Source organism: Pseudoneobacillus rhizosphaerae (assembly GCF_917563885.1).
GTDB lineage: Bacteria > Bacillota > Bacilli > Bacillales > Cytobacillaceae > Pseudoneobacillus > Pseudoneobacillus rhizosphaerae.
The window spans coordinates 1-57671 of the sequence record NZ_CAKJTG010000016.1 but is presented as its reverse complement, the minus strand read 5'-3'; the positions used below and the strand labels follow the sequence as shown (position 1 = coordinate 57671).

Annotated in this window: 50 protein-coding genes, 17 tRNA genes, 2 rRNA genes, 1 pseudogene and 2 riboswitches; of the genes and pseudogenes, 10 read left to right on the top strand and 60 right to left on the bottom strand. The window is 35.9% G+C overall.

Annotation, left to right across the window (positions count from 1 at the left end; all coding sequences use genetic code 11):
* Nucleotides 1-885 precede the first annotated feature (885 nt).
* Both LRP83_RS14405 and LRP83_RS14400 read right to left on the bottom strand, forming a co-directional pair.
* Complete coding sequence (locus tag LRP83_RS14405) at nucleotides 886-2043, bottom strand: DUF4062 domain-containing protein (protein WP_230497376.1); 1158 nt, start codon at nucleotides 2041-2043, stop codon at nucleotides 886-888.
* 231 nt (nucleotides 2044-2274) lie between these two features.
* On the bottom strand, nucleotides 2275-2688 hold the full coding sequence (locus LRP83_RS14400) for a hypothetical protein (RefSeq protein WP_230497375.1): 414 nt from the start codon (nucleotides 2686-2688) through the stop codon (nucleotides 2275-2277).
* A 542-nt stretch (nucleotides 2689-3230) separates the two neighbouring features.
* Here LRP83_RS14400 and LRP83_RS14395 point away from each other — a divergent pair.
* A complete protein-coding gene (locus tag LRP83_RS14395) occupies nucleotides 3231-4682 on the top strand; it encodes an SIR2 family protein (protein WP_230497374.1) in 1452 nt (483 codons plus the stop codon).
* Between the two features lie 159 nt (nucleotides 4683-4841).
* On the opposite strand, the gene LRP83_RS14390 is transcribed toward LRP83_RS14395, so the two are convergent.
* Complete coding sequence (locus tag LRP83_RS14390) at nucleotides 4842-4994, bottom strand: restriction endonuclease (RefSeq protein WP_230497414.1); 153 nt, start codon at nucleotides 4992-4994, stop codon at nucleotides 4842-4844.
* A gap of 354 nt (nucleotides 4995-5348) precedes the next feature.
* Nucleotides 5349-5882: a hypothetical protein gene (locus LRP83_RS14385; protein ID WP_230497373.1), complete on the bottom strand. Its 534-nt coding sequence runs from the start codon at nucleotides 5880-5882 to the stop codon at nucleotides 5349-5351.
* A 56-nt stretch (nucleotides 5883-5938) separates the two neighbouring features.
* On the opposite strand from LRP83_RS14385, the pseudogene LRP83_RS14380 reads away from it, so the two are divergent.
* Nucleotides 5939-6121 (top strand): annotated as a pseudogene (locus LRP83_RS14380) (IS3 family transposase); the annotation flags it as partial.
* A gap of 165 nt (nucleotides 6122-6286) precedes the next feature.
* Here the strand turns inward: LRP83_RS14380 and LRP83_RS14375 are convergent.
* The gene (locus LRP83_RS14375; protein ID WP_230497372.1) at nucleotides 6287-6967 is read right to left on the bottom strand and encodes a hypothetical protein; all 681 of its coding nucleotides are present in this window, start codon (nucleotides 6965-6967) and stop codon (nucleotides 6287-6289) included.
* 207 nt (nucleotides 6968-7174) lie between these two features.
* Between LRP83_RS14375 and LRP83_RS14370 the strand changes: the two genes are divergently transcribed.
* Nucleotides 7175-7438 carry a hypothetical protein gene (locus LRP83_RS14370; RefSeq protein WP_230497371.1) on the top strand — a complete coding sequence of 88 codons (264 nt, stop codon included), beginning with the start codon at nucleotides 7175-7177 and terminating at the stop codon, nucleotides 7436-7438.
* Nucleotides 7439-7873: 435 nt separating this feature from the next.
* Nucleotides 7874-8866: a Gfo/Idh/MocA family protein gene (locus LRP83_RS14365; RefSeq protein WP_230497370.1), complete on the top strand. Its 993-nt coding sequence runs from the start codon at nucleotides 7874-7876 to the stop codon at nucleotides 8864-8866.
* Nucleotides 8867-9079: 213 nt separating this feature from the next.
* Here LRP83_RS14365 and LRP83_RS14360 read toward each other — a convergent pair whose 3' ends face one another.
* From LRP83_RS14360 to LRP83_RS14320, 9 genes are all read right to left on the bottom strand, one after another.
* On the bottom strand, nucleotides 9080-9892 hold the full coding sequence (locus LRP83_RS14360; protein WP_230497369.1) for an RQC domain-containing protein: 813 nt from the start codon (nucleotides 9890-9892) through the stop codon (nucleotides 9080-9082).
* 372 nt (nucleotides 9893-10264) lie between these two features.
* Nucleotides 10265-11242, bottom strand: a complete 978-nt coding sequence (locus LRP83_RS14355) for a DnaD domain protein (protein ID WP_230497368.1) — start codon at nucleotides 11240-11242, stop codon at nucleotides 10265-10267.
* A 511-nt stretch (nucleotides 11243-11753) separates the two neighbouring features.
* On the bottom strand, nucleotides 11754-12593 hold the full coding sequence (locus tag LRP83_RS14350) for a YitT family protein (RefSeq protein ID WP_230497367.1): 840 nt from the start codon (nucleotides 12591-12593) through the stop codon (nucleotides 11754-11756).
* Between the two features lie 323 nt (nucleotides 12594-12916).
* Nucleotides 12917-13672 (bottom strand): glucosamine-6-phosphate deaminase, encoded by a 756-nt coding sequence (gene nagB, locus LRP83_RS14345; RefSeq protein ID WP_230497366.1) that lies wholly within the window; start codon nucleotides 13670-13672, stop codon nucleotides 12917-12919.
* Between the two features lie 20 nt (nucleotides 13673-13692).
* Entirely contained in the window at nucleotides 13693-14478 is a 786-nt protein-coding gene (locus LRP83_RS14340; protein ID WP_230497413.1) for a carbohydrate ABC transporter permease, read from the bottom strand.
* A gap of 85 nt (nucleotides 14479-14563) precedes the next feature.
* Complete coding sequence (locus LRP83_RS14335) at nucleotides 14564-15484, bottom strand: carbohydrate ABC transporter permease (RefSeq protein WP_435531359.1); 921 nt, start codon at nucleotides 15482-15484, stop codon at nucleotides 14564-14566.
* 85 nt (nucleotides 15485-15569) lie between these two features.
* Complete coding sequence (locus tag LRP83_RS14330; protein WP_230497365.1) at nucleotides 15570-16862, bottom strand: ABC transporter substrate-binding protein; 1293 nt, start codon at nucleotides 16860-16862, stop codon at nucleotides 15570-15572.
* A gap of 115 nt (nucleotides 16863-16977) precedes the next feature.
* Entirely contained in the window at nucleotides 16978-18309 is a 1332-nt protein-coding gene (locus LRP83_RS14325) for a 6-phospho-beta-glucosidase (protein ID WP_230497364.1), read from the bottom strand.
* Nucleotides 18306-19283, bottom strand: a complete 978-nt coding sequence (locus LRP83_RS14320; RefSeq protein ID WP_230497363.1) for an N-acetylglucosamine kinase — start codon at nucleotides 19281-19283, stop codon at nucleotides 18306-18308. Before LRP83_RS14320 ends, LRP83_RS14325 begins: the two co-directional genes overlap by 4 nt.
* A 250-nt stretch (nucleotides 19284-19533) precedes the next feature.
* Here LRP83_RS14320 and LRP83_RS14315 point away from each other — a divergent pair, with 250 nt between their 5' ends.
* Nucleotides 19534-20271 carry a GntR family transcriptional regulator gene (locus tag LRP83_RS14315; protein WP_230497362.1) on the top strand — a complete coding sequence of 246 codons (738 nt, stop codon included), beginning with the start codon at nucleotides 19534-19536 and terminating at the stop codon, nucleotides 20269-20271.
* A 16-nt stretch (nucleotides 20272-20287) separates the two neighbouring features.
* On the top strand, nucleotides 20288-20875 hold the full coding sequence (locus tag LRP83_RS14310; protein WP_230497361.1) for a DUF624 domain-containing protein: 588 nt from the start codon (nucleotides 20288-20290) through the stop codon (nucleotides 20873-20875).
* Between the two features lie 38 nt (nucleotides 20876-20913).
* Here the strand turns inward: LRP83_RS14310 and LRP83_RS14305 are convergent, their stop codons facing one another.
* From LRP83_RS14305 to LRP83_RS14240, 14 genes are all read right to left on the bottom strand, one after another.
* Nucleotides 20914-21861 (bottom strand): aldo/keto reductase family protein, encoded by a 948-nt coding sequence (locus tag LRP83_RS14305; protein ID WP_230497360.1) that lies wholly within the window; start codon nucleotides 21859-21861, stop codon nucleotides 20914-20916.
* A gap of 14 nt (nucleotides 21862-21875) precedes the next feature.
* Nucleotides 21876-23066, bottom strand: coding sequence for an MFS transporter (locus tag LRP83_RS14300; protein WP_230497359.1), 1191 nt, complete (start codon nucleotides 23064-23066; stop codon nucleotides 21876-21878).
* 440 nt (nucleotides 23067-23506) lie between these two features.
* Nucleotides 23507-24457 carry a hypothetical protein gene (locus LRP83_RS14295; RefSeq protein ID WP_230497358.1) on the bottom strand — a complete coding sequence of 317 codons (951 nt, stop codon included), beginning with the start codon at nucleotides 24455-24457 and terminating at the stop codon, nucleotides 23507-23509.
* Nucleotides 24450-24971: a sigma-70 family RNA polymerase sigma factor gene (locus LRP83_RS14290; protein ID WP_230497357.1), complete on the bottom strand. Its 522-nt coding sequence runs from the start codon at nucleotides 24969-24971 to the stop codon at nucleotides 24450-24452. The genes LRP83_RS14295 and LRP83_RS14290 overlap by 8 nt, the downstream gene beginning before the upstream one ends.
* Before the next feature lie 258 nt (nucleotides 24972-25229).
* The gene (locus tag LRP83_RS14285) at nucleotides 25230-25652 is read right to left on the bottom strand and encodes an NUDIX hydrolase (protein ID WP_230497356.1); all 423 of its coding nucleotides are present in this window, start codon (nucleotides 25650-25652) and stop codon (nucleotides 25230-25232) included.
* Between the two features lie 270 nt (nucleotides 25653-25922).
* Nucleotides 25923-27425, bottom strand: coding sequence for a serine hydrolase domain-containing protein (locus tag LRP83_RS14280; protein WP_230497355.1), 1503 nt, complete (start codon nucleotides 27423-27425; stop codon nucleotides 25923-25925).
* A 124-nt stretch (nucleotides 27426-27549) separates the two neighbouring features.
* Nucleotides 27550-28194 carry a response regulator gene (locus tag LRP83_RS14275; RefSeq protein WP_230497354.1) on the bottom strand — a complete coding sequence of 215 codons (645 nt, stop codon included), beginning with the start codon at nucleotides 28192-28194 and terminating at the stop codon, nucleotides 27550-27552.
* The gene (locus tag LRP83_RS14270; RefSeq protein WP_230497353.1) at nucleotides 28163-29356 is read right to left on the bottom strand and encodes a sensor histidine kinase; all 1194 of its coding nucleotides are present in this window, start codon (nucleotides 29354-29356) and stop codon (nucleotides 28163-28165) included. Before LRP83_RS14270 ends, LRP83_RS14275 begins: the two co-directional genes overlap by 32 nt.
* 452 nt (nucleotides 29357-29808) lie before the next feature.
* On the bottom strand, nucleotides 29809-32130 hold the full coding sequence (locus LRP83_RS14265) for a M20/M25/M40 family metallo-hydrolase (RefSeq protein ID WP_230497352.1): 2322 nt from the start codon (nucleotides 32128-32130) through the stop codon (nucleotides 29809-29811).
* A 309-nt stretch (nucleotides 32131-32439) separates the two neighbouring features.
* The gene (locus LRP83_RS14260; RefSeq protein WP_230497351.1) at nucleotides 32440-32826 is read right to left on the bottom strand and encodes a hypothetical protein; all 387 of its coding nucleotides are present in this window, start codon (nucleotides 32824-32826) and stop codon (nucleotides 32440-32442) included.
* 449 nt (nucleotides 32827-33275) lie between these two features.
* The gene (locus LRP83_RS14255) at nucleotides 33276-33683 is read right to left on the bottom strand and encodes a hypothetical protein (protein WP_230497350.1); all 408 of its coding nucleotides are present in this window, start codon (nucleotides 33681-33683) and stop codon (nucleotides 33276-33278) included.
* A gap of 105 nt (nucleotides 33684-33788) precedes the next feature.
* Nucleotides 33789-34226 (bottom strand): NUDIX hydrolase, encoded by a 438-nt coding sequence (locus LRP83_RS14250; protein WP_230497349.1) that lies wholly within the window; start codon nucleotides 34224-34226, stop codon nucleotides 33789-33791.
* Nucleotides 34227-34275: 49 nt separating this feature from the next.
* Nucleotides 34276-34734: a GNAT family N-acetyltransferase gene (locus LRP83_RS14245; protein WP_230497348.1), complete on the bottom strand. Its 459-nt coding sequence runs from the start codon at nucleotides 34732-34734 to the stop codon at nucleotides 34276-34278.
* A 700-nt stretch (nucleotides 34735-35434) separates the two neighbouring features.
* Nucleotides 35435-36361 carry a helix-turn-helix transcriptional regulator gene (locus tag LRP83_RS14240; protein ID WP_230497347.1) on the bottom strand — a complete coding sequence of 309 codons (927 nt, stop codon included), beginning with the start codon at nucleotides 36359-36361 and terminating at the stop codon, nucleotides 35435-35437.
* Between the two features lie 128 nt (nucleotides 36362-36489).
* Between LRP83_RS14240 and modA the strand changes: the two genes are divergently transcribed.
* Both modA and modB read left to right on the top strand, forming a co-directional pair.
* Complete coding sequence (gene modA, locus LRP83_RS14235; protein WP_230497411.1) at nucleotides 36490-37299, top strand: molybdate ABC transporter substrate-binding protein; 810 nt, start codon at nucleotides 36490-36492, stop codon at nucleotides 37297-37299.
* Between the two features lie 6 nt (nucleotides 37300-37305).
* Nucleotides 37306-37962 (top strand): molybdate ABC transporter permease subunit, encoded by a 657-nt coding sequence (modB, locus tag LRP83_RS14230; protein ID WP_230497346.1) that lies wholly within the window; start codon nucleotides 37306-37308, stop codon nucleotides 37960-37962.
* A 190-nt stretch (nucleotides 37963-38152) separates the two neighbouring features.
* Here the strand turns inward: modB and LRP83_RS14225 are convergent, their stop codons facing one another.
* The 7 genes from LRP83_RS14225 to LRP83_RS14195 form a co-directional block, all read right to left on the bottom strand.
* Nucleotides 38153-39763, bottom strand: coding sequence for a catalase (locus tag LRP83_RS14225; protein ID WP_230497345.1), 1611 nt, complete (start codon nucleotides 39761-39763; stop codon nucleotides 38153-38155).
* Nucleotides 39764-39937: 174 nt separating this feature from the next.
* Nucleotides 39938-40861, bottom strand: a complete 924-nt coding sequence (locus LRP83_RS14220) for an NAD(P)-binding domain-containing protein (RefSeq protein ID WP_230497344.1) — start codon at nucleotides 40859-40861, stop codon at nucleotides 39938-39940.
* Nucleotides 40862-40928: 67 nt separating this feature from the next.
* The gene (locus LRP83_RS14215) at nucleotides 40929-42437 is read right to left on the bottom strand and encodes a tripartite tricarboxylate transporter permease (protein WP_230497343.1); all 1509 of its coding nucleotides are present in this window, start codon (nucleotides 42435-42437) and stop codon (nucleotides 40929-40931) included.
* 9 nt (nucleotides 42438-42446) lie between these two features.
* Nucleotides 42447-42896, bottom strand: coding sequence for a tripartite tricarboxylate transporter TctB family protein (locus LRP83_RS14210; protein ID WP_230497342.1), 450 nt, complete (start codon nucleotides 42894-42896; stop codon nucleotides 42447-42449).
* A 72-nt stretch (nucleotides 42897-42968) separates the two neighbouring features.
* Complete coding sequence (locus tag LRP83_RS14205) at nucleotides 42969-43970, bottom strand: tripartite tricarboxylate transporter substrate binding protein (RefSeq protein ID WP_230497341.1); 1002 nt, start codon at nucleotides 43968-43970, stop codon at nucleotides 42969-42971.
* Between the two features lie 66 nt (nucleotides 43971-44036).
* Nucleotides 44037-44711 (bottom strand): RraA family protein, encoded by a 675-nt coding sequence (locus LRP83_RS14200; RefSeq protein WP_230497340.1) that lies wholly within the window; start codon nucleotides 44709-44711, stop codon nucleotides 44037-44039.
* A 31-nt stretch (nucleotides 44712-44742) separates the two neighbouring features.
* Nucleotides 44743-45714: a 2-hydroxyacid dehydrogenase gene (locus LRP83_RS14195; protein ID WP_230497339.1), complete on the bottom strand. Its 972-nt coding sequence runs from the start codon at nucleotides 45712-45714 to the stop codon at nucleotides 44743-44745.
* 134 nt (nucleotides 45715-45848) lie between these two features.
* Here LRP83_RS14195 and LRP83_RS14190 point away from each other — a divergent pair, with 134 nt between their 5' ends.
* A complete protein-coding gene (locus tag LRP83_RS14190; RefSeq protein ID WP_230497338.1) occupies nucleotides 45849-46742 on the top strand; it encodes a LysR family transcriptional regulator in 894 nt (297 codons plus the stop codon).
* 205 nt (nucleotides 46743-46947) lie between these two features.
* On the opposite strand, the gene LRP83_RS14185 is transcribed toward LRP83_RS14190, so the two are convergent.
* The 6 genes from LRP83_RS14185 to LRP83_RS14160 form a co-directional block, all read right to left on the bottom strand.
* Nucleotides 46948-47316, bottom strand: a complete 369-nt coding sequence (locus tag LRP83_RS14185; RefSeq protein WP_230497337.1) for a DUF3899 domain-containing protein — start codon at nucleotides 47314-47316, stop codon at nucleotides 46948-46950.
* A 28-nt stretch (nucleotides 47317-47344) separates the two neighbouring features.
* Nucleotides 47345-48961 (bottom strand): peptide ABC transporter substrate-binding protein, encoded by a 1617-nt coding sequence (locus LRP83_RS14180; RefSeq protein WP_230497336.1) that lies wholly within the window; start codon nucleotides 48959-48961, stop codon nucleotides 47345-47347.
* 329 nt (nucleotides 48962-49290) lie between these two features.
* Nucleotides 49291-50244, bottom strand: a complete 954-nt coding sequence (locus LRP83_RS14175; RefSeq protein WP_230497335.1) for an ABC transporter ATP-binding protein — start codon at nucleotides 50242-50244, stop codon at nucleotides 49291-49293.
* 2 nt (nucleotides 50245-50246) lie between these two features.
* A complete protein-coding gene (locus LRP83_RS14170) occupies nucleotides 50247-51260 on the bottom strand; it encodes an ABC transporter ATP-binding protein (RefSeq protein ID WP_230497334.1) in 1014 nt (337 codons plus the stop codon).
* A 17-nt stretch (nucleotides 51261-51277) separates the two neighbouring features.
* The gene (locus LRP83_RS14165; protein ID WP_230497333.1) at nucleotides 51278-52222 is read right to left on the bottom strand and encodes an ABC transporter permease; all 945 of its coding nucleotides are present in this window, start codon (nucleotides 52220-52222) and stop codon (nucleotides 51278-51280) included.
* Entirely contained in the window at nucleotides 52222-53154 is a 933-nt protein-coding gene (locus LRP83_RS14160; protein ID WP_290369558.1) for an ABC transporter permease, read from the bottom strand. The genes LRP83_RS14165 and LRP83_RS14160 overlap by 1 nt, the downstream gene beginning before the upstream one ends.
* A 182-nt stretch (nucleotides 53155-53336) precedes the next feature.
* Nucleotides 53337-53441, bottom strand: a riboswitch (SAM riboswitch).
* Between the two features lie 135 nt (nucleotides 53442-53576).
* Nucleotides 53577-53684: riboswitch (SAM riboswitch) on the bottom strand.
* Between the two features lie 256 nt (nucleotides 53685-53940).
* Between LRP83_RS14160 and LRP83_RS14155 the strand changes: the two genes are divergently transcribed.
* Entirely contained in the window at nucleotides 53941-54657 is a 717-nt protein-coding gene (locus LRP83_RS14155) for a 3-ketoacyl-ACP reductase (RefSeq protein ID WP_230497332.1), read from the top strand.
* 772 nt (nucleotides 54658-55429) lie between these two features.
* Here the strand turns inward: LRP83_RS14155 and LRP83_RS14150 are convergent.
* From LRP83_RS14150 to LRP83_RS14060, 19 genes are all read right to left on the bottom strand, one after another.
* Nucleotides 55430-55510, bottom strand: a tRNA-Leu gene (locus LRP83_RS14150).
* Between the two features lie 24 nt (nucleotides 55511-55534).
* A tRNA-Leu gene (locus tag LRP83_RS14145) sits at nucleotides 55535-55620 on the bottom strand.
* 39 nt (nucleotides 55621-55659) lie between these two features.
* Nucleotides 55660-55733 (bottom strand) — tRNA-Cys (locus LRP83_RS14140).
* 8 nt (nucleotides 55734-55741) lie between these two features.
* Nucleotides 55742-55816 (bottom strand) — tRNA-Gly (locus LRP83_RS14135).
* Nucleotides 55817-55821: 5 nt separating this feature from the next.
* Nucleotides 55822-55896, bottom strand: a tRNA-Gln gene (locus LRP83_RS14130).
* A 36-nt stretch (nucleotides 55897-55932) separates the two neighbouring features.
* Nucleotides 55933-56008, bottom strand: a tRNA-His gene (locus LRP83_RS14125).
* A gap of 104 nt (nucleotides 56009-56112) precedes the next feature.
* Nucleotides 56113-56188: transfer RNA gene (locus LRP83_RS14120), tRNA-His, on the bottom strand.
* 22 nt (nucleotides 56189-56210) lie between these two features.
* A tRNA-Trp gene (locus LRP83_RS14115) sits at nucleotides 56211-56284 on the bottom strand.
* A 63-nt stretch (nucleotides 56285-56347) separates the two neighbouring features.
* A tRNA-Tyr gene (locus LRP83_RS14110) sits at nucleotides 56348-56431 on the bottom strand.
* Nucleotides 56432-56444: 13 nt separating this feature from the next.
* A tRNA-Thr gene (locus tag LRP83_RS14105) sits at nucleotides 56445-56517 on the bottom strand.
* A 41-nt stretch (nucleotides 56518-56558) separates the two neighbouring features.
* Nucleotides 56559-56631: transfer RNA gene (locus LRP83_RS14100), tRNA-Phe, on the bottom strand.
* A 24-nt stretch (nucleotides 56632-56655) separates the two neighbouring features.
* Nucleotides 56656-56732 (bottom strand) — tRNA-Asp (locus LRP83_RS14095).
* 24 nt (nucleotides 56733-56756) lie between these two features.
* Nucleotides 56757-56833: transfer RNA gene (locus LRP83_RS14090), tRNA-Met, on the bottom strand.
* 80 nt (nucleotides 56834-56913) lie between these two features.
* Nucleotides 56914-56989 (bottom strand) — tRNA-Val (locus LRP83_RS14085).
* Nucleotides 56990-57013: 24 nt separating this feature from the next.
* Nucleotides 57014-57088, bottom strand: a tRNA-Glu gene (locus LRP83_RS14080).
* 16 nt (nucleotides 57089-57104) lie between these two features.
* Nucleotides 57105-57196 (bottom strand) — tRNA-Ser (locus LRP83_RS14075).
* A 7-nt stretch (nucleotides 57197-57203) separates the two neighbouring features.
* Nucleotides 57204-57278, bottom strand: a tRNA-Asn gene (locus tag LRP83_RS14070).
* Between the two features lie 10 nt (nucleotides 57279-57288).
* Nucleotides 57289-57404: ribosomal RNA gene (gene rrf, locus LRP83_RS14065) — 5S ribosomal RNA — on the bottom strand.
* Nucleotides 57405-57558: 154 nt separating this feature from the next.
* Nucleotides 57559-57671 (bottom strand): 23S ribosomal RNA (locus LRP83_RS14060); the annotation flags it as partial.

Here is a 57671-nt window from a genome sequence, read left to right as displayed (position 1 = left end):
CCACAAAAGGACAAATGTCCACATGGTGTGCCTGACACTTAATGCCGCTAATTTAATATTTTCATAGGACATTCTCCCCAAAACATACGAATTAGATACAGGGGGAGATATATTAAGGAGAATACCAGTACTTATATATTAAATTTCGTATTATTTGGAAAAGATGATTTAGTTAGGATTTCAAAATACAAGTGGGATATCGTAAGAACAATTCTCGAAGGTATAAGATGGAATTATAGTAACCTTAATGTTGAACAACAACCACTCATATTTAACGAAATATTAACGGATGGTTGGACTGTCCTTATTGATTATTTCAATTCAAGATGTGATGAACTTATTAATAATTCTGATGATGATGATAATTATGATAGTCCTTTTTTTGAACATTAAAGTGAATAATAATTAAGACTTAATTCATTCATGTTACAAACAAGATTATTTAGTGAATTGAACAAAGTGCACGTCAGCGAACTGATATCGATAAATTTATTGTCAAGTAGGAGGGAACCTTTAGGGACTAGGGTACAGTCCGTTGTCCCAAAAATCGCAGTATTTATAGGGACAGTTAACAAAAGACCAGTACCTCGACTATCACAAAAAATGCTCCATATAAAAAGAGAAGATGGTTAGTACTAGCCCTCTCGATTAAGTAAAATATATTAAAGGATAATCAAGTAGAGTTTAAAGCAAATCCTCTAAACTAAGCTGTTATACATTTTCTTCGCTATTAATCAAAGGCGTACGGTACCGACAAAAAAATTACACTTTATTACAAAAAAAACAAACCCGCTTATAATTGATGTTATGAGCGGGTTTATAAAAACATATAGGTTACTAATTACTATTCTTCAATCCTAATTTTTAATAAATATTAGTGAGTGTTTATCCAGCTCTAAAGTCTTTAATGATAAGCTTATCGTGATCTGTGTTGAGCCATTGTTCAATTTGGATATTATGATATTTTACAAAAGTGGACCCATTGTACATTTCCAATAAAGTATCAATAATGGTATTTCTATTTTCAGTCGATAATTTAATAAATGAATCCCAATCGAGTGATAAATCATAAATAAAATCACTGTGAAATCTAACTTCATAAAAAGTTTCGTCTTCTTTTAGTAGAATAGTACGGGCTCTTAAAATACGATGGGTGTCATTATTGAGTTTTGAAAGATCTAAAACTTTATTAATTCCAGCAACTATTAATATCATATCCCAATTATCTTTTGTTTGTTTTATATAACTAAAGTCAGATACTTGTATACCAACTAGGAAGTCAACTAACTTTCTAAATCTAACAACACCTCTTGCTACCTCTTTTTCATTACTAGTGCCAATAGTTGTCAAAATTGCCGCCTTTAAATCTTCAAATTGTTGACTAAGTGATTCATATTGTCTAGCCTCTTTTTCTAAATATCTTTGTTCGTTTAATAACCTTTGAAAATAACTTGACCATTGTTTCTTTAATATTTCTTCAACATCTTGTATCTTATTAAATTGAAATATATTATTCCCCTTAGTTCTTAACCTTACAAAGTTAATAAAATTAAATATATATTCAGCAGTCTCTTGTTTTTCAATTGATGGAAAATGAATACGACTAATTATATCTTTATTACTCTTATTCTTTTCATAAAATTCATGGTCATGGTATACTTTTTGATCAATAAATGTATAAATCGGAATAGACTGTTCAATTGCTTTTAAAACTTCTAATTGTGTGATGGATAAATTTTCTAATTTAATCAAACTCTCTATACTTTTACTTTCGTTCATCAAACTGTCTATATCTATTTTGTTTATTGCTTCAGGAACACCTTTTCCTCCAAACCTAGAACCTATAAGCAATATTAGCATATCACAATTTGCAACTTCATTTATACAACTTGTATGAGTATGTTCTCTTGGATCATACAGTATATCGTTATAATCACTCATAACTGGTTCATAACCAGTTACATTGAGAAATGCTCTTAGTTGTGATCTTACAATTCCTAAGTCATAACATGTTGATGATATAAAAACTTTTAGTCCAGCCATTTAATCACTCCAAAGTCTACCAAAATATATTCTAGTATAAACTTTTTTGGAAATTTTGTAAAAATTTGTAGTTATTATACAAATATAAAATCCTAGAACAATATTGATTAGTTTTAGAAAGGACAAGGGGATGGGACATGGGGACCTGTCCCTTGTCCCTGCAAGCAAGTAAAATTAGCCCTCAATGATAGAAGGGCTATTCTTTTTATTTATGTTGGTATCTAGCTAGATTTAAGTACATCTACATCTACTAAAGCCGGAACTATAATTATATGGAACTCCACAAGAAGGACATACTTTATTAGACTTTTCACTATTGTCCTTCATTTGTACTGATACAATGGTTTTAGTTTTACGTTTTTCTAAGTCTTGTTTTATTAGTTTTGCAAGTTCGGCTTCTTGTTGATGTTTTTGTACTTCTTCTCTTCGACTTTCTTCTTTCTGATCACGAACCGTGTCTTTAGAATTTTGGTGAATTATCCTATTAAGACCTGGTATCGAATCTTGTAACTTCTTTATTTCCCTTCTAATTTTTTTCCTCTTTGATTTATCTTCAGCTTTTCCATAATCTTTTTTTAATTGTGTAATTTTCTTCTTTATGTCAGCTTTTTTCTTTTCAGCCCATCTTAGTTTACTAACTACCATATATCGCTCCCTGCCTAGACTTTAACGCATAAAGCTAAAAAAAACCTGGTAAGAGGTTTCTTTCGTATCTTTCCAACAAAAAAACGAAGGCAACCTTAATTTTCCTACCTTTGTTAAAGGCGCTGTTCGCTATAGGGAACAACCACTCTGCTTCTCTTTCAAATAATATAGCACATAAATGCTCCCAAATAACCACTTGTGAAACATAATCTGAAACGAGATTATTCGAATAGTGATAAGGGATGGATTCTTAATATATACTAGAACTGATTATGTATTTTCCACACAAACCAAACCAATGTTATGCCTATTTTTCAGTACCTGGTACCTGACACTTAATGTATTGACATAAAGAGATTAATTTTTTCAAAACAATATATAATAGTCAAACTTCAAGAAGAAGAAGATAAAAAAGTATATTTTGTGAATTTTATTTTATAAATCTACTATATTATTTTTTGATTAAATGAATAGATGCATAATATAACACTACTTACTGCTATAATTTAACTATAATGGAAATTAATATAAGGGGGATTTGATTGAGTAATTATATGGAATATTTAGAAGAATCATTTCGAAATTTACAGTGGACCCTAAATGATAGTGGTACTCGACCCATTCTTTTTGTAGGTACTGGAATTTCACGCAGATACCTTGATGCTCCCAATTGGGAGGAATTATTAAAAACTCTAATTGAACATAATCCAAACATTAAACATCCAATAGGTTATTTTAAACAAAATAGTTCTAGTCTTCCTGAATTAGCCTCTCTACTTGTTGATTACTATAAAGATTTTGCTTGGGAACAATTTGAAGAAGAAATATACCCTAAAGACCTTTATGAAGGTTCTGATAAGAGCTTGTTTCTGAAATATCAAATCAGAAAGGTATTTGAACGATTGATGAGTGATTTTAATCTAGAGGGACATAGGTATCAATCTGAAATCGAGCTACTAAAAAAACTTCAACCTCATGCCATAATTACTACTAATTACGATAAACTATTAGAGGGGATTTTTCCTGAGCATCAAGTTATTGTTGGACAACAGGTGGTAAAATCTAAGGATGCTACAAAAATAGGAAGGATTTTAAAAATACACGGTTGTATGGAAAAGCCGAATGAAATAATAATTTCAAATGAGGATTATAAGAGTTTTGAAAAAAAGCAAAAATATTTAACTGCTAAAATTCTTACTTATTTTATGGAACATCCAATTATTTTTTTAGGTTATTCCGTTTCCGATGATAATATTAAAAGTATTTTATCTGATATTGTCGGAATAGTCACTGAAAGTCCCGATGAAATTGTGGATAACATTTGGTTCATTGACTGGTCAAAGGATTCCATCAGTCCTGATGAACGACCACCACAGGATAAAAATATTCCACTAGAAGAAGGTAAAAATATAAGAGTAAATTATATAAAGTTAAATTCCTTTGAACCACTTTTTGATAACTTATATCAAGAAGATGTTTCATCGGTAAATGCATTAATAGACTTTCAGGATATGGTTTATAACATCATAAAGAGTAAATCGATTTCAGAATTATCCGTTGATTATGTAACTATGAGAAGTACAGAAAATGAAAACTCATTAGCAGAAAAAATTGGTTTCAGGAAGATTAATCCTGAATTATTAGAAGGTAATCAAAGTGTTACAGTTTTAGGTATTGGAACTATTACTGATCCGGAAACTGTGATGTTAAGGTATCCATATAGATTAACAGATGTTGCACGCGAACTAGGATATGAGCATTTCAACTATGCTAATAGATTAATTGAAAGAATCAGCATTGATACTGGCTTCAATATCAAATCTGGAAACAACAGATATTATTTTGGATTAAGGCATGGAAAATCCATTTTAAGGTTGTATTCAGTGGAAGCCGTCGAAATACTTAAGAAAGCAAAAAATGGCGAAGAGTATATTTTACTAAATGATAACGGTGAAGAAATAAGTATAGAAAGAAATGAAGTAGTTACGGTCTAAACTAAAATTTTCAAAAGAAATTTAGGGATAATAATTTTATTATTATTCGCTAAATTGTAGACAAAAGGCATCCGAATGGACTTATTCGAATGCCTTTTGTCTACAATCTGGAGGATGGTTTTGATAAAAACCATCCCTTTGTAGTAGGTACATTCTAAATTAAATGTAGCTAGGAAGAATTTGTTTAATCTCGTGTTCTGCGTTTTCTAATCCTTCTAACCAAAGTTCAACAAGGTTTACACCATCTATTAATTCAATTTTTAATCCTTCTGCGCATGATTTTGCTGCTGGAGTAAAATAACCAGTGGTAATTACATACCCACCTTAAGCCTCTTGTTTTACCATATTTGAATGTATAAGCGCTATAGGTTCGAATGGTAAATCCCCTTTGTAACACTTTACTTGTCCTAAAAACTTTCCTCTTCTAGTATCATGTTCAAAATCGACGCCAAAATCTCAAGAAGCTGGAGAAACCCATGTTGTTCCACCTTTTGATCGTTTAAACACATCAGCTACAACGGACTTCGGTGTCCGGTACCGACAAAAAACGACAAATACAAAAGGGACACATCAGTGGTGTCTGGCACTTAATTCCGAACCGAATTTTCTTGTTTAATGATATGTTTCACAACATGATTAGAGTTCGGGACCTTTGGCACTCCCCAACTATAATCTGAGAATTTTCATAGTTTGATTTATTTCCTTTTTAATTAATTCATCCTGTGCAAGTTGAGTATGAAAGTGGATTTCATTTTGGTATTTTGGCCATTTCCCTGTCTTTTCTCGTATTGCATAAACAATTTCAGCCTCAATTGTTTCAATAAATGTCATTACCTGCTCTTTTAATGTGGCTTTTGGTAAATAGGATTGCACAGCAGGGAAGTCTAGCACATTTCCAAAAGTAATGAAGTGAGCTTCCAGTTGAGCATAGATTGGTAGGTGATGTATCCATTTATAACTATATTTTCTATTCATCCCACCTTTAATTGTTACATGTGGATAATCTTTAACTCTTGTAGATGAACCCACATAGATAAATTCTCCAGGATTTTGTACTTGATCAACCAGAACATAAATAGCGCCTTCCCCTTTTAGCCAGCTATTATTTTGAAACTGTCTTACTATTTCTTTGCTATTTATTATGCTTTTTCTTGGATTATTAACTAAATCCAAGTCTAATGTAGTAGATATATGTATCATTAATTCCCCTCCATATTCATTATATCTGAAATATAAGTACCTGGTAATGACCAGAAGAATTTAAAGTCATTGACCTAGTGAAAGTGGCTGGAATACCTCGTAGTACGTATTATTATTGGGTAAAACAGATGAATCGGCCAGATAAATATAAGGAAGTTAAGGAAGTTATACAACAGATTTTTGATGAACATACAGGTCGCTATGGCTATCGTCGGATTACATTGGAATTACTAAATAGAAACATTAAATTAGTCATCTATATGAATAAATTTGTAGTTGGTCCACCTAGGTTGCATCGGACATTGGTATTTCCTATCGTGTATACTTCCACAATAGCTGCAACTTTTCAACATGTATACATAATCACTCCAAATAAAATAGACACGGAACTCCGTGTCTTCGATTTATTTAATTCTAATTTTTATTTTCTCTTTTCTAATAATAAGATTATCTTCTTTTTTATCATTAGACATCTTAATAAGACTATATTTTTCTTCATATTCATAACTATTATTCTTATCTAATTTAATTGGTGCCACAATATAATTGTCTTTATAATTACCCAAAATGACAAACGTAAAAATCCCCTTTTCATCTATTACATATTGATATTCCTCTGTTTTAGCTGTAACCCATCCCAATCCAGTAGAAACAGCAATTAGATAAATAAACAAAAAGAATAATATTGATATTTTTCTAGAATGCTGTTTTAAGTTGAATTTTATAAAGGAAACCAAACTTAAAATAATTAAGCAACCGATTAAATACACCAATAAATATTCCTTAAAAAAATATGAAATAACACCTATTACTAAAAAAATAACTGTTGCAATAATTTTTGTTGAAATAAATTGATTTTTGCCAAATAGTGCAATTAATAAAGGTAAATTTCCAGTTATTATAATAGAGAGTATTAATATCACACTTACAAAGCCAAAGCTCTTAAAATCAAGTTCAATAAACATTGTTGGAATACCATAAAAATAATAATATCCTGCTCTGAAACATAACACTAAAGCGCTACATAAAATTGAGAGAACCAATAAATAATCAAGATTGGGTAATATGTTTTTTAATCTATCCAAAATTATTCCTCCTTTCCTTATTTATTTTTCGACAAAGATTGCTAATTCCCTCTAATTACCTTCTTTTTTCGCACATTTGGTCCTCACATAAATATCACGATTAAGGCAATGGTGTCAGGCACTGACAAAAGACATATATGCTTATTTGTCCGCGTAAAAAATACAATTTTATGAAGGTATAAAATTGAAAGGGGAACTATCAAATTCATGGGGCAGAGGGACATTGTCCAACTTTCCAAAAATGGAGGAAGACGTACCTGTCCCCGTTTCCCAATTGCTGATAAGCTCTTTCATATGATTTCTTATATGGCTGTATTAGAAGACATGATGCATATCTTGTATCCAGATGAGTACGAAGAAGATGGGCTATGGTGTCCGGTACCGACAAAAAACGACAAAAAGAAAATCAGGCTATGGTACCAGGTACCGACAAAAATCTATATAATTTACCATTTGATTAAATGGACATAAGAAAAAGAATGACAGTGATGAATTGATTAAGCATTGGTCCCCCAATCCTATTCTTAAAATTAACAACAATTGTTCCTGACAGTTACATATAAAAAGAAGCCCAACACCACCAACCAAAAAGGCAGCATAACGAACACTTTAAATAGATCATCTGCAATTGTACAATTGGAAAATATAATAAAAAATGAAAATAAAACTACTTAATATTGATAATCGTTGCAATTTTTTTGATTTCATTTTTCACCTACTTTCTGATTGAGGTTTTCATCCAAAATAGTAATAATTAACCAGGTAATTCAGTTTAATTGGATCATACCAATACATAGAATATCTATGTATTTAATGGCAATGGACAATCAATGGGAATTCATGCTATTTTTGATTTGATACAAAAAATGTATCCATTATAAGGATAGACACATAGGAGCGATACTAGTGAAAAAAGCCAGTCTCTGTTTTATAGGTGCAGGATTTCATGCATCAACAAACATTTACCCTTCTGCCATTGAAGCGGGAGCAGAAATCCAAGCCATTTCTACTCGTAATATCGATCGTTCCAAAGCTGCTCTTCAACGTTTTGGAAGCACTGGTTCCCCTTACGATGACTATAAAAAGATGTTAGAAAATGAAGAATGTGACGGAGTTGTTGTGGTTGCTCAACCTGAGGATCATCCTTCTCTCGTGCTAGATTGTATCAAAGCCGGCAAAAATGTTTATGTTGAAAAGCCTCTTGGGATGAGTGCTGATGAAGCTGCTGAAATTGCAGACGCTGCTGAAGAAGCTGGTGTTACATTAATGGTTGGCTTTATGAAACGCTATGCCCCTTGTTATACAAAGTTAAAAGAGTTAATTATGGGTGGTAAACTAGGTACTGTGCGATCGTTTCAAGGAAGATTTGCAGTGGACAGCACCTCCTTCTGCAAAAATGAAGAACAATTTATGAAGTTTGCTGCTATACACGTTGTTGATCTGGTTCGCTATTTATTTGGAGAAGTTGTACAAGTAACGGGGTTTAAAAATAGTGACAATGAGTTTATCACTCATAGTATTTCGTTAAAGTTTGAAAATGGCGTCGTTGGTAGCCTTTATTTAGCAGGGATGACGGCTTGGTCGCGTGAAAGTGAAAATATGCTTGTTACGTTTGATAACGGATTTGCTTTTGCTGATGAAGTTAATACGCTTACAGTTCACGAATCGCAAACATTTGATGATCTACCATGGAAATCTCTTAAAGAGACAGACACTGTATATACACCCTCTGCATCACCTATGTCTGGAACTTATAGAGACCTTTATTTACGAGGTTTCGTTGGGGAAATGGCTCATTTTATAGACTGTTGTATAAGTGGTGAGAAGCCTACTTCAAATGGACGTGATAATGTGAATACAATGGCACTCTGCGATCGTATTCTGATTAATTTGCTGTAGGAACCTTTTGTGGGAACAGCCTTAGGGCTATAGCGTCTGGCACCATAAAAAAGACAAAATGGGCATTTAATCCGTGTGGAAAGTACAATGTACTTAATAGAGAGGGAGTCCCAAAAACATATGCTTTTGAGACTCTCTCGTAATAATTTCTATTATTTACCCTTTATCAATCTAAAATGGGAAAGTCACGGAGAGTGCCTGACACTTGAATTTCTAATCAACAACTCTCGCTACCGCATGCCCACAATTTCCACATTGACCGTGTAGACTAATGACTCCTTGGTCTTCTTTTACGGTATAGTTTTGAATATGTACGGCATCAAGACATGACACACAAAATACGTTCCGTTCTATTTGTTTTCGATGAATTTCCGGAATAGAGCGCCACTTTTTAAGTGCGTTAAATGAAACGATTTGACTTTCATTTTCGTACGGAGGTGTTTCCTCTTTTTCTACCTTTTCTAAAGTATCTATCACTTCATGAATCTTAACTTTAACTTTTTTATAGGCAACTTCCTTCCAGGCTCTGAGAATCGTTACTAGCTCCTTTTTCCCTGAAGCTTCTATCTTATCTAAAAAGAGGAAAATCAAACCGCGGTCTCGCTCCTGAAGTGTTTTTACAAATTCATATTCTTTATTTGCCGCTGCCTGCTCAAGCTTACCCAATAATTCATCGGAGTACGTTTCCCTTTCAATCTCCCAACCTTTATCTGTATAGACTAATAGAGGGAATCGATTATCATAATCAATAGCTAAGTATCGCTTAAGAATCATCCAATCAATTTTGGCAAGTATCTCCTTCTGCGATTGTCCCTTTAAAGCTCCGTATACAGGACTCGTATCAAGCTCAAGCTCAAGTAGTTTCTTATCCTTTGAACCGGCTAGAATCTTGGCTAATAGCACTCGTCCACCACTCATGATTAAATCATCAGCTCCACGGAGGATTGTTTTTATTTCAAGGTCAGATAACTGTTTAATTCCGCCTGCGTCTAATTCCACTTTAACTCTATGCACTTTTTTTCTCATGTTGAAATCCCTCTTTATTTTTTAAAAAGATTAAGAAACTTTAAAAAAGCAATCGTATAGCCTTTAACCACTTTCTTTCCAGTCTCTTACTTATTTAATCATATAATACTACAATCATTCATAAAACCCATGATTAACCGGCAAATACTATAAAAAATGACTTCTAACGCAAATAATGGATCCTATGTCCAGGGTCAGGCAAGGTGGTAAATGTAAAAGAGATCCACATTCTTACCCGCTTGAGTAAACGCCAACATTCTACGAATAATTCTTGATGCCTTGTATTTGCCAGGCGATTGGTTGAATACCCGTATCCTTAAGCAAATAATCCGCCTTCATCAAACTTCCTAGGAATGCCTTTTTCCACCATACTTAACAATCTTCACCTGCTGTAAGATTAAGTACAAATTTACCTGGAATATCTCTGCCAGAAGGTTTCGATTCGGTCGATTGTTTATGCTTTTGTAACGTATTTGAGTTTTCCTGATAGGCATCAATTTCTTCAACCGACAATAACGATTCATTTTCCCAGTTTTTAAGAATGCCAATGATATAGCTTAGTTTTCTCTTGTTGTTGGCACAAGCAATATTCATCGCTTTCAATATAACCAGTTTCGGCTGTATAAAGGTAGAGTCATCTAACCACGCTAACAGCTGCTGTTTGGCATTCAGATTCGAATAACCGAATCCGTTGTCGTCCCAAAACTCGATAATTTCTTTGACAGCTTCCTTTTCCGGATTATGAATGCATGGTTTATCCAGGTTTAAGTTTTCTAGTATTGGCATTAACACTATTGGTTGTTTTTCTTGTCCAGATAGGGTTAAAGAAGGCATTAACAAGTCGTAATACTCTTCACTTTCGGTATGTAAGTATGTATCATGGTCATCTTGGTCACTTACTTCTGCCTTACTTGTCGAATCCTCTACTTGTTTACAAAAGGATTGATAGACACTACAAATTTCTCCTTTTGGAATTGATTCCGATACATATTGAATCAGTGATTTATCAACAACCTCATTTAATTCGGAATAAATACAATCCATGATCGGTTTTCCGCCTTTTTGGAGGTTGTATTTCCCCCAGTTTTTAATCGCGAGTTCACGTGTTTCAGGATTGTAACGAATGACCTTGTGATGATGGATGAATCGCTCCATTAACGCATGAACACTCTCAATCGAATAACCCAAATCAAACGCCATTTGTTTCTTTGTGATTTGATAGATTCCAATTTGAGTTGTATTCGGATTCGTTAGAAGATATAGATAAAAGTACTTATCCTCTGGAGACATCTCCTCTAAAACCACTGGGTTCCTCCAAAAATCAACTCTCACCATTCTAAACTTTGCCATCTTCAACCACCCTTTCTATAAAAATTACTCTTCATAGAATATATAGTGATTAAAGACGCAAATGGACATATGCATTTTATTAAACTTGTGCATATTTTCAAAAAGTGATATTTGAAAAACCAGATCAAAATTTTTTTTTCAGCATCTATGTCACGATCATTTTTCTATGCTTAGATTTTTCTCTATCATTGGTTATAAGACTTTTTCTTTTTGTTGTTGTTGTTTTATTTTCTTTTTATTTTTCTTCTTCTTTTTGTCCACGTATCGTTAAACAACTTTTATCGTATCGTTTAATTCTTCCTGTAGATTCGAAATCTATTTGCTACCAAAAATAAAAACCGCTTGGGAAGATGTGTCAGGCAACGAAAAAAAAAGTACCAGGCACACTATATGGACAGTTGTCCATAAGTTGTGCCTAGCACTTAAGTACATGTAGATTAGTAATTAAAACAGGTAGATACCTCTCAAATACCAAATCTTCATATTCAAACTCTTTTAAAACAGCCTCTTATTATGCTTTAGAAATATCAATAAATCCTTCTCCGAACACATCACGAACATCGTGTATAGCGATGAAAGCATTCGGATCAGTTGATTGAACAATTCGTTTCAACTTTATTACTTCTTGCTTACTAATAACAATATAAAGAATTTCCTTTGGGGTTTTTGTGTAATAACCATGACCCGAGTATACGGTTACCCCTCTGTCCATTAATGTAGTTACCTGTTTGGCAATGTCATCCGGTTTATCAGAAATAATCGTAATGGCCTTCTTCGGATTCAAGCCTTCGATTACAAATTCCATCACTTTCGTTCCCACATATAGCATAATAATTGTCAGCATCAACTTTTCTGCACCAATGATAAAATAAGATGAAAAAGCGACGATTAAATCAAAAAACAATAGACCATAGCTAATATTCCATCCTAAAAACTTATGTGTAATCCTTGCTAAGATGGTAGTACCTGCTGTTGTTCCACCAACCCGAATAACTAAGCCAATCCCAGCCCCTATAATGACTCCTCCAAAAATAGCATTCACCATCAATTCATCAGAAGCAATATTCCAACCTTCTGTCAGATGAAGAAAAAGCGAATTAAAAACCACTGCAATAATCGTATAAATCGTTGTTATCTTATTCAAAAATTTATAACCAATCATTAATAAAAATGCATTCAAAATTAAATTGACTAAACCTGGTGACCACTCAAATAAATAGTAGGTAATAATTGTGATACCCGTTACCCCGCCTTCCCCAAACTCGTTCGGAATAACAAATAAATTAACACCTAACGCAAAAAGAAATGCACCAATAATGATAAAAATGATGTCTCTGGTTGTTTTTTTCATACTCTACCTCACTGCTAATAAAAATACTTACTCAGGCACAAACTCTCATCATTATATCGTTTAGCAATTAACTCGTACAGTAGTAGGTTATTTATTAGGATTTAAGTTAAGGGGTAAGATAGCCATAAAAAAAGAGGCCTCCATTAAGTTCACTGACTTAATGAAAGGCCTCTCTAAAAATTTCAAGATGTCGTTTTCTAAAATGATAGAAGACTTTTACCTAGTAGTAGAACATCTGGGATTTATCCCAAGTTAGTACAAATAAGCCATGTTTAAACTGGCTTCTACTTGTCTCCGTCTTCTTTTCTCCACCCGCTCGGAATTCATGTATTAGTTGTACAAAATAAACTCGGATCTAAATTACTAGATGCATCTTTATCTAAAACTAATTGTACATTTGGATGAAGTTTTAAATATGTTGCAGGTATTTTCGACGTAGGTTCATTTTCTAGAACTTCACTAATAATTTGTGATTTATTTAAACCTGAGGCAATTAATATGATTTTTTTACTTTTTAATATCGTCTTAATTCCTATCGTGATTCCTTTTTTAGGTACATCCTTTAAACTGCTAAAATACCTAGAATTAGCAACTATTGTGCTTTCGTCTAAGTCAACTATTCGAGTTGTATCTGTAGCAGAAGAACCAGGTTCATTGAATCCAATATGACCATTAAGACCGATTCCTAAAATCATTAAATCGATTCCACCAGCATAATCTATTTCACGCTCATACTCCTCACACGTTACCTGCATGTTTTTCGTATTGCTATATGGTACATGTACATTTTCTCGCTTCAGGTTTACATGATTGAATAAATTCCTTTTCATATAATAGTAATAGCTTTGAGAATGCTCTTTTGATAATCCAATATATTCATCTAGGTTAAATGTTTTAACACTTGAAAAATCTACCTCACCATGGTTATACATCTTCACAAGCTCTTTATACATGCCTTCAGGTGTACCTCCTGTTGGTAAACCCAAGACAGTATGTTTGTTATTTTTAATCGTAGTAACTATTTGTTTTGCTACATAGGTACTTAAAGAACTGTAATCATCCGTAATAACTATATTCATCCTTTACCTCCATATCCAAACTACTTTACAGCCCCCTTTGTAAGGCTTTCTATAAAGAATTTGTTAAACACTAAGAAAATAACTACTAAAGGTACGGTAGCCCAGAAAGTCCCCGACATAATCATTCCATAATCTCTCACATATGCATCGTTCAATAGCCTTACCGCTACCTGAATCGTGTGAACAGATTCATCTTTTAAGACCACTAACGGCCACATAAAATCATTCCAAACACCCATATACGTTATGATCCCCAGTGTAGCGAATGCAGGCAAGATTAATGGTACTACAATCGTCCAATAAATTCTCAACTGTGAACATCCATCTATTTTGGCTGCTTCCACTAGTTCATCCGGAATGGCTTCTTTTATATATTGCCTCATCCAAAATATCCCAAAGGCACTTACCATCCCAGGTACAATCAATGCCCGCAAATCACTTATCCAACCTAACTTTGTAATTATTACATAGGAAGGAATTAGTCCTAATTGAGAAGGTATCATCATGGTTACTAATATAAAAACAAACAGTACATTCTTCCCTTTAAAACGTAATTTTGCAAAAGCGTACCCTGCTAGTGAGCTTAAAAACAACACAGAAACAGTTACAGTTGTTGAAACTAAGAAAGAATTGTATAAGGCACCAAAAAAAGGAATGGTCTCTAGTACATTTTTAAAATTAATGACGAGATGTTCACCAGGCAGCATTGCTGGTGGAACTCTGTTTACTACATGATTCGGATTTGTTGCAATAACGAACATCCAATAAAAAGGGAATAATGATAGAAGAGCACCGGAAAACAACATTAAATAAAGAAATAGCTTTGTGAATATGTTTGGTTTATTCTTAGATAATTTCTTTTTAATTATCAACACTCTCCCTCCTTCTATATTATTTTCCTAATCTATTAGCGACTAATAGATTAATAACCGATATGATGATAATAATAAAAAATAATATTACTGCCGAAGCTGAGGCCGTTCCAAATGCATTATTCATAAACGCTTCACGGTATAGGTAAAGTACCATTGTAATACCTTCTTCTCTCATTGTTCGCCCTAAGAAAACAAGAGGCTCCGTGAATAATTGGAGGGAACCAATAGTAGAGACAAATACAGTAAAAATAATAACGGGTTTCATCAAAGGTAAAGTAATATATCTAATTTGTTGCCACAAACTAGCACCATCAATTTTAGCGGCTTCATACAATTCATTTGGAATACTTTGCATTCCAGCTAAATATATGATGGTGTTATAACCTACCCATCGCCAGAATACCATTGTAGAAATAGCAACCTTCAATCCCCATTCATTAGACCCCCAATTTATCGGAGAAATGTTGAAGTACGATAAGACTACGTTCATTATGCCAGTTTCTGAGTTAGTATAAATAGTTCCAAAAACAATTGCCACTGCAACAATGGAAGTTACATTAGGCATAAAAATAGAAATACGGAAAAAGTTTTTAAAACGTACAATGGAAGAATTTAAGGCATAGGCCAATAAAAATGCAACGATTAACTGTGGGAGTGTACCCATTAGAGCCATAATGAAAGTATTGGATATTGACTTCCAAAACATCGGGTCATCTAATATAAGCTTGAAATTCCGCCAACCTACATACTGCATTTCTCCTAGTCCATTCCAACGATGAAATGCTAAATAAAAACTGAAAAATATAGGAAAAATACTAAAAATAGTAAATAAAATAAAGAATGGCGATATATACAAATACCCTGTTAAAGACTCTTTTTTTCTTTCTGTAAAATAAGGCATTTTCAACACTTTAGTAGTATTATTTTTCGTTTGTATTTCAGGCAAGCCTTCCCCCTCACTTCCTATACAAAATCAAAATAAGGTTGGTTGCCATAACCAACCTTATTTTGAAGATCCCATTTTATCTTCTTTCTAATTGACGTGTAATCCGATCTAGTGCATCTTTCCATTCTTTTTCAGGATCTTTGCCTTCTGTATTCACATTCTCTAGAGCCGTACCAATTTCCGTGTTAGCAATCGCATATCCAGGTCCTGTGTATGCACTTTTTACTTGCTCAGCTGCTTCAGAGAATAGTTTAGCCGTATTTACTCCACTAAAATACTCGTCAGAGAAGTTAGTAAACGCAGGATTGCTGTAGACGGATGGAGTAGATGGGAATAAACCTTCTTCTGTAAATGATTTAAGCTGGTTTTCTGGTGAGAGTAACCACGAAACAAATGCATATGCTTCATCAGCATGTTTTGTTTGAGACGGAATTCCTAAATAAGAACCTCCCCAGTTTCCTGCTCCTTCGGGTAAGTGTGTGATGGACCATTTTCCTGCAGCATCAGGAGCATTTCCTTTAATGACATTTTGCATCCAAGAAGGTGCTAACATAACTCCAAAACTACCATCATTCATAGCTGTTCCCCACTCAGGAGTCCACATACTTATTTTCCCGACTACACCATCGTTAATTAATTGGATAGAGTAGTCATAAGCATTTTTAATGTACGGAGAATTATCTATAATTAACTCATCTTCTCTATTAAAATATGTTTCAGGAGACTGGTCACGGATTGAGTAATAAATTAAGTTTACGTTATCCGTCATAGGCTTACCAGTTTTCTCTTTAACTTGATTTGCAACTTTTCTAAAGTCATCCCAAGTGCTTGTCAATGCGTGTACTTCCTCTGGATCTGTTGGTAAACCAGCTTCTTCGAATACATCTGTGCGATAATACATTACAGTAGGTCCAATATCAGTAGGAATACCAAATAAGAAACTTTTATCTGCACTCTCAGCATTTGCCCAAGTCCAATCTAAGTAATTGGATTGAATATCCTTTGCCCCTAAGTCATATAAGTTTTCAAACTTATCTTCTGCTTCACGGTACTGATCAATGTAGCCGGCTTCAATCATTGCGATATCAGGAGCACCACTGCCAGCCGAAATTGCCGTAAATAAGTTGTTATGATGGTCTGCTAAATCGGCATTTTGAAAACGAATTGTAACATTTGGCTTAATTTTCTTATATTCGTCTAAAAATTTCTCATATCCAGTACTTCCAAACGTCCAAACGACTAGTTCAATATTTCCATCGGAATCGGAGTCCGAATCGGATTCGGAATTTGTTTTTTCTTTTGAACTACACCCTGCAACTAACAAAATAAATATTAACAAAATTGAGTAAAGTGATTTCTTCGCAAACATAAGTTTTCCCCCTTGGAATACTATTTTTTAAGTGTAAGTATTTTCTCTCCCCTAAACTCCTTTCTGAATTTTACATATATAAGTACTTAATCGATAAGTACAAATATAGAAATTATTAATTTTGCAATACTTCTCTCTTGTTGAATTGAGGTAAATAATCTTTATTTTCTACTAAAATATCTTTCAGTATCTTTTCAGCTAGTTCTACTGATCCGACAAGTGGATGAATGGTTAAAGCTTGCAAAGCCGTTTTATAGTCTCCAGTTACACCAGCAATCACCGTTAATTCCTCATAAGCTTTCACAAGTTGTAATAACCCTCTAATTTGTGGAGCAATCTCCACTCTTGGCTGTATTGGATGTGCACCATCAGAATTAATGACACAGTTCACTTCAACCGCTGCATCATTTGGCAAACAAGGAATTATTCCGTTATTCTTGACGTTTACCGTTTGAATATCTCCTTTATTTGTATAAATAGATAAAATTAAATCTAATGCTGCTTCAGAATAATAGGCTCCTCCTCTTTCTTGTAATTGAGGTGGCTTAATATCTAGTTCAGGGTCTTTATATAACTCGAACAACTCATCTTCTACTCTTTTTACAACTTGAGCTCGAGTTCCAGTAGTCTTAAAAGAATCTAGTTGCTCTTTTAGCATTTGTTCTTTCATGTAAAAGTACCTATGATACGCACAAGGTAGTGCACCAAGTGATGTTAGAAAATTAGCATCCCAACCAAAATCAGGGACATTCTTCATTGTTAACCCACTTGAACTAGATGCTTTCGTTAATACTTCCTTTGTTATATCGTTACCTTCCACCAGAATCCTTGTTGTCCAGTTCAAATGATTGATTCCAATCATTTCTAAATAAACATTAGACACGTCTGTCTCACATAACTTAGCAATTTGCATTTTCGTCCCGATTGGAATATTACATAGACCAATTGTTTTCACATTTGTATGTTTTAAAACAGCTTCAGTTAAGATACCTGCCGGATTGGCGAAGTTTAAAAGCATTGCATTTGGAGCTAAGTCTTCAATATCTTTACATATATCTAATATTACTGGTATCGTTCTTAAGGCTTTTGCAAAACCACCTGCACCTGTTGTTTCTTGTCCGATGCAATTGTATCGAAGTGGAATATGTTCATCTCTTGCTCGTGCTTCTAATAAACCTACTCTAATTTGAGTAATAACGAAATCCGCATCCTTAATGGCCTCTCGTCGATCATAAGTAAGTTTCAAATCTATGGTGCTATTCGCTTTTTCAAGCATTCTCTTTGCTAACGCACCAACAATTTCTAGTTTTTTACGCCCCTTTTCTATATCTACTAGATATAGTTCTCTTATTGGTAAAATGTCTTGACGTTTAATGAACCCTTCGATTAATTCAGGAGTGTACGACGAACCTCCACCAATAACAGCAATTTTTAAACTTTTTTTCACTTTTCATACCCTCCATATTCTTCGAATTTTTTCATGATGTCATCCGTAACAGGAAGTCCTAAATGATCCATCGCTAACATAACCGAACCGTAGACTGGCTCCATATTAGGTATTATTAGCTCAACATCTGATATTTCCATTTTCACAGTGGTCAAAATTGAGTCTAATAAACTTTTATTTTTTCCTTTTTGCAAAACACTTCCAGTTAATACAATTGGAATGGTAGTTTCAAACTTTCCTAGTTTCTTAATGACGGAAATAGCTGCCAAACCTAATTCCTTCCCAGTCTTTTCTAAAATACTTATAGCTAATGGATCATGTTTATCCGCTACTTGATGTAACAATTGTGTTAAATCCGCTGGTACGGAAGTTACATCTCTATCAAGAAAATCTTGCAATAATTCCCCCATACTGTTAAAACCAAAAAATTTAGGAACCTCTTGAGTAAGTAACGATGGTGACTCCCTCATCTCATGGGATCTCACTGCAGTTCTAAACGTTTCTTGAGCCATTGAATATCCCCCAGCCCAATCACCATACAAATATCCAAACCCGCCAGTTTGGGCAGTAGCCCCATCACTATTCCTCCCTGCGCTATTTGTGCCAGATCCGCAAATTAAAACAACACCTATATTTGTGGGCGAGCCTGTTCGCAATCCTTCCATTGTGTCACACACTAAGTCCCAACGATTAAATCCAAGTTTTTCAAGAGCATTGTTTAGGATTGCAAAATCTTTAGGTCTATCAGCTCCCGCTAAACCAAATTGTACAAAACTAATATCATCTATTTTTAAACTAGCGTCTGATAAAGCACTTTGGATGGAGGATTGAATATTATGGTAGGCATCATTAATCCCCACCATTTGGTAATTTCCACAACCAGCTAATCCAAATCCAATCCTTTCTCCTCGTTCGTCACAGATGACACAATATGTTTTACTGCCACCACCATCAACACCCATTATGTAAACCATTCATACACGTCCTTAAGAAAACCTATAGGCTCTCATATTTTTGTAATTGTATAAGTCTATAAAAAATAATAAAACGCTTTCATTTGTTATAACCATTATAAAATTTGGTATAACAAATAGTCAATAACTAAAATTAATGAATTTTCTGCAAAGTTATTTTTGTTTACCAAATCAAGATTTAACTATATAATTTACTCATGAAACTTTTAATACAACCTCAATTTGTTACAACATATTCAAGGAGGATAAAATGAACGATAAACAAGAGGCTTCCCTATACATATTAGTTAAAAATCAAATCATTGAAGCCATTCAAAGTGGCAAATTTCAGGTAGGCGATAAACTTCCAACAGAGATGGAATTATGTGAGGAATATAATGTAAGTAGGACAACCGTAAGAATTGCTCTCCAACAGTTAGTGATGGAAGGCCGTATCAACAAAGTACAAGGCAAAGGCACATTTGTCACAAAACCCAAAATCAAACAATCCTTAACCACAGCATGGAAAGGTTTTGCTAGCCAGTTGATGGAACAAGGTTATGAACCGAAAACTGAAATTATTGATTTAAAAGTTGTACCAGCAGATTTCACGCTCGCTCAACACCTAAAAATAGAAGAAAATGACCCTATTAACCAATTAGTTCGAGTTAGATATGCTAACGATGAACCTTTACAATATGAGATTTCATACATTCCTTGGAAAATTGCTCCTGGACTTATTAATGATGAAGAAGATTGTAAAAGTTCTCTCTTTCAGTTGTTAAAAAATAAATATAATGTCATCATTCATAAAACAGTTGAAGCGCTTGAACCTGTTTTAGCAACAGAAGAAGCAAGTAGTTATATAGGGATTCCCGTAGGATCACCTATTTTTTCACTCGAAACGGTTACTTATAATGATAAGTTAATTCCAATAGAATACTCCAATGCATTATTTAGAGGAGATCTCTCTAAATTTACAATTGAGCGCATGTACACAGAATTATGATAATAAGGTGTGAAACATGGTGAAAAACACTTTTTATAAAATATTAGAGGTAGTCGCTTACTTCTTCTTCCTAAACATGCTCTGGATTCTTTTTAGTTTGCCCGTCATCACTTTATTTGCGTCTACTTCTGCAATGTTCGGGGTTATACGAAAATCATTACAAGAAGAAGAAATAAATCTTAATGCGTTGAAAGATTTCACATTATTGTTTAAAGAGAATTTTAAACAAAGTATGATTATAGGTTTTATTTGGAGCATCACCGGGTTCTCCATATTATTTTATCTTTTTTTCTTACGTGCAATAGAAATAGAAATTTTGTGGGTACTTGTTGTTGTATTAGCAGTTATCTTTATTTTTCACACTGTTTATTTGATTCCGGTTACCGTTCATTACAACCTAACAGTGTTAAAGGTGTTTATGTTCTCAATCATCTATTCATTTAAATTTTTTATTTCCACATTTATTGCATTATGTTTCATAGGAGCTAGCTTCATTATTTTTTATACGTATCCTATGACTCTTTTATTTATCTTTAGTACTTGCGCTTATAATGTTTACAGGACATGTGCAAAGTCATTTAGCAAGATTACTAATATCACTTAAAAACACTATAAAGAGGAACCCCAAGAGGTTCCTCTTTATTAATTTGAAATAATATTCTCCACCTTAACTAGAGTGTCCTCACTTAAAACAATTGAACTAGCCTTCACATTCTCTTCTAATTGCTCCAATTTACTGGAACCAATAATTGCACTTGCTACATTCGGTTGACTCAAAACCCACGCAAGTGCTAATTGAGACAAGGATAGGTTATTTTGCGCTGCAATCTCACTTAAAGCTCCCACCTTGTTTAGCTTTTCTTGTGTTAAATAATTCTTTATATACATATTAATACTTTCTTTTGATGCTCTACTGTCCTTTGGCATTTCACCCTTATTATACTTTCCTGTTAAAACACCTTGTGCCAATGGAGAAAAGACTACTTGTGATATTCCGTGTTTATTAGATACTGGAATAATTTCTTCCTCAATCACTCTATGAAAAAGATTATATTGTGGCTGGTTTACTACAATTTTATCTAGTAAGTATTTATCTGCAACCGAAATAGCTTCTTCTATCTGCCTAGCTGTCCATTCACTAACACCTACATATAAGATTTTTCCTTGACGTAGTAAATCGTCAATTGTACGTAACGTTTCCTCAACTGGTGTTTCAGCATCGTAGCGATGACAATAAAAAATATCAATATAATCTAAATTCATTCTACGGAGACTTGCGTGTACTTGTTCAAAGATGTGTTTACGTGATAACCCTTTGTCGTTTGGTCCATCCCCCATTGGCCAAAAAGCTTTCGTTGTGATTATATATTGTTCACGCGGAAATGATTTTAAAGCGTTAGCCATTACTACTTCGCCTCTACCATTTTCGTATACATTAGCAGAGTCGAAGAAATTAATACCTAGTTCGAATGCTCTATGTATAATTTTTGATGCAACATTTTCTTCGACTGATTTCCCATATGTTAACCAACTTCCTAAACTTATCTCACTAACTTTTAAACCAGACCTTCCAAGATTTCTATACTTCATATACGATTCTCCTTTTATGGTAATCTACTAAACGTTTCTATGGATAAATTTTCTGCTTTGTTTTTTTCAACATACCCTTTCATCAAATAAATTAATATTGCTGTTCCTAAGCATAGCAACCCCGCAATGCGATAGAATACAAAAACATTCCAAGTGCTTACAATAACACCACTTATGATACTTCCTGACATACCACCTAACCCGTTACAAACTGCTGAAAAAACAGATTGTCCTGTAGCTTGGAACTCTGTAGGAACTAGACTCTTTACTAATCTTATTGCACCACTATACCAAAAACAAAAAGCAATACTAACTAATGGTTGAAGTAGGATCCATGCCCAAATTGTATGAAAGTAGCCTAACAATGAAAAATGAACCGCAAAAACAGATACTCCGATTATCACTAATGTCCAAGGAGTAACTTTCTTAGATAGTTTATCAACAAATATAAAAACACCAATCTCTGGGAACACCTGTAATAGCCATGCTGTTCCTAACAATAAACCATATACATGTAATTCATTTAGCCCAATAGAATAAAATGTTGCATTACCTTTTATTGAAATAGCTGTAAATAATAGCGATACTAATACGATAAACATTGGACCTATTCGAAACACGTGTAGAAACTTACTAATTGCAAAGTTACTTACTACTGATGAATTTTGTTTTTTAGGTAATTTAATGAAAAGGACAAACGCTAATGTAACAATTAAAAGGCCCAGGTGGAGAATGTATATTAAATTCCCTAGAAAATTGCTTCCTAGAAAAACAGCAATACCAAATCCTATTGACCCCCACAATCTAATTCTTCCAAAGGTTTCAGTAAAATTAGTAACTACAAGTGTGTCAATTAATGTTGCTATCGGACTCTGGAAAATAAAATAAATAGACAATATTAGTAACCAAGTTGCAGAACCACTGGCAAATGGAAAGAATACAGTTGCTGTCATTGTCCCGATTATAGATATAATCAACACAAGCTTAATACTATACTTATCTGAAAACCACCCCCATATGGGTTGCATTACCATCAAAGTTATGGCCCCCACTGCCATTAAAAAGCCCACCTGCTTCGCATCGACAGTTCTACTTACCAAAAGTGGAAGATAAGGGATTAATATTCCCATTGAAAGGTAATAAAAGAACATAATAGTGATCAACATTGTTCGTGGATTTCTATATTTAGTTAGTAAGTATTTCATACTGTCCCCTTTTTTGTTATTCGAATAAAAAGTTGTTATTACAAATAATTTTATTGTTATTACAAATTATAGTCAATATATAATTTGAATATTTAAAAATGCATTTCGGCTTGCGTCTTTAATTTCATCCTGAAATTATCTTTTTACATATTCCTACCACTACTTGGTGATGTTCGTTTTCGTTATATTCTTAAACCGTCTAACATCCAAAAGTGAGCAAATTTTAACAACAAAAGACCACTCCCTAATTTTTATTAAACCGTTCCATTTTGAGGTGCATATCCTATAAATAACAATAAAAATGGCGTGTGAACTGACAACAGTTATACACGCCATTCTTTTATTCTTTAAAGAGCTTTTGACATCGTAAATCCGAGCATGTCTTATTAAACAAAAGCCATCCAATAGTTTAAGGACACCTCTTCACAAACTTGGATAAATTACTGAATTTGTTCCCACATTTTTGAGAATACATCCTCATTCATCTGAAAATAAGCACTCATATATCCATAATAAATATACCCATCTTTAAGAAGAGTAAGATTAACTGTAGAACCGTCATTCAATTTAATACTTAATTCCCTAAATTGCTCGTCTGTTCGTGAATTTCCTATTGGGTCTGAATTTTGACCACGAAGGAATGGTTTTGCCTTAATTAGCTCTGCAACAAAGGTATTTAATGTTTCGAAATCTGTAATTGGTTGATAATTTTCAATACTGTTATTCCAATCGCTGAATGTTCTATATTTTGCAGAGGATACGCTACCTACCATTTTTAATTCACCAAATACATCTTCGCCACTATTTATTGTCATTCCGTTAAGGTTTTCATAAAACTCTGCATACCCCTTACCATCTTGTTCTTGGTAAGTCATAACCCTAAAGTCCTTATCGTATCCTTTTACAGAATAAACATCTGTTTTTCCAATCGTCGAAGCGAACTCTTCATCATAGGCTTTTTGTTCACTCCATTCATCTATTGTTCCTTTAGTAGTTCCGAGTTTATCACCTATAATAGCTTTTGCATCTTCTGTATCTATCACTGTCCTTGTTTGGGTATAAATTTTACCGTTATATACAATTAAGCCAATCATATCCGCACTTGAATTGTCCTCGGGTAATTGAATAGCAGGGATTTCCACACTTCCATCTTTATTAACAACGAGTTCAGTTTGATTACCAGTTGTATTATCTGGAGTACCGTTATTAAATAAGGTGAATGTTCCAAGAGACACAAGTAAAGCAGCAGCAATACCGAAGCCTTTTAGATTAAATCTTTTTCTAGCACTTTTCATTTCTTCCTTTGCTTGAGAAACCCCCATTTTACTTCTTTCACTAAGTTCCTTGGGTATATCAATTTTATTAATTTCTTGTTTAATCTTATTACTCATAAAAATCATCTCCCTTCAAATTTTTTCGTAATTTGTCTAATGCTCTATATAAAACTGTCTTTGCCGTACCCAAGGGAATATCTAATGTTTCCGATACCTCTTTGAAGGTTAACCCTTGGTAAAATCTTAAAAGAATAATGCTTTTTTCGTCTTCATTTAACCGTTTGATTAAGTCGCGAACCGTTATTTCTAAATCAATATCTTCGTTTATATCGTCCGAAAAATCCCCCTCAAATTCTGGCTTTAATTGAACTACTTTTTTCTGTTTTCGAAGTAAATCTAGTGAACAGTTAACCGCAATTCTAATTAACCAAGTTTTAAAATATTTAGGTTCTTTTAAATTTTTGATTGTTTTGAATGAACGATATGCTGTTTCTTGAACCACATCCAGTGCATCGCTTTGATTTTTCACATATACAAAAGCCATTCTATAAATTTCTTGTTCATATTCCTGGAATAATGCCAAAAATGCTTTATCATTACCTTTTTGAGCTTTCTTAACTAATTCTAGCAATCAATAGCCACCTCCCATTTCACTTATTAGACGTGCAAATTGTCCGTTTGGCTTTAATTAATTTATTTCAAAAAAAATAATCGCCCTTTAAAGGACGATATATTGCAATTCTTTGTGCGGGAGTTAGTACTGGGCATATTTAGGATTGATTGTTCTCCAACAATCTAAGTGAACCTTTGCAATTTCCTTGCGCATCTGATAATTCTGCTTTTCTAATGATCCTTTGTATTCGCCAACCCCTCGCTGATCTAAAATAGTTTATTTTACAGCTTCATCTTTTTGGATAAAGCTTAATAAATATTCCCTGTCTTCTGGAAATGTTAATTCTAATGTTTTAAGCGATTCTAATGATACCCAACGAATATCATAAATAAGCTGATCGGGGTCTTGGATTTTTCTGCTGCCACCAATAACCTTAACTAAAAAGTAATGGGCCTCATAATTTAAGTCATGCTCTTCGTAAAATCCTTTTTTAATTTGTAACTCCTGAACAATGTTAACTAAATAACCTGTTTCCTCTTCTATTTCTCTTTTACAACAAACTTCAAACGTCTCGCCCTTTTCCAGACCTCCTGAAGGAATCGACCAAGTTTTGATTTCTTCTGGTGTACCTTGTAGAACCATAAGAATCTCTGATTTATCATTTATACAGACTCCAGCTGAACCATACCAAGTTTTCAAAGAATCACCCCATACATTATCATTAATGAAACTATTCTGTTTTTTTATGGAAATTCCTTCTAATTAATTTAATGGTCCGTGAAGGAAGGGTATATATTGTTTTTTGTTCAAATGTCAGCTTTTCCTGGCTCTTGTAAGTCCACACTAGAGAAAAAGGTTTCAGGCACTCGCCGTAGACAAATGTCCACATCGAGTGCCTGAAACCGATTCTTGTATGTGCTTAATTTGGATCTGATTCGTGTCAGAGTTTACACTAAAGCCACCTTCCCATTATTTACTTAATTTGATAACTGCGGTGCTTGTCACCACTTGGAGCATTCTAACCACACCAATAACAAAGAACACTAGCATGGTGAATAGGATTACGCTTACGATATCTGCTTGGACGCAGTAAAAGAAGCTCCAGGATGGTATTTTTAGTAAGGTTGGTGCAGCTATGAATAATACGGGTGGGACGGTTATTTGTAGGATCATGGTGATGATTGAATATTTTGTTATGGGTTTTGTTTGCTTTCTATTCTTTACGATCCTTGTACCATACCAAAGCAAACCTATGAATAGGAAAGCAACAATACTATCAAAAATTAGATAGTATTTGGTAAAGCTCTGACTGTGCTCTTCAAGGTACTCTTTGCCTGAGAGCATGCTAATCACACCATCTGTACTGATATGAGAATCGCCAGGTGCGAATCTACCCGTATTCGTATTCGTTAAGATGACGATACCCATTTGTTTTTCAGGGAGGATATACATATCTGTTCTTGCTACCGAAGGTAAATCTCCAGAATGTCCGACCACCCTTGTGCCCTGAACTTCTCTTTCCCACCACCCCATTGCATATTGACCAAAATATTCATCATTTAAAGTCATCTCTGCAACCTTAGATGGTGTCTGCATGGTCTGAACTGCTTCTTTTGAGACGACCGTTTTCCCTTTCGTTTCCCCTTGATTCATATACATCAATAAATAGTTACCCATGTCTTCTGCACTCGAAACCATATAACCGCTAGCTAAAAAATTCGGTAAATCACTTAGAAGGGACTTTGTTGGTAATAACATACCGAACCATGAAGTAAAATCTTTAGATAAGCTATGTTTCTTCGCTTCCTCTACAGAAGTGTAGGAGTCATTCATGTTTAATGGGGTTAAAATCTGTGTTTCAATATAATCCGCTAGCTGTATCCCTGTTACATATTCAACCACTAGGCCTAAACTGACATAGTTTAAATTGGAGTACTCAAATTTTGTTCCTGCTGGTTGAATTGGGTCCACTTTTTTCATGAGTCTTACCGTTTCCTCTAATGACTTGTTCATTAAATCCTTCCCAATGACCACTTCAGATGGAAGTCCACTTGTTTGATTTAATAAATGTCGGATCGTAATACTCGCCGCTGCCTCTTTGTCTTTCAGTCGAAACCATGGAATATATCGTTTGATAGGTGCATCTAAATCAACTTTTCCTTGATCGACCAGCTGCATAATCGCTAAAGCTGTAAAGGATTTACTTAAAGAGGCAAGCTTCATCGGCGTGTTTGTTGTCAATTCCCTCCCAATATCCGCCTTTCCAAACGCCTCTGAATGAACGATTTCCTCCCCTTGAACAATCACATAAGCTAATCCGGCAATGGCCTGCTCCTTCATCTGCTTTTGTAAATACGTATCTATGTGTTCAAATTCGTTACTTTCTTTCTTGGCTTCTACAAGTTGCATGCCTAAGTTACCATTCATAAAAACTAAAATCGCGCATAATAAAATGAACATTATTTTTTTCAAAACTTTCATCCCCTTTTTGTATCGTCTATCACATTATCAAATAGACAAAGGGGTATTAATAGTGACTGCAGTCATATTATGGAAGACACTCGGAAAGATATGACTGCAGTCATATATGCTCAAGCTATATGACACCCTCATCCTTTGCTTTTCGGGCGACCTTTAAGCGATCATGTAACTCAAACTTTGCATAGATGTTAGAAATATAATTTTTTACCGTTCCTTCTGATAAAAATAAATGCGCCGAGATTTCGGCATTGTTCATTCCTTCGGCAAGACAGCGCAATACTTCCGTTTCTCTCTCGGTTAACCCATAATCCTTAGCTGGACTTCTCTTATGCTTCGGTTCATTCATCTGATTTATTAATAAAGTAGCAATTTCTTTTGAGATGAAAGTCCCTCCACTGGAAACAAGCTTTACCGCAGATAATAAGTCAATCGGATCAATAGCCTTTAAAAGATAACCTTCCGCTCCGGCTTTTAATGCTTCAGTGACAAATTCAATCTCTTGGAAAGTCGTAAGAATGATAATCCGAATTTCCGGCCATCTCATCTTGATGATTTTTGTGGCCTCAACTCCATTCAAGACAGGCATTCGAACGTCCATTAACAAAATATCAGGCAGCTCTTTTTCACAAAGTTCGACCGCTTTTTCACCATTTTCCGCTAATCCAACTACCTCTATCGCATCATCTAATAAAAAACTGTCATGTAATCCTTCACGAATCATTTCCTGATCATCCACGATGAGCAATTTTATGGTTTTCATCTATTAATTCCCCTTGAATTGGTATAGTGCAAATAAGCTCCATGCCCTCTCCGGATTCAGCTTTAATCTCTAGGTTGCCATTAAGAGCTTGTAGTCTCTGTTTCATACTATTTAAACCGAATCCTAATTGAATGGTATCAGTGCCTTTTCCATTATCAAGGATCGTCAATGACACCTGTTCTTTCTTATAATCTAACTTCACATCTATCGTTTGAGCATTTCCATGCCTTTTTGCATTGGTCAATGCTTCTTGAAGACAGCGCATCAATGTGTGCTCTGCATGATGGCTAAGGTCGTGCTCCAATCCGAAGTATTGGAAGCTTACCTTTGTTCCTGTATTCATAGAAAATTCATTTGATAAGACTGCCAACCTGTCAATGAACGATCCTAACTCCTCCGTTGCATCTGCCATTCCATGAATATTTTTTCGTAGATCCTCAAGACTCTTTCGCGTCAAATCCCTTAAAATCAAAAGCTTGCTTTCTGCTCTTTCCTTATCGGAGCGCTTTAAATTCGCGATCACACCGTCGATACCAACTATAACTGAGGTAAACGTATGACCAATCGTATCATGTAATTCACCCGCCATACGGTTCCGCTCTTCTAACAAGGTTAAACTCTCAACCTTTTTGGCATACTGCTCTAGCACCCGTTTCTGTTCCTGATTTTCATTTAATAACACAACCATTCGATTAAAACTGAAGCCTACACCGAGCGCAATCACATTGTTTAATAGATGTGTGAGCAAAACGACTACAGATTCACTGTTAAAAAAAAGACCAATAATGGGGATGATTAAACCAATACTTGTAACCCCGTACCAAATTTTCCGATGTGAAAAATATAAGCCCATACTAATCATTGGAATTAACATCAAAGAGGAGTCCGAACCCACAAACAGTAACAAAAACCCGTAAAGACTACCCGAAAATAGGAACTCAGCAACATAGTAGCTTGGGAGCGATAGATTCGTAGGGAATAAGAAAAACTGTGGAACGAGAAAGGCAAGGAACACCCAGAGTAACAGTCCCCAAAAAGGTATCATCCCATCATGAAAGTCAGCATTGCTTACAAAAATCATCACCCACAATAATAACCACAATACTCGGATTCCACTAAAAACCGTATCTACCCATGTCCAGTTTGTATGTTTATTGCTCATCTATTAGTCTCCTAATTAGTTTAGTCTGAGTGTTATTTAAGCAACTTCACTTATTGGTCTATTTTACCATTTTTTATTTGTCTGGGGGTAGTAATATTGAAGGGTTTTGGGCTGAAAAAGTGATAGTAGTTTTTTAGATGTTGGGAGATGGGAACGAGGAATAGGTGGGGCATTGTTTCAATTCAAAAAAATGGCGGGACAAGGAACCTGTCCCCTTGTTCCATTGTCTGCGTATCGTTAAACAACTCACAACGTATCGTTTAATTAGATTCGAAATCTATTTGCTACCAAAAATAAAAACCGCTTGGGAAGATATAAAATCCCAAACGGTTTAGTTTGACATGTTCCAATTTTGAGGTATTAAATCCATCAATACCATAAAAAACAGATATCATCAAAGTTTTGGAATGTTCCTAGTGGCTTTCCTAACTTTAATCATAACAATCATCTATTTACTCCCGTATTGTCCTCATCGCAAATGAATTATCTCCATAGGTACTATATTCTACTGGGCGCTCCCCTTTTATTTCTGGAATCGAGTAGGAACGGTCCGCGACTATCCATTCAACCGAATCATTTGCATCAACGGTTACCTGTACATTCACTTCCCCCAGTTGACCGACAATGTACGTGAGTAGAAATGGTTCGTCTTTTGAATATTGTTTTTTGGTTAATTCTATTTTCTTATGATTAATAAGCAGTTGTGAAACCTTTAACTTTGATACTGACTGCAAAATCATTTCTTCTGCCTGACGATTGGTTTTTAACAGATATTCAATTGTCCGCTTCCCGGCTTCTACTTCATCTTTTATGACGGTTACACTAGGTGCTTTCATATTATAATGATCTGCCTCGGCATACTGTACATCCCATTTGATTATGGGAAAGAATTCAGAAGTATTACCCTTCTTTATATCTTCATTAATATAATTTGACGTATAGTCATCTAAAGGATGTCGAGCTACCCAATATGCTTTATTGGTATCTTCATTCATGAAATAGCTGATATCACTAGCTTTTTGATGTTCTGATGTTGGCATATTATGGATGGTAATGCTATTAACTAAGATGAAAAGGATTCCCACTGTTAAAAATTCAGTAGGCATCACCCAATTCGTTTTAATTTTTAAAGTACTAAAGATAGGAATGAGCAACGACCCGAGTAGAGCGACGAAAACCATTAGTACACTGGCAAGTTCCATGGAAGCTAACATATAGATAAGGTAAATAACAGGTATCAAGATCAAGAAAGCAGGAATGGAAAACCCAACAATCACCAGGTGACTTTTCCAGGAGTCCATTTCTAATTTCATCCAAATATTGACCCCGATGAGTGCAAACAGCAACGGCCATGTAAATACGTAGCTTCCATCCGAGAGAAGTATGCTTGTGACTACGACCAGGATTAGCCATGTAAGTAGGGCACCCATCATCATGCTACCCACTTTTGCCTTCTTATTTGTCAATCTATATAGAATATTTATAAAAGCAAAAACGACTAATGAAAAACTTATTAAGTAGGTAGTCCCGATTGTGTTATTCGTTCCTAAAATCCATTGTTTCTCAGAATATAGGAATGTAAGTAGACTCCATAATCCTAATCCAATCAAGAAAGAACCTACTAATCCTCCCAGATTGACTAGTAAACCTCCTAAAGTACCACGTATGGTAAGTTTTTTACGTTTATATCCATGTACCATCGTAATAGCAAATAAAATAACAACTATAAACATAAACGGAATCACAAGTTGATCCGAATAGGTAATCATGAAAGAACCGAAAATATTAAAAAAAAGTTGATTCCCTTTTTTTGCTTCCGTTAAATCTAAGTTTCCAAAATGCTTTGTAAGACTTATCATATATTCGCCATGATGCTGAAGACTTTCTTTGCTCAATTCTTCCAAATTATCGCTTGTTGTATGATAATGACCAACACCCTCACCAAACGCAAAGTTCAGCCCGTTTAACCCAGCTTCTTTAAATACAGACAAATCCGTATCATTAGGCATTAGTTTATATAAATTATAGATGAAGGAATGTGATACAGGCGTTGGTGCGGCTTTAACAAATTCTTTTACAAGCCAACCATTGTTATCACTTGTTTCAAACATAAAGGCAGGACCTTCGTTTCCACGCGCTTCAAAATTCAACACTAAACCAACATTCTGAACCCATGGATGCTCCTCCACAAAGGCTTTTGCCCCTAGCAAGCCATTTTCTTCTCCATCCGTTAGCAGGATGATGATGTCATTTTTCAATGGTTTGTTTTCCTTTAATGCTCGAACTGTTTCTAAGATTGCAGCTACTCCAGCCCCATCATCTGCTACACCTGGTCCCCCCGCAACCGAATCATAATGGGCGACCAACATAATCGCTTTACTTGAGTTTGTGCCATCAATTTTCGCAACAATATTCTCAACCGTTCCACCCGCTACCCAGGTTCTAGGTAGATTTAAAGAATTGACTTTTTGGATTTCAGGGGTTAATCCTAAGGTTTCAAGCTCCTGAACAAGATAATCTCTTACTCTATCATGTTCCTTAGAACCTAGAGGATGTGGTGAAATGGCAAATTCCTTTAAATGCGAAAATGCTCTTTCAGCAGAAAATTCAGTTGTTGCACTATCACTTGAAACCACCTTAGGTGATTGCAATTGTAAAAGACTAATGACAATTGCACCTATGATAATAGCAACAATCATATTAAATAAAAGTGCAGACTTCTTTGTGTCATCTCTTAGTGGTCGTCTTGTTTCAGTGGATGTAACAGTTTCCAATCAAATCCCCCCTTTATATGGTAAAATAAACGATTCCTACCAATAAAGTATATATTACCCATAATGCTTTAAAAAGAATTTTCTGAAAAAACATAGGAAAAATGTACTATTTTCCATGTAAAGGATATGGCGTCAGGCACCATGAATAGACAAAATAGGCATTTTATCCAATACGAAGGGTTTGGGGCTGGAAAAGTGATAGTAGTTTTTAGATGTTGGGAGATGGGAACGAGGAATAGGTGGGCATTGTTTCAATTCAAAAAAATGGCGGGACAAGGAACCTGTCCCCTTGTCCCACCCGTTTAATAATCACTTTAATAAAGACATTTTGAATTGGTCAATCGGTATTTCCAGATTAAGAACCATCTTAATCATTTCAATCTTTTCCTCATTAGATGGATCTACCCTATCGTTTTCGCCTCTTGGCTCTGCAATTTCATCATCAGTAATTAAAGAAACAGATTCAACATTTCTCTCTTCAGATTCTATATTTCTCTCTTCAGATTGAACATTATCAAGATTACATTTAGACTCGGTAATTAATGTTTCCCATTGTTCATACAAGCTAGTAGCTTCATGATAATCTTCCATACTCGCTTCAACTTTTGTTTCTAATTTATCTTTTAGTTTTCGGCATGTCTCTTCCCATTCATTTAAGCTTCTTGTATCGAAAAGTTTTGTAAATTTAGGTTTCATGTTTTCCCAATTTTGATATATGTTATTACACCAATTTAACAAATCTTCACGATATTCATTTTGATTTACATTTTCCATAACACATTCACACTCCTAGGTTTTAGTTCAAATTGACCACAATGGCATTCTATGTAACCAAATTGTCCCAGGAATAGGCAGATACCTATATAATTTTTAGAAACTTAATTGATTAGAGATCAACTCATCTTTTTCAATGTAGGGTGTACGGTACTATCTAAGGACATTTGTTTTTGTGGCAGGCTATTTATAATCAGAACAAGAAACATGTTTACGCAATAAAACAAGGACTTATTTCCATACGAACCAAGATCAAATTCCAGCGTGTCAAAAGCCAAATAACATAACTATAAATTCATTAGAGGTATAGAGTGAGTTTAGATTTTGTTACCAATTCTACCCCTACGTATAACAGTTATTAAAACTATTCTTCAATATTTGCGATATACAGTTTGTTCATTAACTTGAATTGCAATAACCTTTTCGACACTTTCATCGCTTACTTTAAAAATTTTATTCGGATTTTTATATGGGTTTTGGTCTTCTGAGTAAGAAACAATCTCCAGAATTTTAGTAACCTTTCCTATTTGTTCTTCAACTTCGTTAGTAGTTAAAACTTCATCAGTCATTAGATAAGTAGAGTTATCCATTTTAATTTCGGCTGGTGTAAGGTTAGTAAATTCAGCATCGCTTAAATTGTTTGTATTACACCCTGAAAGAATAATAGAAATGAAAATTAAACCCATTGTTAATACCCTTTTCAAGGTAATCACCTCTTTCTTGTGCGTTTTTACAAAACCTTCAAATAATGAATTATTGTGAATAATAATTCCTGGCATTCGATTATAAAAGATAACCCATTTCCCCTTAACACAGACCTAAGTTTAGGTAGAGAGGCTGTCCATGCCGTAAAGGTTTTATTCTTACTTCTTCCTGCACAAACCTTACAAAAGTATATTTGCACTCTTCATGCACTCAGTCCGTTTAATACTCTCTTTTAAATAATCAGGAGCATTAGGGTGTTCAAATACTTGTTGAGCTGTCATCCAAGTCACGGCCTCAACTTCATCTGGACTTTTTGGAACAGCTTCGCCGGATTCATATTCACATAGAAAGACAATATCAACCACATTTTCACCTGAATCCGTAACAAATGATGTACTATGTATGTATTTCAACTGTTCTTTCACTTTTACATTTACTTCCTCATAGATTTCACGTTTTACCGTTCTTTCTAATATATCTGATGAATTCCCCTCTTCTTCCACCTTACCGCCCACAAGTGCAAGCAACCCACCTGCATGTTCCTCTTTTTTACTTCGTTCAATAATCAACCATTTATCATCTCTAAAAATAGCACCTTCTACATTTACGATAAACATGATATACCTCCCAAAAGCATAATTTACTTAACTTGTTTTCAACATAATCTTAATTATTCAAATCCTGCGACAACCGGATCATATCTCTACACCAGATACCGTTTTCAAAAATCTTTTCCTCATAGTGCCGTATGAAAAAATCACGATCAACATTGGTAATCCTAAATCCACATTTTTGATACAAAGCTAATTGTCCAATACTTGAATTTCCCGTTCCAATTTCTATCGTTATAAAACCGCCTGCTTTTGATCTTTGAATCGCATCCATAAGCAACTGCTTTCCAATCCCTTTTCCTTGTTCATTCTCAGAAACAGCGATATTAACGATTTCAACTGTCCCTGGTCTTGTAGGCAGCAATACATACACACCAGTTATTTCATTATTTTTTTCACCTACATAACATACTCCTCGGTTCAAATATTCCTCTATTAGTTTTTGAGAAGGGTCAGCCAGTAGCATTAAATTGATTGGGGGTTCTTCATTAACATTCAATTCTCTAATCTTCATTGTGAATCCTCCTAAATAATTTAAAATAAGGCTCTGTTAAACACTGTTGTTGAAATTAAAAAATCCTCTTTTTGCTATTGACGGTAACGAATAGACGCTAATTGTTACCATTTTCTCACTTTTTAGCTATTGACGGTAACGAATAGCCTTCAATAATCAACATTAAGCTTTAACAGAGCGTAAAATAAAAAGCATCTACAAGTAGTAGATGCCCATCCATTTTATTTATTAGGGGCATAGGGACAGGTCTGAACTGCACCCCAATTGTTAGTTGTGTCTATCAATTGGGGTGTAGTTCAAACCTGTCCCTCCGAGGAAATCAGCATGGTTTTATATATAAGCGGAGAAATATCTCTTAATGACGAAAAAGCACTGAAATTGGCTTATATAGACGGAGGGATTCCGACTATTAATTTAAAAAACGTCAAAATGGGTCATTTCGCTAAGCTTAAACGGAATTTCTCCGCTTATATCTGCTTCTTAAGCCTCCTCTATACACATTAGTCGGAAATTCTCCGCTTATGATTTCTTGTACCTATTCCATCTTCCCTACTAATTTCGTGGGACATGGGGATGGTACAGTTTACAGGTTTTTCCTCCCACTTTTATTGTTTCATCGGACAAGGAACCTGTCCCTGCGTCCCACCTCCGTACCGGGACGATAAAAAGGAAGGATACTGAAATTCAGCAGCCTTCCTTTTTAAAATGTTTCGTAAATGACAGAACCCGTCTGTGATATATCGTAATCTCCAATAGCATTTATTTCTGACTGAAACTGTTGTGAAGATAAAATGGCTTTTACGGTGCCTATAAGTTTTTCATTATTAGTGTTTTTTAGTATGACAAGGTCGTAACGCTCCGTTATTAATGGAATAAAATCAATTCCCACTATTTTAGCAGCCTTTTCATGTCCTACTCCTACATCAGCTTTCCCGGCGGAAACAGCAGATGCCACACTTAAATGGCTCTTCTCTTCATTAAGATACCCATGAATATTCTTAGAAGGTATATGGTTAATTCTTAGCTGTTCATCCAGCAGGATACGTGCGCCTGACCCTTTTTCACGGTTGATTATGGTAACATGTTCCTGATTTAAATCACTCCATGACTGGATATTTAATGGGTTTCCTTTTTGAACATAAAGACCCGCTTTTCTTGAAAGTAGGTTCAATAAAACGTAAGGATAACCCACTAGAATTTTTTTAACATATGGAAGATTGTACTCTCCTGTATCCCCGTCATACATATGCACACTTACAATATTACACTGACCATTGTACATGGAGATAAGCCCGTTCAAACTTCCCGCATTGGAGCGTAAAATAGGATAAGCATTGTCTTTCTCCATATACTTTCCAAGTATATCAAGTACCATATCTTGACCACTGATAACTAGATGGGAGGGATCCTTGACTTCGGACAAGTAAGTTTCTACAATTGGGACTTGCGAAACAACTGTTTTATTACTTTTCATATAATTGTCCAAGTCCGATGCTTGCATTCTCATTTGCCTTCCGACCCGGAATACAGGCAGTTCACCTTTTTTAACGAGATCATAAACGGTCAGTTTCGATACTTTTAATAGTTGAGATACTTCTTCAATTGTATAAGAAATCTCCATTGTCATATTTTCATCCCTCCATCTTTCATTTTATCTCACTTTCATTTTAAAAAGTGATTTCTTTAACATCTATACTTGTTATAATTAAATATAATTAGCTATATCTAATTATAATTTAAGAAGGATGTGAAATGGTGAAAAAACCATATTTTCTATTTTTATCAATGATCATGTTCGTTCTTATCATGTCTGGCTGCTCAAAAAATGACCCAAGTACAAAGCCGGAAGATACGAAACAAGACTCTCTGAATGAAAAAGTGGAATTGACTGTTTCAGCAGCTGCGAGTTTGCAAGATTCCCTAAATGAAATAACAACGGCTTTTGAAGATGAAAATCCTAATGTAAAAATCAACTATAATTTTGGCGCTTCAGGATCCCTTCAACAGCAAATTTTTCAGGGGGCACCAGTTGATCTTTTCTTCTCTGCTGCTGAGGACAAATTTGATCAATTAGTGGAAGAAGGATTAATCGAAAAGGAAAATGAAATTGACCTTCTTGGAAATGAAATTGTGTTGGTAGTTCCGAAGGATTCCGATAAAGGTATAACCTCATTTGAAGATATTGGCAAAGCAGTGAAAATATCTATTGGCACACCTGAGTCCGTACCAGCAGGAAAGTATGCAAAGGAAACGCTAGAAAATTTAAATATCTGGAAATCCATTGAAGGAAAAATGGTATTTGCAAAGGATGTTCGCCAAGTTCTTACATATGTGGAAACAGGCAATGTAGATGCTGGAATTGTGTATAAAACCGATGCATTGGTTTCATCAAAAGTGAACATTGTAGCAACTGCCGAAGAAAATACTCATGCAGCTATCATTTATCCTGTTGGAATCATTAAAAGTAGTTCCCATATTAAAGAAGCCAAACTTTTCTACGAATATCTTCAAAATAAAGAATCCAAGAAGACTTTTGAAAAGTATGGATTTAAAGGATTGAATTAATTAACAATGACATTAGATTTTTGGTCACCAGTTAAACTCTCACTTGAGATAGCATCTGTATCCATTGTAATTGTAATCGTTTTGGGATTACTAATGGGAAAAGTTATGGCAAATAAGACATTCAAAGGGAAAGCCGTTATTGAAACGATTCTCCTTTTACCATTAGTACTGCCTCCTACTGTTGTGGGGTTTTTATTGATTGTTGTATTCGGTAGAAACAGTCCAATAGGAGAATTGATCGAGTGGATATTTAATCAGCCTATTATATTTACATGGTGGGCTGCTGTTATTGCTTCTACAATCGTAGCTTTTCCACTCATGTATCAATCTGCTAAAACAGGATTTGAATCCGTTGACATTGAGATTGAGAATGCTGCTCGTGTGGATGGCGCAAATGGAATTACATTATTTATGTTTGTTTCTATTCCCTTAGCACTTAAATCCATTATTTCCGGTGGGATCCTGAGTTTTGCAAGAGCATTAGGTGAATTTGGAGCCACACTAATGTTTGCTGGAAATATACCTGGGAAAACTCAAACCATTCCCACTGCAATCTATATAGCTATCGATTCAGGTAATATGGAAATGGCCTGGCTATGGGTAGTCTGTATGATTGGAATATCATTTTTAATGTTGCTATCTGTACACTCAATAAAGTCATGAAAAGTAAACACTAGGGGAATGATGTCACCGACAATAAAACAAAAGCCACAAAGACGATTCTTCTGGCTGGCTTTTACATATGCATTCCCCCCTGAAAATCCAGACGGCAAACAGATTCATTTAGATCAACATAGCTAAAAAAAGGCTCTTTATACAAGTTTGTATAAAGAGCCTTTTTTATTAACTTGCTTTAATATGGATCTGCTTCGTGTCCCATTTGTCTTGATTTATTGGTTGCTTCATCTGCATCTACTGTGCTTGTATGTGAAGTATCCGTTCTAGATTCCATTGCTTTCGCTAATCCATCCTTGACCTGTTTCCCATAATCCTTATCAGCGTTAGTAAAATACTCAATCATTTTATTCTGAATTTCAGCTCGGCAAACACTGAGCGCATCTACAAGATTGCTAATAAGCTCCTCTCTTTCCCAGTCCTCAAAGCTTCTGTAGGTATCACCAGCTTGTCCAAAATTATTGGGACGGTCAATTGTTTCACGAACTAATTTATCATTATAGTGTGGCTCATGGACTTTACCTATTTGTTCGGCTTCCTTTAAGCCGCCTGTAACGGAAGGCTCATAATTCACATGTGGATTTTGACCTGGGGCTGTATCCACATAAAAGGACATTTGCCCTCCTCGCTGATTCGTGGCAACACGTTTTTTAGGTGCATTAATAGGTAGCTGTAAATAGTTAGTGCCTACGCGATATCGCTGAGTATCGGAATAAGAAAAAGTCCTGCCTTGTAACATTTTATCATCTGAAAAATCTAAGCCATCTACTAATACCCCTGTTCCAAAAGCTGCCTGCTCCACTTCATTAAAGTAATTTTCTGGATTTTTGTTTAACACCATTTTGCCTACTTTTAGGAATGGAAATTGGTCTGTTGGCCATAGTTTTGTATCATCTAATGGATCAAAATCCAACTCAGGATGGTAATCGTCACTCATAATTTGAACGCAAAGCTCCCACTCAGGATAGTCACCGTTCTTAATTGCTTCATACAAGTCTTGGGTCGCATGGCTCACATTTTTTCCTTGTATCTCATGTGCTTCCTTTTGAGTAAGATTCTTGATACCTTGTTTCAACGGTTCCCAGTGATATTTGATTAAAACAGCCTCTCCATCTTTGTTAACCCATTTGTATGTATTAACACCTGACCCCTGCATTTGTCGGTAATTCGCTGGAATTCCCCAAGGAGAAAATAGAAAGGTAACCATATGTGTAGCTTCCGGTGTACGAGAGAGAAAATCAAACATTCTTTCCGGGTTACTTAGATTTGAAACTGGGTCAGGCTTAAACGCATGAATCATGTCTGAAAATTTCATCGCATCTCGGATAAAGAATATTTTCAAATTATTCCCGACAAGATCCCAATTTCCATCCTCCGTATAAAACTTTACCGCAAAACCTCTAGGATCACGTGCTGTTTCCGGTGATTCCATCCCGCCAGCCACCGTTGAAAAACGAACGAATAGCGGTGTGCGTTTTCCAGCTTCCTGAAAAAGCTTTGCTCTTGTGTATTTTGCTATCGGCTCATCCCCTACTTTGCCATAGGCTTCAAAATATCCGTGCGCTCCGGCACCACGTGCATGAACAACCCGTTCAGGAATTCTTTCTCTGTCAAAATGAGAAATTTTTTCGATAAAATCATAATTCTCAAGTGTTGATGGCCCACGATTACCTACAGTTCTAATATTTTGATTATCTGTTACAGGATGACCTTGACGGTTTGTTAACGAATCTGAACTTTCACCAGTACCCTGACTAGTAGTATCTGATTGATGATCTTTCAATTTCATTCCTCCATTACTCGAAATCATACTGTTTAATTATTTCCAATTGATTATGTTGTATGTATTGTTATGTAGAGGATAAACAGATAGAAACAAAAAAACACTCATGAATGTTGAATTATCAACATTTATGAGTGTTTAAATTGTTTATCCACTTTTTATCCTTAGGGGTCATTTTATTCAAATTAAATTTCCGCTTTTTACCTCATTTTTATTTGAATAAACTTCAAGAATTTTTTCAATATCATTTGTTTGCACTATTTCACTATCAATCTGTTTATTTACAGAATTACTGAAGAAAGATAATACTCCTTCTGTAACTAGAGGTTGTAAATTTGCATCTGTTATTAATTTTAAACTATCACTAACTTCTTTCATTCTTCTATTTTTGTGAATCATATGCGTTGTTATTAGAGCATTACTAAAAGTAGTGAAATCATTATTGTTCAATGTATTAGAAATACTATCCAATACTTCTTTATTAACGCCATAAGTTTTGGCTGTCATCATCGTTTCTAAAATTAATGCTTCTAAACCTTTCATGAATATACTTCTTAATAACTTAATACTTGATGATGCTCCGTTTGGAAGTTCAACTATCTGACAGTTAAAGCCAAGTTTTGTTAAATGTTGTTCTGTCTCGCTAGCGTGACTTCCTGATAATAATAGTGGAACTTTATATTTTTCAGTTGCAACAGTTCCCATAATAGCAGCATCAACATACAAGCCATTTTTGTCTTGTACCAATTTTTCGCTTATTTTTTTATCCTGAGGAGTACTTGTTGTAAAATCTATAAAGATTGCTTGACTATCTAACTCTTTGGAAAATTCCTTCGCAACATTGATTGATGCCGAACTATTCACTAATGACAAAACAATCTCGCATTTTTGAGAAAGTTTGTCTATATGATAAACAGGTTCTGCACCAATATTAAAAATCTTATCTTCAATTTCGGTTTGTTTTTTTTCAAGTAAAATATCATATACATATACTTTTACATTAGGATTATTTTTCAACAACCCCATTGCAAAAATTTGCCCTACTTCTCCAAAACCAATTATCCCAACATTTACTTTGATGGAAGATTCTACACCTTTTTCCATATCTTCACCACTTTGCTTAAGATCAAATTCTTATATCCTTAATACGAGATACAATTCAACAAATTTATTACATTTCCACATCTTCATTAACTAAACGCTTATTCTTTATTGAAGAAATAATACTTAATATGATTGCTATTATAGAAATAGCCAAAATGGTTCCAGAAATTGGTCGCAAGAAGAAACTTAAAAGATTGCCTTCAAAAATGGTTAATGATTGTATTAGGGTTTTCTCTAACAATTCACCTAATACGAATGCCAATATTATAGGTGCAAGTGGAATTTCAGCCTTTTTAAAGATGTAGCCAAGAATACCGAAAACCAACATGGCACCGACATCAAATAAACTATTATTTAAACTATAGGTACCTACAATGATGATCATGATAATAATAGGGAATAATAATCGATAAGGAATCATTGTGATTCTAGCCCAAAGATTGGCTAATGGTAAGTTTAATAATAATAAAATGGCATTACCAACTAACATACTAGCAATTACTGTCCATACAAATTGAGGCTCTTTCTCAAATAAAGTAGGTCCTGGAGTAAGTCCATGCATAATAAATGCCCCAAGTAATACAGCTACTGTAGGTGAACTAGGGATTCCCAAAGTAAATAAAGGAATTAATGCTCCACCACTGTAAGAGTTATTAGCTGTTTCTGGGCCTGCCACTCCTTCTAATGCCCCTTTACCAAATCGAGACGGATCCTTTGCGAGTTTTTTCTCCATTGTATAACTTAAAATAGTAGGGATAACGGAGTTTGTACCTGGAATTAAACCGATAAAAAATCCTAACATACTACCTCTACCAATTGATTTCATGGTTGGTTTCCATTCTGACCTTTTTGGAAATAGTCCGCTAACCTTTGGCGGTCTTTCTGCATTTGCTCCTAAACTTTTCTCTGCATTTATAAAAAGTTCCGATAATCCAAATAACCCCATTGCTACAGATACAAAGTCTATTCCACTCATTAAACTTGTTTGGCCAAACGCAAAACGAGTGACACCTGTATTTAAATCAATACCAACAAATGATAGAGATAATCCGAAAAGGGCTGCTACTATACCCGTTATTAGTGACTTGCCCATTAATCCAATTAACAAAGCCAGTCCCATAAAGACAAGTGCAAAATATTCTGGGGGGCCAAATTTCAAGGCCACTCTGGCTAAGGCAGGTCCTATAAGTACCAACCCTATAACTGAAACAATGCCTCCAATAAATGATCCAATTGCTGATATGCCTAATGCAACACCAGCCCGCCCTTGTTTGGCTAGAGGGTATCCATCAAAAGTTGTAATCAAGGAGGCTGCCTCACCAGGTGTATTGATAAGTACAGACGTTATGGTTCCACCGTACATTGCTCCATAATAAATACCTGCTAACATAATAATGGCTGGAATTGGATCTAAGGTAAATGTCAATGGTAAAAGTAGGGCTGTCCCCGCGGTTGGACCAAGCCCTGGCAAGACACCGATAAACATCCCGAAGCTAACTCCTATTAAGCAAAATAGTAGATTAGTCCAAGTTAAAGCTTCACCGAGACCTGAAAGTAAAAATTGAAGAGATTCCATAGCTGCCTCCTACCAACCATAATCATTTACAGGTAATGGGATTCCTAATAATTGACCAAATAAACCAAAAACAACTAGGGTTACAGTTGTTGCCAGTCCTAAGCTCCAATACCATTTATAACCACGGCTAAATAATAAAAATAAGGTAATGATACCGGTAATTACAAATCCTGCAAACTTTACTAAAGCCATAAAAAGAATTAGAGAAAGAAAAGTTACAAGTACATTTACGAATCCTTCCCCTTTTGGAAAAACATCTTTAATTAAAATGATATCTTTTTTGAAAGCCATTACTAAATAAAAGACTGAAAATAAAAGTAATAATCCACTCGTCCAAAGGGGTAGGAAACCAGGACCAGGTCCAAATTGACTTTTATATCGAAGTTGTAATGAGAGCCAAAAAACTACACCACTAAATACAAGAAAAAACAATGCCACATATACCCCAAGTTTTTTCAAAGCAAATTCCCCATCCTAATCTTTAATTAGAAGCCACAAGGATAGGAAACCCATCCTTGTGGCTTATTCAAATTACCACCCTAATAAATCGCTAATCTCTTTAATTCCATTTTCTTCTTCTTTTAAAGAGTTCATATAGTCTTCTGAGTTTAGATAGTTAACTTGTAAACCTGTTTCTTGTACTTTATCAATTTGTTCTTGATTGTTAATTGCTTTTTCGAAAGCATCTCTTAGGACTTTCATTTCCTTTTCGCCTACACCTTTAGGAGCTGCATATCCTCTAGCAGACCATGAAACAACTCCATCAAAACCTTGTTCAGCTAAAGTTGGGACATCAGGTAATAGTGGTGATCTTTCATTTGACATTACGCCAAGTATCTTTATTTCATTATCCTTATAAAGGGTCGTAACATCTCCAACGTTTGCAAATAAAACATCTACATGGCCACCTAACACTGCTGTGACACTTTCACCAGCACCACCATTGTGAACGGCATTAAATTTAGTGCCTAGTTTCTTATTTAATTTTAATGATGCAATATGGTCATCGCCTAGTGCACCAGTTGATGTAGTTGTTGCTGTATTTTCTTTTGCATATTTAATTAAATCTTCCATACTATTAAACCGGTCATCATCTTTTCTAACCGCAATTACACCAGGATCAGTAATATGGTTCGCAATTAGTTCGAAGTTTTCTAAATTCTGATCGCGTCCTGTTTCAGGATCCATATACCCAGTCATTAAATTTGGTGTATTAATAAGAGCAATGGTGTATCCATCGGTTTTGGAATTTAGTAATTCCTCCCAGCCGACCCAGCCTCCTGCACCAGGTTTATTTTCAACGACTACAGCTACACCTAATTCCTTCTCAACATACTGCATAAGTAAGCGTGCCCCAATATCTGAGCTACCTCCAGCTGAATAGGAAACAATAACTTTAATCGGCTTATCTGGGAATTTTGCGGATGATTCTTCTCCTGAACTTTTAGTATTATTTGAGCACCCAGCAACAAGTAATAACAAACCTAAAACTACAACAAAAAGCAATTTTACCCCATGAAACTTTTTAAACATACTTTCATCCCCTTTTTAATATTAATTTGAAAAAGTTTTATAAGATTTCCAACAAACACTAAAATTTTATTGAATTACTGTGTTTTTGGAAATTAATGCTTTATCAACCCATGTTCGGTCCCAGTCTAGATTCGCAATTTCCTTTTTAGTCTCCTCTTCTGATGCCAGTTTATTTCGAGAATGAATAAGGAGTTGTTCAGCATCTGCAGGATTTATGACAACGATGCCATCTTGATCACCTACTAGAATATCCCCGGGATTCACGACAGCTCCACCACAATTAATAGGAACATTTATTTCCCCAGGTCCATCTTTATAAGGTCCTCTAGGATTAACTCCTGCTGCATATATTGGAATATCCAAATGTCTTAAGGCATCTACATCTCGTACAGCACCATCAATAATTAATCCACCTAAGTTACGTTTTTGAGCATATAATGCCATCAATTCCCCAATTATAGCATTGGTTAAATCCCCTTGAGCATCTACTACTAAAATATCACCTGGTTCTGCTAAATCTAGTGCTTTATGAACTAACAAGTTATCCCCAGGACGGGTTCTAATCGTGAAAGCCGAACCTAATAATTTTTTATCGTTAAATGGTCTTATTCTAGCATCCATACAAAACATTCGGTTCATATTATCAGCAATTACTGGGACTGGCAGACCTTCGAATTGAGAAATTAAATCAGGAGATGGTCTGTTAATCTTTGTATAAATTCGCATTCCTATATTTGTCATTTTAAATCTCTCACCTTCATGAATTTATTATCTAGGCAACTGGTACATTGACAAGGTTATTGGGATCCACTCCATTTTCTACCTTTCTTATATTCTCAAATGCTATAGCTAGTACTTTTTCTAATGCATCTCTCGTCCCACCTGCAATATGTGGAGTAGCTAATACATTATCAAGCTCTAACAAAGGATTATCTGCATTGACTGGTTCGTGTGCCCAAGTATCAATTGCAGCTCCAAGTAAACGCTTACTTTTTAGGGCTTCTGCTAAAGCCAATTCATTTACAATCTTCCCTCTGGCCACGTTCACCAAAATAGAAGTAGGTTTCATTAAGCTCAATTCTCTTTTACTGATTAAATTTTCAGTAGATGGTAATAGAGGAATATGTAAACTTATAATATCTGCTTGTACCAATAACTCATCTAATGATTTGAATAAAAAACCTCTCTCAGTTTCTTCGGTAGTTGATAGCCTGTGAGCATCATAATATAAAATATTTGCACCAAAGTTCTGGGAAAGTTCTGCTACCTTTTTTCCAATATGACCCATACCAATAATTCCATGTATTTTTCCACTAATTTCATACATGGAAGAACGGTATTCAAACATTTTCCATTCTCCATTTTTTGTTAATCTATCAAGATAATGAAGTTTTCTATACAAACTAAGTATCATCCCAAAAGTCGCTTCAACAACACTTGTTGTGTTAATCCCCACCGTATTTGCTACTTTAATGTCGAATTGATCGGCTGCTAGTAAATCAATATTATCTACTCCACTACCTGTTTTCTGAATAAGCTTTACCTTTTTTGCCTGCTGTAACAATTCTCTTGTAATTGGATAGGAAGCTGTAATTAAATATTCGGCTTCTTCCAATGCATGTTTTTTTCCAATCTCGTCTAAGTCAGTCCAGTAGTTTATATACATATCCTCACTACTATACTTATCTAGAATTTCCCGCATTTCAATTGAAGCGTTTTCAAAATATATGATTTTAATAGACAAATGCTACACCTCCCAATCAATTTGAATATTATAAATTTTATATATTTTCTATATTAAATATTATATTTTGCTATGTAAAATGATTTATATTAATATTAAATATTATAAATATTGCTATTTAGTGGGAGGATTGTATGTCATTTCAATTTATTGATACATTTTTAACTGTCGCCCAATGTAAATCACTTAGTGCTGCAGCAAAGGAACTTCATTGTGCACAAACAACTGTCAGTCAACGAATTAAAAATATGGAGATGGAATTTGGATATCAACTAATAGAACGATCTAAAGGTAAAAAGGAATTAAATTTAACCCCTATGGGAGAAGAATTTTATAAATTGGCAGAAGAATGGAATCGTCTATCACATGAAGCTAAGCTAATACAAACTAGAGGAGAAAAACTAGCAATAACCATTGGTGCAGTCGATAGTATTAACAATTTCCTATTACCAAATGTAATTCAGAATTTAAACAACAACCAACTAAATTTACAATTAACCATTCATACACTGCATTCTGTTCATCTCTATTCAGAAGTTGAAAAGCGACAACTTGATATTGCTTTTTCACTACAAAATAGAGTCCATCAAAATGTACAAGTTGAAAATTATTTTGAATCACAAATGGTAGTGCTTATCTCTAACAAAAATGACAATTTTAAATCAGAAAAAATACATCCAAGAGAATTAGACCCAAATTATGAACTGTTTATGCCTTTTGGACTTGAATATCAATCATGGCATGCATATTGGTGGGACCCACTAGCGACTTCACGAGTAAGAATAGATTGTACTCCTCTGCTCATTACCCTATTGCAAAATCCAAGCCAGTGGGCAATCGTACCAAAACATATAGCCACTATGGCAATAAAAACAGGAAATTATAAGTTCTATGAACTTGTTGATAATCCTCCACCCTATACTGTTTATAAATTGACACATAAAAAAGCGACAACTCTTACCAAAAAATCGATTAATATATTTGACGAATATTTCCAACTTGAATATACTCAAAATAATTTGAGCTGATTTTAAGTTTCATTCTTAAACTCGACAAAATAAGCCTTTCACCAACTTTAGGTTTAACAACCTAAAGTTGGTGAAAGGCTTTAATGCTTGTTTAATTAATTTTTGGGGACAGGTCCCATCCCTTGTGACAATGAACCTGTCCCTCTGTCCCACCTCATGAACGTTGAATTAACAACATTTATGAGTTTTTTTAGAAAAAATAGATTTATAGAGACAAAATAGTTGAAATGAGCAGCAGTCCTGTTCCGCCGCCAAGTGAATAGACCATGACTTGAAAAGAAAAACGCTCCTTCCATTCAATCAGGTCGTCATTCGCAGCCATCTGTTTTTCAACCTCCAGCATAGCTGTCGACCTTTTCATCATGGAATCTTTCATTTTCGTAAATCCTGATAAAAACAGATCTAAAAATCCGCTTCTAGTTACATAAAGAACCGCACCTAAAAGTAATGTCATTAAACCCGTCAGAAAGATTCTATTAATTAGAATAGTAGATTGGAAGTTATAGAAACCAAAGGCGCTCACTATCCCAAAAACAATAATGACAACCAAAACGGACCAAAGATACTTTTTCAACGTTTATGTCTCCTTTTAAAGAAATTCCCTATTCCTTTGTTGCAAATCGGAAATCAGGGTTACTAAGTGGATCGAATCGAATGCCGTTTACGTTACTCTTTACTAATGAGTTTTGTGAAGAGAAGTAAATCGGAATGATTGGCATGTCTTGCATAAGCACCGCTTCAGCTTGATGCAATAGCTCATATCGCTTTTCTTCATCTTGTTCTATTAGGGATTGCTCTAATAGCTGATCAAATTCTGGGTTGATCCAATTCGTAAAGTTACTGGAGCTTTTGCTACTATACAGATTTAGTACTGGGTATGGATCAAGGAAGTCTCCGACCCAGCCCATTCTTGCGATTTGGAAATTCTTTTGTTTAAAGGTGTCAATATACGTTTTCCATTCTTGATTTTCTAATTCTACCGTTACGCCAAGGTTTTCTTTGAACATTTCTTGTAACGCTTCTGCAATTTTCTTATGGTTTCCTTCTGAATTATATTTTAAGGTTACGGCAGGTAGCTCAGACCAGCCTTCTTCCTTTAGTCCTTCCTCAAGTAGGCTCTGTGCTTCATTTTTATCAAATTTATAATATTCATCTGCATCATCTCTGAAATCATTTCCAGTTGGGGCTTGAACTCCGTATGCTACATAACCGTAGGCAGGCTTTTCTCCACCTTTTGAAATAAACTCTGTGATCGCATCTCGATCAATGGCTGATGCAAAGGCTCTTCTGACTTTTGCATTAGTAAATGGTTCTTCTTGTACGTTGAAAGAGTAAGTGTAAACACTGAACGACGGGTTATTTTGGTACTCCTCGTTGCTTTTTTCCTGCTCGATCGCATCTGCTTGAATCGCTTTGACTAAATCAAGCTCTCCAGATTTGTACATTTGGTATTCGGTTGTAGCATCTGCGACCATTTTGAAGGTTACTTTATCCATGGTGATGCTTTCGTTATTCCAATAAGACTTACTTTTTTCAAGAACTAGTTCATTATTGTGATCCCAACTTGCTAATGAGTATGCTCCATTTGTTACAACTGTTTCTACATCGGCAGCCCAGTCCTTATTTGCTTCCACTACTTTTTGGTTGACCGGCAGGAATCCTTGTCCTTGTAGTACCTTAGGGAAAAACTTAATTGGTGTTTTTAATTCTACTACTAGCGTTTGATCGTCCGTTGCTTGGATACCTACTTCATCGACACTACCTTTTCCAGTGTTATATTCTTCAGCACCTTTAATATAGTAAAAACTTGATGGGTCATAAGCAGCCGTTTCCGGATTTAACACACGTTTCCAAGCGAATTCAAAATCGTTAGCTGTTAAAGGATCATCATTTGACCATTTAGCACCATCACGAATTGTGAACGTGTACGTTTTTCCATCCTCAGAAACGTCTACTTTACTAGCCGCTCCTTCGACAATATTTCCTTCTTGATCATATATGTATAACCCTTCATACAGATTATCAATTACCCAAAAAGAGGTAGTATCTGATGCGAAGGCTGGATCGATCGTATAAGGCTCACCACCAAGATTGAGCGTTAACTCCTGTGCTACATTCTCTTTCGAATCTCCGCTACTTGTATTACCCGCTTCCTTACTGCTGCATCCTGCAATAATTAAAATTAATAGTGTAAAAATAATCAGTGAAACCTTTTTCATGTTTTGTTCCTCCTATTCTCTTTTTAAAATCGACTAGTTTAATAATGTTGCTTATTTTTTACATATGAAGGACATTTTGAATCGGGTGTTTGCCCAAACTGTCTTTCATCGACCTTATGAAGGACAGTTTGAACCGGATACTACTCCAAAATGTCTTTCATCGACCTTATGAAGGACAGTTTGAACCGGATTTCACTCCAAATTGTCTTTCATCGACCTTATGAAGGACAGTTTGAACCGGATTGTTGCCCAGAATGTCTTTCATCCATCTAGTAAACTCAAATTCTGGTTTCAAGACATGCTAGAAAGTAACATGCATAAATGAAACCTTAAAATAAATGACAAGCTACCCAGTGTTCCTCCTTTATTTCCTTCCACTTCGGCATCTCTTCTCCACATTTCTCGATTGCATTAGGACATCTCGTTCGAAATGGACACCCAGTTGGTGGATTTAATGGACTAGGTGGATCACCCGAAAGCATGATTCGTTCCCGTGTTCCCCGTAATTTCGGTTCCGTAACAGGAATCGCCGATAATAACGCATGTGTGTAAGGGTGAAGTGGATCTTGGAACAGGGTTTCACTAGTTGTGAGCTCTACCAATTTCCCCATATACATCACACCGATACGATCACTGATGTGTTTGACCATGGCTAAATCGTGGGCAATGAATAAATAGGTGAGCTCTTGTTCCTTTTGCAAGTCCTCGAGAAGATTAATCACCTGTGCCTGAATCGAAACATCTAGTGCTGAAATGGGCTCATCGGCTACGATAAAGGATGGATTAACTGCCAATGCCCTTGCGATTCCGATTCTTTGTCGTTGTCCACCACTGAATTCATGAGGAAATCGCTTCGCATGATCCGCATGTAAACCAACTTTTTCAAGCAGTTCAATGACTCTCTCTTTTCTCTCTTTTCCTCTAAGAAGCTTATAAGCATCAATCCCTTCAGCAATAATGTCGCCAACCTTCATTCTGGGGTTTAGAGAGGCTGTGGGGTCCTGAAAAATCATTTGCATTTGCCTGCTCAGCTCTTTTTTCTCTTTCCCGTTAAGGTTTGAAGTATTTTCGCCGTTAAAAAGTACATTCCCAGAGGTCGTTTCATAAAGACCGACAATCGTTCGCCCAAGTGTTGACTTCCCACTGCCACTCTCACCGACTAACCCGAGCGTTTCTCCTTTTCGAATCGCAAACGAAATTCCATCGACCGATTTAACGGTTTTTCTTGCGCCCATTTTAAAATGCTTTTTGACTTCCTGAACCTCTAACACATATTCTGACAATCTTACTCCCTCCCCGCTGCAATCAATTCTTCATTTTTCGGTGCTCTGGGATCATTTAGCCAGCAGCGAGCCTGATGATTTTCTGAGAACACTTCTTTTCCAGGCATATGTTCAAGACAAACTTCCATCGTAAAAGGACAACGCTCCGCAAAAGGGCATCCTTTAGGAGGGGCAAACAGGTCCGGAGGAGAGCCTTCAATCGGAATCAATCTTTCCTTTTCGCTACTCTCAAGCTTTGGCACCGAATTTAATAATCCCCATGTATACGGATGCTTCGGGTTTTCAAATATTTCTTCTACCCTGCCACTCTCAACGACCACACCTGCATACATAATAGCTACTCGGTCCGCAACCTCCGCAACGACGCCCAAATCATGGGTGATGAGCATAATCGAAGTGTTTCTTTCTTTCTGTAGTTTTTTTAATAACTCTAAAATCTGTGCCTGGATTGTCACGTCCAATGCCGTCGTAGGCTCATCGGCAATGATCAATTCAGGATTACAGGCTAACGCAATCGCAATCACAACTCTTTGCCTCATGCCACCACTAAACTCATGCGGATACTGGGAATATCGGCTAGAAGCATCCGAAATTCCAACAAGTTTTAGCAGCTCAATCGTTTTTTGTTTCGCTTCTTTCTTTGACAGTTTTTGATTTTTCACAAGGACTTCATCAATTTGACTGCCTACTTTCATCGTTGGATTAAGCGACGTCATCGGATCCTGGAACACCATTCCAATCTCTGAACCACGGACGCTTCTAAATTGCTTCTTGTTGAACTTTGTTAAGTCCTGACCTTTAAAAAGAATCCTTCCCTCTTTCACTCGTCCTTGTGGGGAAGGAATCATGCCCATGATTGCCTGTGCCGTGACACTCTTGCCACATCCACTTTCCCCAACAACAGCAAGTGTTTCCCCACTATTAACATGAAACGAGACACCTCTTAAGGCCTGGATTTCACCGCTTGATACATGGAAAGATACCTTTAAATCATCAACTTCCAATAAATGACTCACTCAACAAACCTCCTTTCTTATTTGGATTTAGGGTCAAGTGCATCCTGCAAACCATCTCCAAATGCATTAAACGCAAACATCGTTAGTGAGATCATCAGCCCAGGAAAAAATAATCTCCACCACTGACCACTAAGAATAACTCCTAGTGAATCATTGGCCATCGTTCCCCAACTGGCTGTAGGCGCTTGAACACCTAATCCAAGAAAGCTCAGGAACGATTCTGCGAAAATCGCTGACGGTATCGTAAACGTTAAATTAACTATGATAATTCCCATCATATTTGGCAGTAAGTGCCTGATAATTATTTTTGCATGAGAGGTACCGAGCTTTTCAGCGGCTAAGACAAATTCCTGTTGTTTTAATTGAAGGATTTGACCACGGACAATTCTGGCCATCCCAACCCACCCGGTAATTGATAGGGCAATAATCATCGTTGTAATCCCAGGTTTCATCATGACCATTAATAAAATGACAACGAGTAAATAAGGAATTCCAAACAAGACTTCAACAATCCTCATTAATAAATTATCAATTCGGTCTCCTGTCTTCCCTCGACCTGCCATGTATCCGGAAACGCCACCTACAAAAACACCGATGATTAAATCGATAATCGCAGCGGCAAAGCCAATAACTAAAGAAATTCTAGCCCCAGCCCATGTTCTAGCCCAAACATCTCTTCCAAGATCATCTGTTCCAAACCAATGCTCACTGGAAAGAGGTAAATTTCCTTGTGTTAAATTCTGTTTGCTTGGGGTATGTGAAACCATATGCGGTCCGAAAATCGATAACAGAATAATAACCACTAACAGAACAAAACCGAATACAGCCATTTTGTTTTTGACTACCTTCCTAATGACTTCCTTTCCATAGCTCTCATAAGGCCTTGCGATTTTATCACTATGTAAGCTTTCCTTATCCGCTGGGCGAAAAAGATGATCAATGTTAATTTGTGGTTGGCTCATTAGGAATCACCTCCGCTAGCGATTTTTATTCGTGGATCGATAACTCGATACAGTAAATCAATAAAAAATAAAGTAATAATCAAAATAGCACTATAGAAAATCGTGGTACCAAGAATAACTGGATAATCTCGATTAAAAATACTATCAACAAAATACTTTCCAATTCCAGGTATCGCAAAAATTTTCTCAATCACAAACGTTCCCGTAATAACGGCGGCAAACAAAGGACCAATGAAGGAAATCACCGGAATTAAGGCATTTCTCAAGCCATGCTTGATAACGATTTCCCATGTATGGAGTCCTTTTGCCTCAGCTGTTTTAATAAAATTTTGATTGAGAATTTCAATCATGCTTGCACGGACAAACCGCGTAATAATGGCGATGGGACTGACAGCCAAAGCGATGGTTGGCAATATCGAGTGGCTCCAAGTTCCCCATGCAGCTACAGGTAACAATCCCCATTCAACAGCAAAGTACTTGATTAACAGGGGGGCCAGTATAAAGCTTGGAACAGATATTCCGATGATGGCAATAAACATCGAAACGTAATCCAATAGTCGGTTATGATTTAAGGCTGCGATAACCCCTAACCCGATCCCCACTACAATCGCAATCAAAAGAGATTGAATTCCCAATAATGCAGAGAGACCAAAACCATCCGCAATGAGACTGTTGACATCTCTAGATTTTGATTGAATCGAAGGACCAAGATCTAATTGTACGAGATCCTTTAAATAGAGAAAATATTGAGTCGGTAAAGGTTTATCCAGATTATATTTTTCTCGCATATTCTGGACAATTTCCTCCGGCAAAGATTTTGCGTCGGTCGCAAATGGATCTCCCGGAATCATATGCATGATCACAAAAGTTAGGGTGACAATGATCCATAAAGTGACAAACATCGTGAACAGTCGCTTGATAAGGTATGACATAATACGGGTTCTTCCTCCTTTTCTAAAAATGAATATATAAAACAAATTAAAATAACTATTTACATATAGATTTACTAAGTTTTATTTCAAAGCAACACTATGCGGACTCAAAGTTCGACCGTCATAAAATAAGAAAAACCTCACAACCATAGATAAGTTGAGAGGTTTAACATAAAAACTCTAACTTATCTCTCGGGAATAGCTTCCCGTGGAATTGGCACAGTGTTCATTAGAACCTGCTGCCGAGGTTTCATAGGGCCATATCCCTCCACCTCTCTGGATAAGAAAACATTATGAAGTTATTCTAATAAAATTTCGAACTAGTAAATAGTCAAATGTACCTATTTCGATTTACCATATTTTTGTTAAAATAAAAAATCCTCTTCATAGAAAGAAGAGGATTGATATCACGAAATCAGCTCTTCTCATCTACCAGACAAATTTATGTCTGAAGGAATTGGCACAGTATTCATCAGAACCTGTTGCCGAGGTTTCGTAGGGCCATGTCCCTCCACCTCTCTGGATAAGAAAGTAAATATGAAATTTTTAGAAGTTAACTATTTGTCTAGCTAAGGATAACGCATAGTAAGATTTTCGTCAACCGAAATATATTAAAATATTTATTTATAAATTTCTAATTTCAATTGAATGATCTATTGCTGCACAACGATTGTATCACCGGAACAAATTTATCAACCTCACCTAACCAAATTTATTAAGATATTTAAGTTTAATACACTTTATTTCGTCAAAAATAAAACTATCTCATATAAAGGAGCAATAAACATGCAAACAATCGCAGGGAAAGTCGCGTTAATTACAGGAGCAGGGCGTGGAATAGGACGTGCAACGGCAATAGCTTTTGCGCAAGAAGGAATTCACGTAGGTCTTGTTGGACGTACTCTTGAAAATTTACAACAAGTAGCAGAGCAACTTAAACAGTATGGTGTGAAGGTAGCAATCGCTGCGGCAAATGTAGCGGATCTAGACTCAATTACCGCAGCAGTTGAATCAATTCGTGACGAGCTTGGGGCAATCGATATTTTAGTAAACAATGCTGGCATCTCAAAATTCGGTAACTTCATGGACTTAACACCTGAAGAATGGACCAATATTATCGATGTCAACGTAAAAGGAGTGTACTACACAACACGTGCGGTATTACCGGAAATGATAGAACGAAACACAGGCGATATCATTAATATCTCATCAACAGCTGGCCAAAAAGGTGCACCCATTACAAGTGCATACACGGCTTCAAAAGCTGCAGTTATCGGACTAAGTGAGTCATTAATGCTTGAAGTGCGTAAGAAAAATATTCGCGTTACAACATTAACACCAAGTACGGTCGCAACGGATATGGCCGTTAAACTTAACTTAACTGACGGCAATCCAGAAAGAGTAATGCAAGCGGAAGATTTAGCAGACTTAATGGTAGCACAGCTTAAACTTCATCCACGTGTTGTATTAAAACATGCTGGACTTTGGTCGACAAACCCTTAATAGTACTATTTGAACTATCTATGCGCTAACCGATGTATTTTGGATGGATGAGAGTGGTGAGTGGCATGACTCGGGTTATGATACTGTATCTGCCCTTTGTCCCTCTCGTACAGTGTTTAAAAGAGCTGAAGGAGAGTAATAAACGAATAGAGGTTAATCGTTACCGTTAACAACCAAAAAGCGGGAAAACGGGAACGAATAGTGGCTAATCGTTACCATCAACAATCAACAAGCGGGAAAACGGGAACGAATAGTGGCTAATCGTTACCATTAACAATCAACAAGTGGGAAAACGGGAACGAATAGTGGCTAATCGTTACCGTTAACAATCAACAAGCGGGAAAACGGGAACGAATAGTGGCTAATCGTTACCATTAACAGCACAACCACAAGAAAACGGTAACTATTAGAAACTAATAGTTACCATTAATCGCTCAACAATAAGAAAACGGTAACCATTAGGGGCTAATAGTTACCATTATCAGCAAAACAGTAAGAAAACGGTAACCATTAGGGGCTAATAGTTACCATTAACAGCACAACAATAAAAAAACGGTAACTATTAGCGGCTAATAGTTACCATTAACAGCAAAACAATAAAAAAACGGTAACTATTAGCGGCTAATAGTTACCATTATCAGCAAAACAGTAAGAAAACGGTAACCATTAGTTTGCAGTCTTTTTCATTTGATCCAATACCAACAATGTTATTTAAACAGAGCCACAAACAAAAAAAAAATCGCTTATAATAAGCGATTTTTTCGTTTGGTTATACCGGTGGTCGGGGTCGAACCGACACTCCAGAGGAACACGATTTTGAGTCGTGCGCGTCTGCCAATTCCGCCACACCCGCGCAATAATATAGTAATCTAGGTAATGCCGAGGACCGGAATCGAACCGGTACGGTAGTCACCTACCGCAGGATTTTAAGTCCTGTGCGTCTGCCAGTTCCGCCACCCCGGCAAAATAAAACTTTGCCAATATTCTACTGTATAAAAAAATTGGAGGCGACAACCGGATTTGAACCGGTGGTAAAGGTTTTGCAGACCTCTGCCTTACCACTTGGCTATGCCGCCTTATTATATGGAGCGGAAGACGGGATTCGAACCCGCGACCCCCACCTTGGCAAGGTGGTGTTCTACCACTGAACTACTTCCGCGAAAGTGGCTGGGCTAGCTGGATTTGAACCAACGCATGTCGCAGTCAAAGTGCGATGCCTTACCGCTTGGCTATAGCCCAATTATAGGATTTAGATTAAAAAAACGGATAAAGATATGGGGCGATCGAGGGGTATCGAACCCCCGAATGTCGGAACCACAATCCGATGCGTTAACCACTTCGCCACGACCGCCATAGCATTATAAAATTACAATTCGGCAGGTTTTAGAAAAATTAACTTCACGCATGAATAAGTAAACATTCGTTGTATTCATATTATATAATTTTCAATAAAAATGGGGCGACCGAGGGGTATCGAACCCCCGAATGTCGGAACCACAATCCGATGCGTTAACCACTTCGCCACGACCGCCATATTATTATTTAATTTTAATTGGCAGGGGTAGTAGGAATTGAACCCACACCAAAGGTTTTGGAGACCTTCGTTCTACCTTTAAACTATACCCCTATAAGGAATGTTATTTTCACTATCGTGAAAAAATTTGGTATTTTTCAAAGTGCGAAAAATACTTGGTGGAGGGGGACGGATTCGAACCGCCGAACCCAAGGGAACGGATTTACAGTCCGTCGCGTTTAGCCACTTCGCTACCCCTCCAGATAAAAAACAGTGCCGGCGATAGGAGTCGAACCCACGACCTACTGATTACAAGTCAGTTGCTCTACCAACTGAGCTACACCGGCATTAAGTATGACTTTTTTTCGCTAATACGAAATAATCAAGGTGGCTCAGGACGGAATCGAACCGCCGACACAAGGATTTTCAGTCCTTTGCTCTACCGACTGAGCTACTGAGCCATAATTAAATTGTACAGAAAAAAATGGCGGTCCGGACGGGACTCGAACCCGCGACCTCCTGCGTGACAGGCAGGCATTCTAACCAACTGAACTACCGGACCATATTATTTAAAGTTAATATAAATTGGTTGCGGGGGCAGGATTTGAACCTGCGACCTTCGGGTTATGAGCCCGACGAGCTACCGGGCTGCTCCACCCCGCGACGATAATAATGAGCAATTAAGGAAAGATATTTTCACTCTCGTGAAAAATCATTGGTATTTTTCAAGAGCGAAAAATACTTGGTGGAGGATGACGGGATCGAACCGCCGACCCTCTGCTTGTAAGGCAGATGCTCTCCCAGCTGAGCTAATCCTCCATATAATATTCAAAATAGATTAAATGGTGACCCCTACGGGATTCGAACCCGTGTTACCTCCGTGAAAGGGAGGTGTCTTAACCACTTGACCAAGGGGCCATTTAATAAGGTATTATGGCGGAGAGCAAGGGATTTGAACCCTTGAGACAGGGTTACCCGCCTACACGATTTCCAATCGTGCTCCTTCGGCCACTCGGACAGCTCTCCAAAAATATGGCTCCGCAGGTAGGACTCGAACCTACGACCGTTCGGTTAACAGCCGAATGCTCTACCACTGAGCTACTGCGGAACGATATTACGCCTGGCGACGTCCTACTCTCACAGGAGGAATCCTCCAACTACCATCGGCGCTGAGAAGCTTAACTTCCGTGTTCGGTATGGGAACGGGTGTGACCTTCTCGCAATCGCCACCAGACTATTTTTCGTGACACTATTTTATTATAGTGTTTTTTTGAAAAATTTCAAGAGAAAATTTCAACGAAAGTAATTTTACTTTCGTAAAAAACCTTGTTCCCTCAAAACTAGATAATGTAATAGAAGAAGAAGTAAAATCATATCGCTAATCAAATTTGGTTAAGTCCTCGAACGATTAGTATCAGTCAGCTCCACACGTCACCGCGCTTCCACCTCTGACCTATCAACCTGATCATCTTTCAGGGTTCTTACTAGCTTACGCTATGGG

Excerpts from the sequence above, each read along its gene's own strand:
- LRP83_RS14405 (WP_230497376.1), bottom strand. The coding sequence starts at position 2,043 with ATGGCTGGACTAAAAGTTTTTATATCATCAACATGTTATGACTTAGGA.
- LRP83_RS14400 (WP_230497375.1), bottom strand. The coding sequence starts at position 2,688 with ATGGTAGTTAGTAAACTAAGATGGGCTGAAAAGAAAAAAGCTGACATA.
- LRP83_RS14385 (WP_230497373.1), bottom strand. The coding sequence starts at position 5,882 with ATGATACATATATCTACTACATTAGACTTGGATTTAGTTAATAATCCA.
- LRP83_RS14370 (WP_230497371.1), top strand. The coding sequence starts at position 7,175 with ATGGGGCAGAGGGACATTGTCCAACTTTCCAAAAATGGAGGAAGACGT.
- LRP83_RS14360 (WP_230497369.1), bottom strand. The coding sequence starts at position 9,892 with ATGAGAAAAAAAGTGCATAGAGTTAAAGTGGAATTAGACGCAGGCGGA.
- LRP83_RS14355 (WP_230497368.1), bottom strand. The coding sequence starts at position 11,242 with ATGGCAAAGTTTAGAATGGTGAGAGTTGATTTTTGGAGGAACCCAGTG.
- LRP83_RS14350 (WP_230497367.1), bottom strand. The coding sequence starts at position 12,593 with ATGAAAAAAACAACCAGAGACATCATTTTTATCATTATTGGTGCATTT.
- nagB (WP_230497366.1), bottom strand. The coding sequence starts at position 13,672 with ATGAATATAGTTATTACGGATGATTACAGTTCTTTAAGTACCTATGTA.
- LRP83_RS14340 (WP_230497413.1), bottom strand. The coding sequence starts at position 14,478 with ATGTTGTTTTCCGGTGCTCTTCTATCATTATTCCCTTTTTATTGGATG.
- LRP83_RS14330 (WP_230497365.1), bottom strand. The coding sequence starts at position 16,862 with ATGTTTGCGAAGAAATCACTTTACTCAATTTTGTTAATATTTATTTTG.
- LRP83_RS14320 (WP_230497363.1), bottom strand. The coding sequence starts at position 19,283 with ATGGTTTACATAATGGGTGTTGATGGTGGTGGCAGTAAAACATATTGT.
- LRP83_RS14315 (WP_230497362.1), top strand. The coding sequence starts at position 19,534 with ATGAACGATAAACAAGAGGCTTCCCTATACATATTAGTTAAAAATCAA.
- LRP83_RS14310 (WP_230497361.1), top strand. The coding sequence starts at position 20,288 with ATGGTGAAAAACACTTTTTATAAAATATTAGAGGTAGTCGCTTACTTC.
- LRP83_RS14305 (WP_230497360.1), bottom strand. The coding sequence starts at position 21,861 with ATGAAGTATAGAAATCTTGGAAGGTCTGGTTTAAAAGTTAGTGAGATA.
- LRP83_RS14300 (WP_230497359.1), bottom strand. The coding sequence starts at position 23,066 with ATGAAATACTTACTAACTAAATATAGAAATCCACGAACAATGTTGATC.
- LRP83_RS14295 (WP_230497358.1), bottom strand. The coding sequence starts at position 24,457 with ATGAGTAATAAGATTAAACAAGAAATTAATAAAATTGATATACCCAAG.
- LRP83_RS14275 (WP_230497354.1), bottom strand. The coding sequence starts at position 28,194 with ATGAAAACCATAAAATTGCTCATCGTGGATGATCAGGAAATGATTCGT.
- LRP83_RS14270 (WP_230497353.1), bottom strand. The coding sequence starts at position 29,356 with ATGAGCAATAAACATACAAACTGGACATGGGTAGATACGGTTTTTAGT.
- LRP83_RS14260 (WP_230497351.1), bottom strand. The coding sequence starts at position 32,826 with ATGAAACCTAAATTTACAAAACTTTTCGATACAAGAAGCTTAAATGAA.
- LRP83_RS14255 (WP_230497350.1), bottom strand. The coding sequence starts at position 33,683 with ATGCCAGGAATTATTATTCACAATAATTCATTATTTGAAGGTTTTGTA.
- LRP83_RS14250 (WP_230497349.1), bottom strand. The coding sequence starts at position 34,226 with ATGTTTATCGTAAATGTAGAAGGTGCTATTTTTAGAGATGATAAATGG.
- LRP83_RS14245 (WP_230497348.1), bottom strand. The coding sequence starts at position 34,734 with ATGAAGATTAGAGAATTGAATGTTAATGAAGAACCCCCAATCAATTTA.
- LRP83_RS14240 (WP_230497347.1), bottom strand. The coding sequence starts at position 36,361 with ATGACAATGGAGATTTCTTATACAATTGAAGAAGTATCTCAACTATTA.
- modB (WP_230497346.1), top strand. The coding sequence starts at position 37,306 with ATGACATTAGATTTTTGGTCACCAGTTAAACTCTCACTTGAGATAGCA.
- LRP83_RS14225 (WP_230497345.1), bottom strand. The coding sequence starts at position 39,763 with ATGAAATTGAAAGATCATCAATCAGATACTACTAGTCAGGGTACTGGT.
- LRP83_RS14220 (WP_230497344.1), bottom strand. The coding sequence starts at position 40,861 with ATGGAAAAAGGTGTAGAATCTTCCATCAAAGTAAATGTTGGGATAATT.
- LRP83_RS14215 (WP_230497343.1), bottom strand. The coding sequence starts at position 42,437 with ATGGAATCTCTTCAATTTTTACTTTCAGGTCTCGGTGAAGCTTTAACT.
- LRP83_RS14205 (WP_230497341.1), bottom strand. The coding sequence starts at position 43,970 with ATGTTTAAAAAGTTTCATGGGGTAAAATTGCTTTTTGTTGTAGTTTTA.
- LRP83_RS14200 (WP_230497340.1), bottom strand. The coding sequence starts at position 44,711 with ATGACAAATATAGGAATGCGAATTTATACAAAGATTAACAGACCATCT.
- LRP83_RS14190 (WP_230497338.1), top strand. The coding sequence starts at position 45,849 with ATGTCATTTCAATTTATTGATACATTTTTAACTGTCGCCCAATGTAAA.
- LRP83_RS14180 (WP_230497336.1), bottom strand. The coding sequence starts at position 48,961 with ATGAAAAAGGTTTCACTGATTATTTTTACACTATTAATTTTAATTATT.
- LRP83_RS14165 (WP_230497333.1), bottom strand. The coding sequence starts at position 52,222 with ATGAGCCAACCACAAATTAACATTGATCATCTTTTTCGCCCAGCGGAT.
- LRP83_RS14160 (WP_290369558.1), bottom strand. The coding sequence starts at position 53,154 with ATGTCATACCTTATCAAGCGACTGTTCACGATGTTTGTCACTTTATGG.
- LRP83_RS14155 (WP_230497332.1), top strand. The coding sequence starts at position 53,941 with ATGCAAACAATCGCAGGGAAAGTCGCGTTAATTACAGGAGCAGGGCGT.